The sequence below is a fragment of the Streptosporangium sp. NPDC048886 genome, from assembly GCF_055586905.1.
Map to the genome: position 1 here is coordinate 16346 of NZ_JBVJHH010000017.1, position 53479 is coordinate 69824.

General features: G+C 69.8%; 61 protein-coding genes (1 of these 61 only partly in view). 30 read left to right on the forward strand and 31 right to left on the reverse strand.

All coding sequences use genetic code 11. The annotated features are described in order from the left end of the window. Positions 1-248: 248 nt before the first annotated feature. Positions 249-746, reverse strand: coding sequence for a hypothetical protein (locus ACZ6R6_RS21785; RefSeq protein ID WP_470095917.1), 498 nt, complete (start codon positions 744-746; stop codon positions 249-251). Positions 747-886: 140 nt separating this feature from the next. Here ACZ6R6_RS21785 and ACZ6R6_RS21790 point away from each other — a divergent pair, with 140 nt between their 5' ends. From ACZ6R6_RS21790 to ACZ6R6_RS21820, 7 genes are all read left to right on the forward strand, one after another. Then, positions 887-1561 carry a response regulator gene (locus ACZ6R6_RS21790; protein ID WP_470095919.1) on the forward strand — a complete coding sequence of 225 codons (675 nt, stop codon included), beginning with the start codon at positions 887-889 and terminating at the stop codon, positions 1559-1561. Next, entirely contained in the window at positions 1558-2937 is a 1380-nt protein-coding gene (locus tag ACZ6R6_RS21795; protein WP_470095921.1) for an ATP-binding protein, read from the forward strand. Before ACZ6R6_RS21790 ends, ACZ6R6_RS21795 begins: the two co-directional genes overlap by 4 nt. 23 nt (positions 2938-2960) lie before the next feature. After that, positions 2961-3443 carry a hypothetical protein gene (locus ACZ6R6_RS21800; protein WP_470095923.1) on the forward strand — a complete coding sequence of 161 codons (483 nt, stop codon included), beginning with the start codon at positions 2961-2963 and terminating at the stop codon, positions 3441-3443. Between the two features lie 108 nt (positions 3444-3551). Further along, on the forward strand, positions 3552-4739 hold the full coding sequence (locus ACZ6R6_RS21805; protein ID WP_470096219.1) for an RtcB family protein: 1188 nt from the start codon (positions 3552-3554) through the stop codon (positions 4737-4739). 222 nt (positions 4740-4961) lie between these two features. Next, positions 4962-5687: a helix-turn-helix transcriptional regulator gene (locus ACZ6R6_RS21810; protein WP_470095925.1), complete on the forward strand. Its 726-nt coding sequence runs from the start codon at positions 4962-4964 to the stop codon at positions 5685-5687. A gap of 78 nt (positions 5688-5765) precedes the next feature. After that, entirely contained in the window at positions 5766-6302 is a 537-nt protein-coding gene (locus tag ACZ6R6_RS21815; RefSeq protein WP_470095927.1) for a hypothetical protein, read from the forward strand. Positions 6303-6427: 125 nt separating this feature from the next. Beyond that, a complete protein-coding gene (locus tag ACZ6R6_RS21820) occupies positions 6428-7465 on the forward strand; it encodes an RDD family protein (protein WP_470096221.1) in 1038 nt (345 codons plus the stop codon). 68 nt (positions 7466-7533) lie between these two features. On the opposite strand, the gene ACZ6R6_RS21825 is transcribed toward ACZ6R6_RS21820, so the two are convergent. The 4 genes from ACZ6R6_RS21825 to ACZ6R6_RS21840 form a co-directional block, all read right to left on the reverse strand. Further along, positions 7534-7989 carry a pyridoxamine 5'-phosphate oxidase family protein gene (locus tag ACZ6R6_RS21825; protein ID WP_470095929.1) on the reverse strand — a complete coding sequence of 152 codons (456 nt, stop codon included), beginning with the start codon at positions 7987-7989 and terminating at the stop codon, positions 7534-7536. A 66-nt stretch (positions 7990-8055) separates the two neighbouring features. After that, positions 8056-8205, reverse strand: coding sequence for a hypothetical protein (locus ACZ6R6_RS21830; RefSeq protein WP_470095931.1), 150 nt, complete (start codon positions 8203-8205; stop codon positions 8056-8058). A gap of 5 nt (positions 8206-8210) precedes the next feature. Then, positions 8211-8675 (reverse strand): helix-turn-helix transcriptional regulator, encoded by a 465-nt coding sequence (locus ACZ6R6_RS21835; RefSeq protein ID WP_470096223.1) that lies wholly within the window; start codon positions 8673-8675, stop codon positions 8211-8213. 188 nt (positions 8676-8863) lie between these two features. Continuing rightward, positions 8864-9274, reverse strand: coding sequence for a VOC family protein (locus ACZ6R6_RS21840; RefSeq protein ID WP_470095933.1), 411 nt, complete (start codon positions 9272-9274; stop codon positions 8864-8866). A 231-nt stretch (positions 9275-9505) separates the two neighbouring features. On the opposite strand from ACZ6R6_RS21840, the gene ACZ6R6_RS21845 reads away from it, so the two are divergent. The 5 genes from ACZ6R6_RS21845 (at position 9506) to ACZ6R6_RS21865 (ending at position 13472) form a co-directional block, all read left to right on the forward strand. Beyond that, positions 9506-10111, forward strand: coding sequence for an RNA polymerase sigma factor (locus tag ACZ6R6_RS21845; protein WP_470095935.1), 606 nt, complete (start codon positions 9506-9508; stop codon positions 10109-10111). Then, the gene (locus tag ACZ6R6_RS21850) at positions 10104-11294 is read left to right on the forward strand and encodes a CU044_5270 family protein (protein ID WP_470095937.1); all 1191 of its coding nucleotides are present in this window, start codon (positions 10104-10106) and stop codon (positions 11292-11294) included. The genes ACZ6R6_RS21845 and ACZ6R6_RS21850 overlap by 8 nt, the downstream gene beginning before the upstream one ends. Positions 11295-11659: 365 nt before the next feature. Next, the gene (locus tag ACZ6R6_RS21855) at positions 11660-11830 is read left to right on the forward strand and encodes a hypothetical protein (RefSeq protein ID WP_470095939.1); all 171 of its coding nucleotides are present in this window, start codon (positions 11660-11662) and stop codon (positions 11828-11830) included. Positions 11831-11838: 8 nt separating this feature from the next. After that, positions 11839-13002, forward strand: coding sequence for a cytochrome P450 (locus tag ACZ6R6_RS21860; RefSeq protein ID WP_470095941.1), 1164 nt, complete (start codon positions 11839-11841; stop codon positions 13000-13002). Between the two features lie 179 nt (positions 13003-13181). Beyond that, positions 13182-13472 carry a YiaA/YiaB family inner membrane protein gene (locus tag ACZ6R6_RS21865; RefSeq protein WP_470095943.1) on the forward strand — a complete coding sequence of 97 codons (291 nt, stop codon included), beginning with the start codon at positions 13182-13184 and terminating at the stop codon, positions 13470-13472. Between the two features lie 18 nt (positions 13473-13490). Here ACZ6R6_RS21865 and ACZ6R6_RS21870 read toward each other — a convergent pair whose 3' ends face one another. The 5 genes from ACZ6R6_RS21870 to ACZ6R6_RS21890 all read right to left on the reverse strand — a co-directional run bounded on the left by ACZ6R6_RS21870 (position 13491) and on the right by ACZ6R6_RS21890 (position 18193). Then, the gene (locus ACZ6R6_RS21870) at positions 13491-14141 is read right to left on the reverse strand and encodes a response regulator (RefSeq protein WP_470095945.1); all 651 of its coding nucleotides are present in this window, start codon (positions 14139-14141) and stop codon (positions 13491-13493) included. 31 nt (positions 14142-14172) lie between these two features. Further along, complete coding sequence (macS, locus tag ACZ6R6_RS21875) at positions 14173-15327, reverse strand: MacS family sensor histidine kinase (protein WP_470095947.1); 1155 nt, start codon at positions 15325-15327, stop codon at positions 14173-14175. Between the two features lie 252 nt (positions 15328-15579). Continuing rightward, positions 15580-16785: a 50S ribosomal protein L11 methyltransferase gene (locus tag ACZ6R6_RS21880; RefSeq protein WP_470095949.1), complete on the reverse strand. Its 1206-nt coding sequence runs from the start codon at positions 16783-16785 to the stop codon at positions 15580-15582. Beyond that, on the reverse strand, positions 16779-17474 hold the full coding sequence (locus ACZ6R6_RS21885; RefSeq protein ID WP_470095951.1) for a flavoprotein: 696 nt from the start codon (positions 17472-17474) through the stop codon (positions 16779-16781). The genes ACZ6R6_RS21880 and ACZ6R6_RS21885 overlap by 7 nt, the downstream gene beginning before the upstream one ends. Beyond that, positions 17384-18193 (reverse strand): protein kinase family protein, encoded by an 810-nt coding sequence (locus tag ACZ6R6_RS21890; protein ID WP_470096233.1) that lies wholly within the window; start codon positions 18191-18193, stop codon positions 17384-17386. The genes ACZ6R6_RS21885 and ACZ6R6_RS21890 overlap by 91 nt, the downstream gene beginning before the upstream one ends. Between ACZ6R6_RS21890 and ACZ6R6_RS21895 the strand changes: the two genes are divergently transcribed. The 10 genes from ACZ6R6_RS21895 (at position 18092) to ACZ6R6_RS21940 (ending at position 25854) form a co-directional block, all read left to right on the forward strand. Next, positions 18092-18319 carry a hypothetical protein gene (locus ACZ6R6_RS21895; protein ID WP_470095953.1) on the forward strand — a complete coding sequence of 76 codons (228 nt, stop codon included), beginning with the start codon at positions 18092-18094 and terminating at the stop codon, positions 18317-18319. The genes ACZ6R6_RS21890 and ACZ6R6_RS21895 overlap by 102 nt on opposite strands. A gap of 214 nt (positions 18320-18533) precedes the next feature. Next, positions 18534-18767 carry a thioviridamide family RiPP peptide gene (gene tvaA, locus ACZ6R6_RS21900; protein WP_306861109.1) on the forward strand — a complete coding sequence of 78 codons (234 nt, stop codon included), beginning with the start codon at positions 18534-18536 and terminating at the stop codon, positions 18765-18767. Positions 18768-18792: 25 nt separating this feature from the next. Next, positions 18793-19932, forward strand: a complete 1140-nt coding sequence (locus tag ACZ6R6_RS21905; RefSeq protein WP_470095955.1) for a phosphotransferase family protein — start codon at positions 18793-18795, stop codon at positions 19930-19932. Then, positions 19929-20948 carry a T3SS effector HopA1 family protein gene (locus ACZ6R6_RS21910; protein ID WP_470095957.1) on the forward strand — a complete coding sequence of 340 codons (1020 nt, stop codon included), beginning with the start codon at positions 19929-19931 and terminating at the stop codon, positions 20946-20948. Before ACZ6R6_RS21905 ends, ACZ6R6_RS21910 begins: the two co-directional genes overlap by 4 nt. A gap of 20 nt (positions 20949-20968) precedes the next feature. Continuing rightward, complete coding sequence (locus ACZ6R6_RS21915) at positions 20969-22315, forward strand: YcaO-like family protein (protein WP_470095959.1); 1347 nt, start codon at positions 20969-20971, stop codon at positions 22313-22315. Between the two features lie 16 nt (positions 22316-22331). Next, positions 22332-23018 (forward strand): TfuA-like protein, encoded by a 687-nt coding sequence (locus tag ACZ6R6_RS21920; RefSeq protein WP_470095961.1) that lies wholly within the window; start codon positions 22332-22334, stop codon positions 23016-23018. Then, positions 23015-23884: a phytanoyl-CoA dioxygenase family protein gene (locus ACZ6R6_RS21925; RefSeq protein WP_470095963.1), complete on the forward strand. Its 870-nt coding sequence runs from the start codon at positions 23015-23017 to the stop codon at positions 23882-23884. Before ACZ6R6_RS21920 ends, ACZ6R6_RS21925 begins: the two co-directional genes overlap by 4 nt. Positions 23885-23890: 6 nt before the next feature. Beyond that, positions 23891-24673, forward strand: a complete 783-nt coding sequence (locus ACZ6R6_RS21930) for a C1 family peptidase (protein WP_470095964.1) — start codon at positions 23891-23893, stop codon at positions 24671-24673. 25 nt (positions 24674-24698) lie between these two features. Then, complete coding sequence (locus tag ACZ6R6_RS21935) at positions 24699-25535, forward strand: hypothetical protein (RefSeq protein WP_470095966.1); 837 nt, start codon at positions 24699-24701, stop codon at positions 25533-25535. 16 nt (positions 25536-25551) lie between these two features. Then, entirely contained in the window at positions 25552-25854 is a 303-nt protein-coding gene (locus ACZ6R6_RS21940; RefSeq protein ID WP_470095968.1) for a MoaD/ThiS family protein, read from the forward strand. Positions 25855-25956: 102 nt separating this feature from the next. On the opposite strand, the gene ACZ6R6_RS21945 is transcribed toward ACZ6R6_RS21940, so the two are convergent. From ACZ6R6_RS21945 to ACZ6R6_RS21980, 8 genes are all read right to left on the reverse strand, one after another. Next, positions 25957-26478, reverse strand: coding sequence for a TetR/AcrR family transcriptional regulator (locus ACZ6R6_RS21945; RefSeq protein ID WP_470095970.1), 522 nt, complete (start codon positions 26476-26478; stop codon positions 25957-25959). A 518-nt stretch (positions 26479-26996) separates the two neighbouring features. Continuing rightward, on the reverse strand, positions 26997-28709 hold the full coding sequence (locus tag ACZ6R6_RS21950; protein ID WP_470095972.1) for a serine/threonine-protein kinase: 1713 nt from the start codon (positions 28707-28709) through the stop codon (positions 26997-26999). Positions 28710-28887: 178 nt separating this feature from the next. Beyond that, positions 28888-29241, reverse strand: coding sequence for a fumarate reductase subunit FrdD (frdD, locus tag ACZ6R6_RS21955; RefSeq protein WP_470095974.1), 354 nt, complete (start codon positions 29239-29241; stop codon positions 28888-28890). A 3-nt stretch (positions 29242-29244) separates the two neighbouring features. Beyond that, positions 29245-29661, reverse strand: coding sequence for a hypothetical protein (locus ACZ6R6_RS21960; protein ID WP_470095976.1), 417 nt, complete (start codon positions 29659-29661; stop codon positions 29245-29247). Continuing rightward, a complete protein-coding gene (locus ACZ6R6_RS21965) occupies positions 29661-30401 on the reverse strand; it encodes a succinate dehydrogenase/fumarate reductase iron-sulfur subunit (RefSeq protein ID WP_470095978.1) in 741 nt (246 codons plus the stop codon). Before ACZ6R6_RS21965 ends, ACZ6R6_RS21960 begins: the two co-directional genes overlap by 1 nt. Positions 30402-30406: 5 nt before the next feature. Beyond that, a complete protein-coding gene (gene frdA, locus ACZ6R6_RS21970) occupies positions 30407-32158 on the reverse strand; it encodes a fumarate reductase (quinol) flavoprotein subunit (protein WP_470095980.1) in 1752 nt (583 codons plus the stop codon). Between the two features lie 65 nt (positions 32159-32223). Further along, on the reverse strand, positions 32224-32457 hold the full coding sequence (locus tag ACZ6R6_RS21975) for a hypothetical protein (protein ID WP_470095982.1): 234 nt from the start codon (positions 32455-32457) through the stop codon (positions 32224-32226). A 244-nt stretch (positions 32458-32701) separates the two neighbouring features. Continuing rightward, positions 32702-33172 (reverse strand): DnaJ family domain-containing protein, encoded by a 471-nt coding sequence (locus tag ACZ6R6_RS21980; protein WP_470095984.1) that lies wholly within the window; start codon positions 33170-33172, stop codon positions 32702-32704. A gap of 129 nt (positions 33173-33301) precedes the next feature. On the opposite strand from ACZ6R6_RS21980, the gene ACZ6R6_RS21985 reads away from it, so the two are divergent. Together ACZ6R6_RS21985 and ACZ6R6_RS21990 are read left to right on the forward strand one after the other, a co-directional pair. Next, the gene (locus ACZ6R6_RS21985; protein ID WP_470095986.1) at positions 33302-34381 is read left to right on the forward strand and encodes a DUF6745 domain-containing protein; all 1080 of its coding nucleotides are present in this window, start codon (positions 33302-33304) and stop codon (positions 34379-34381) included. Positions 34382-34391: 10 nt separating this feature from the next. Beyond that, entirely contained in the window at positions 34392-34850 is a 459-nt protein-coding gene (locus tag ACZ6R6_RS21990) for a hypothetical protein (RefSeq protein WP_470095988.1), read from the forward strand. A gap of 941 nt (positions 34851-35791) precedes the next feature. Here the strand turns inward: ACZ6R6_RS21990 and ACZ6R6_RS21995 are convergent. The 11 genes from ACZ6R6_RS21995 to ACZ6R6_RS22045 form a co-directional block, all read right to left on the reverse strand. After that, the gene (locus tag ACZ6R6_RS21995) at positions 35792-36064 is read right to left on the reverse strand and encodes a hypothetical protein (protein WP_470095990.1); all 273 of its coding nucleotides are present in this window, start codon (positions 36062-36064) and stop codon (positions 35792-35794) included. A gap of 190 nt (positions 36065-36254) precedes the next feature. Beyond that, positions 36255-36488 (reverse strand): helix-turn-helix domain-containing protein, encoded by a 234-nt coding sequence (locus ACZ6R6_RS22000; protein ID WP_470095992.1) that lies wholly within the window; start codon positions 36486-36488, stop codon positions 36255-36257. Between the two features lie 135 nt (positions 36489-36623). Then, on the reverse strand, positions 36624-37136 hold the full coding sequence (locus ACZ6R6_RS22005; protein ID WP_470095994.1) for a DinB family protein: 513 nt from the start codon (positions 37134-37136) through the stop codon (positions 36624-36626). A gap of 126 nt (positions 37137-37262) precedes the next feature. Further along, positions 37263-38525 carry a glycosyltransferase family 4 protein gene (locus ACZ6R6_RS22010; protein ID WP_470095996.1) on the reverse strand — a complete coding sequence of 421 codons (1263 nt, stop codon included), beginning with the start codon at positions 38523-38525 and terminating at the stop codon, positions 37263-37265. Between the two features lie 144 nt (positions 38526-38669). Next, entirely contained in the window at positions 38670-39566 is an 897-nt protein-coding gene (locus ACZ6R6_RS22015) for a CDP-alcohol phosphatidyltransferase family protein (RefSeq protein WP_470095998.1), read from the reverse strand. A gap of 69 nt (positions 39567-39635) precedes the next feature. Continuing rightward, positions 39636-39770, reverse strand: coding sequence for a hypothetical protein (locus tag ACZ6R6_RS22020; protein ID WP_470096000.1), 135 nt, complete (start codon positions 39768-39770; stop codon positions 39636-39638). Positions 39771-39874: 104 nt separating this feature from the next. Beyond that, positions 39875-41227 (reverse strand): CU044_5270 family protein, encoded by a 1353-nt coding sequence (locus ACZ6R6_RS22025; protein WP_470096001.1) that lies wholly within the window; start codon positions 41225-41227, stop codon positions 39875-39877. Next, positions 41220-41792: an RNA polymerase sigma factor gene (locus ACZ6R6_RS22030; RefSeq protein ID WP_470096002.1), complete on the reverse strand. Its 573-nt coding sequence runs from the start codon at positions 41790-41792 to the stop codon at positions 41220-41222. Before ACZ6R6_RS22030 ends, ACZ6R6_RS22025 begins: the two co-directional genes overlap by 8 nt. A gap of 352 nt (positions 41793-42144) precedes the next feature. Further along, positions 42145-42981 (reverse strand): carbohydrate ABC transporter permease, encoded by an 837-nt coding sequence (locus ACZ6R6_RS22035; protein WP_306861045.1) that lies wholly within the window; start codon positions 42979-42981, stop codon positions 42145-42147. After that, entirely contained in the window at positions 42975-43862 is an 888-nt protein-coding gene (locus tag ACZ6R6_RS22040; protein ID WP_470096004.1) for a carbohydrate ABC transporter permease, read from the reverse strand. Before ACZ6R6_RS22040 ends, ACZ6R6_RS22035 begins: the two co-directional genes overlap by 7 nt. A gap of 27 nt (positions 43863-43889) precedes the next feature. Then, positions 43890-45209 (reverse strand): ABC transporter substrate-binding protein, encoded by a 1320-nt coding sequence (locus ACZ6R6_RS22045; RefSeq protein WP_470096006.1) that lies wholly within the window; start codon positions 45207-45209, stop codon positions 43890-43892. A 329-nt stretch (positions 45210-45538) separates the two neighbouring features. Here ACZ6R6_RS22045 and ACZ6R6_RS22050 point away from each other — a divergent pair, with 329 nt between their 5' ends. From ACZ6R6_RS22050 to ACZ6R6_RS22070, 5 genes are all read left to right on the forward strand, one after another. After that, positions 45539-46540: an SIS domain-containing protein gene (locus ACZ6R6_RS22050; protein WP_470096008.1), complete on the forward strand. Its 1002-nt coding sequence runs from the start codon at positions 45539-45541 to the stop codon at positions 46538-46540. Positions 46541-46650: 110 nt separating this feature from the next. Beyond that, positions 46651-47562, forward strand: coding sequence for a PfkB family carbohydrate kinase (locus ACZ6R6_RS22055; RefSeq protein ID WP_470096010.1), 912 nt, complete (start codon positions 46651-46653; stop codon positions 47560-47562). A gap of 12 nt (positions 47563-47574) precedes the next feature. Then, positions 47575-48672: a LacI family DNA-binding transcriptional regulator gene (locus tag ACZ6R6_RS22060; protein ID WP_470096012.1), complete on the forward strand. Its 1098-nt coding sequence runs from the start codon at positions 47575-47577 to the stop codon at positions 48670-48672. Between the two features lie 180 nt (positions 48673-48852). After that, positions 48853-49752 carry a dienelactone hydrolase family protein gene (locus tag ACZ6R6_RS22065; protein WP_470096014.1) on the forward strand — a complete coding sequence of 300 codons (900 nt, stop codon included), beginning with the start codon at positions 48853-48855 and terminating at the stop codon, positions 49750-49752. A 115-nt stretch (positions 49753-49867) separates the two neighbouring features. Further along, positions 49868-51040, forward strand: coding sequence for an acyltransferase family protein (locus ACZ6R6_RS22070; protein WP_470096016.1), 1173 nt, complete (start codon positions 49868-49870; stop codon positions 51038-51040). A 105-nt stretch (positions 51041-51145) separates the two neighbouring features. On the opposite strand, the gene ACZ6R6_RS22075 is transcribed toward ACZ6R6_RS22070, so the two are convergent. Further along, positions 51146-52402: a sensor histidine kinase gene (locus ACZ6R6_RS22075; protein WP_470096018.1), complete on the reverse strand. Its 1257-nt coding sequence runs from the start codon at positions 52400-52402 to the stop codon at positions 51146-51148. Further along, entirely contained in the window at positions 52399-53055 is a 657-nt protein-coding gene (locus tag ACZ6R6_RS22080; protein WP_470096020.1) for a response regulator transcription factor, read from the reverse strand. Before ACZ6R6_RS22080 ends, ACZ6R6_RS22075 begins: the two co-directional genes overlap by 4 nt. Before the next feature lie 212 nt (positions 53056-53267). Here ACZ6R6_RS22080 and ACZ6R6_RS22085 point away from each other — a divergent pair, with 212 nt between their 5' ends. Continuing rightward, positions 53268-53479, forward strand: partial view of a hypothetical protein gene (locus ACZ6R6_RS22085; RefSeq protein ID WP_470096022.1) — the 5' end (the start) only. Its footprint extends 349 nt past the window's final position; only the first 212 of its 561 coding nucleotides appear in the window; it begins with the start codon at positions 53268-53270; its stop codon lies beyond the right edge, outside the window.

Sequence of the window (53479 nt, forward strand, 5' to 3'; positions counted from 1 at the left end):
CGTCCCGTCGCGCTGCCGGTCACCTCGGCCTGACTCACCGTCCCGTCGCGCTGCCGGTCACCTCGGCCTGACTCACCGTCCCGTCGCGCTGCCGGTCACCTCGGCCTGACTCACCGTCCCGTCGCGCTGCCGGTCACCTAGGCCGGCCCCGGCTCCTGACGCGAGGAGCCGGGACCGGCCCGTGTTCCCGCCAACCCTCCCCTCGTCCCGGCGGAGGGAAGGGCATGGCCTGGCGGGAGCGCCGGTGGCTAGTTCTCCTCGTACGGCGCGGGCGGCTGCAGGGAGGCGCACCCCTCGAAGACCCGCTTCTCGGCAGCAGAGCCGGGCTTGACCTGCTTGAATCCGGCCGGCTTCTCCTCCTTGCCGATGGGCTGCCAGACACCGCCCGCGCGCAGGCACTCGGCCCACGCGGCGAACTTGGCCTCGTCCTCGGGTGAGGACGGTTCGGAGCTGCCGAGGATCACCGAGTCCCACTCCTTGCACGCCTTCATGCCGGCGTCGAGCCTGGCCTGGGTGACCTTGGTGACGGCACTGGTGTCGAGGTCCTGTCCCTTGACCGGGTCCGGGATGTCGATCCCGTTCTGCCGCATGCATTGGGCGAACTTCACCGCCGTCTCATGCCAACTGGGCGTGGCCGAGGCGGAAGGGCTCGCCGCGCTGGCGAAGCTCTGGGCTCCGCACGCCGCGCTCAGCGCCAGGGTGGGAAGGGCGGCCAGGACGGCGAGACGCCGCTTGGTGATCAACACGGTCTCCTCCAATGGGTCGGGGCTGACTGTCCAACACCCTGGCCCGCCCCTGTGAGCGGCCCGTCAGCGCCATGTCATGAACGTGTAATAGCTTTCAAGTCCGGGCAAACCGCATGTCAGGGCGGCAGATACTGGAACGCATGGCTCGCGTGTTGCTGATCGAGGACGACCCGAACGTCAGGGACGCTCTGACACTCGCCCTCAAGGGCAGGGACCACGAGGTCGAATCGGCGGCATCCGGGGAGGAAGGGCTGGAGCGGCTGGCGCGCTTCGCCGCCGACGTGGTGGTGCTCGACCTCATGCTGCCCGGCATCGACGGGTTCGAGGTCTGCCGTCGCATCCGTGCGACCACCGCTACCTCGATCGTGATGCTGAGCGCGCGGGGCGACGACTTCGACGTGGTCGGCGGGCTCGAGGCCGGCGCGGACGACTACGTGGTCAAGCCGGTGCGTCCGCAGGTGCTGGAGGCCCGGATCAGGGCGGTGCTGCGCCGTACCGACAGCGTGCCCTCGCCCGCGGAGACCTATGGCGCGCTGTGCGTGGACCGCGCCTCCCTGACCGTGAGCAGGGGCGGGCGGCAGGTCGCGCTGCCGCCGATGGAGCTGCGGCTGCTGCTGTATCTGTCGGCCGCGCCGGGGCAGGTCTTCAACAGGCAGCAGTTGCTGGAGTCGGTGTGGGAGCACGACTACCTGGGCGACTCGCGGCTGGTGGACGCGTGCGTGCAGCGACTGCGCGCCAAGATCGAGGACGTGCCGGCCGAGCCGAGGTATGTGCAGACCGTGCGCGGGTTCGGCTACCGCTTCGGGCCGGTATGACCTGGCTGCGGGGGTTGCGGGCCCGGTTGGTGATCACGTTCGTGCTGGTGGGCGGGCTGAGCGCGGTGGGGGCCGCCGGGCTGACCTACTACAAGGCGCGGACCAACCTGCTGGCCGGGGTGCAGGACCGGTCGCTGAAGGACTTCAGGAACCGGGTGCTGCTGCTGTCGCGCGACGTCGCGCTGCCCGCCGCCGACGACGAGCTCGCCCGGCTCGCCGAGGATCTCGAGGTGGGCGACCGCGAGGTGTACGTGGTCAGGGACGGCGCCGTCCCCAGCGACGCCCGCATCACCGCCGAACTGCGCCAGGCCGTCCTGCGGAGGCCGGAGCTGATCTGGCAGCGGGTGACCCGCGACGGCGTGCCGTACCTCGTGGGCGGCAGCCGGGTCATGCTCCTCGCGGGCGGCACCCCGTCGGGGATCACCATCTATCTCGTCGAGTCGCTGGCGCAGGCCGCCGCCGACGAGGCGGCCGTGCTGCGCGCCGCGCAGGCGGCGGCCCTGCCCGTCGTGCTGCTGGCGGTGCTGGCCGGGCTGCTGGCCGCGCGCGGCGTGCTGCGCCCGGTCGCCGACCTGGACCGCGCGGCCCGGCGGCTGGGCGAAGGGCGGTTGGAGACCCGCCTGCCGGTGCGCGGCGGCGACGAGCTGGCACGGCTGGCGGGACGGTTCAACGAGACCGCCGCCGCGCTGGAACGTTCGGTCGACGAACTGCGCGAGATGGAGGCCAGGTCGCGGCGGTTCGTCGCCGACGTCTCCCACGAACTGCGCACCCCGCTGGCCGCCGCCACCGCCGTCACCGACGTCCTCGAAGCCGGCGCCGACCGGCTGGACGCCGACGCCGGGACCGCCGCCCGGCTGGTCACCGCCGAGGTCGCCCGGCTCACCAAGCTCGTCGACGATCTGATGGAGATCTCCCGCTTCGACGCCGGAGCCGCCGTGCTCAACCTCAACGAGGTGGACGTCGGCGCCTCCGTCGCCGCCTGCCTGCGCTCGCGCGGCTGGAGCGACCGTGTCACCGCCGACCTGCCGCCGGACATCCGGGTCGCGCTCGACCCGCGCCGCCTGGACGTCATCGTCGCCAACCTCGTCGGCAACGCGCTGCGGCACGGCGCGCCGCCCGTCACGGTCCGGGTGCGCGCCGGCGGCCAGGCCGTCGTCGTCGAGATCGCCGACCACGGGCCGGGTCTGCCCGCCGACGTCCTCCCGCACGTCTTCGAGCGCTTCTACAAGGCCGACGCCGCCCGCGCCCGCTCCGAAGGCAGCGGTCTGGGGCTGGCCATCGCCCGCGAGAACGCCCTGCTGCACGGCGGTGACCTCACCGTCGCCGCCGGTCCCGGAGCCGCCTTCACCCTCACCCTGCCGAGGGAGCGCCCGTGAGACGCCCTGCCGAGGGAGCGCCTGTGAGAACCTGGCTCCTCGCCCTGCTCCTGACAGTGTGTACGGCCTGCGGGGTCGGCCCCACCCCCGTGATCGGCGCCGGAGAGGCGGCCCGCGGCTTTGTCCAGGGCACCCGCCTGTATTTCGTGCAGCAGGACCGCCTCGTCTCCGTCGGCCGTCCCGAGGGCCCGCTGGAGGCCGCCGAAGCCGTCGAGCTGCTGACCGGCGGGCCCACCTCGAAGGAGAGCGAGCGCGCCCTGGACACCCGCCTGCCCAGGAACCTGGCCGTCCGGGTGAGCGACGACGGGTTCACGCTGGACAAGGGCGCGCCGATGTTGGTGGGCGGCCGATGGCTGCCGCCGGTCTCCCGCCTGTCGCGGATGGCGACCGGGCAGCTCGTCTGCACGATCGCTGCCGCCACCGCCGCCGAGCGCGGCATGGACGTGGACGACGTGCGGGTGACCGTACCGGACAGGGGGCAGGTCGGCTGTGATGACTTCAGATGAGCTGTGACCTCAAATGAGCTGTGATGGCGTAAATGAGTTGCCCGGGACGGCCGGTGTCTGGCGTCATTGATCGCGTTCGGGATGTAGCCGGAAGGAGGCGACATGACAATGACGTACAACGAGGTGGCCGGCACGCGCCACCCGCTCAGGATGTGGACGGACCCGGAGACGGTCGAGCCGCAGGCGATGCAGCAACTGCGTAACGTGGCGGACCTGCCGTGGGTCCACGGTGTCGCCGTCATGCCGGACGTGCACCACGGCAAGGGCGCGACGGTGGGCTCGGTCATCGCGATGAAGGACGCCGTCTCCCCGGCGGCGGTCGGGGTGGACATCGGCTGCGGGATGACCGCGATCAAGACGTCCTACAAGAGCTCGCAGCTCCCGGACGATCTCGCCTACCTGCGCGGCAAGCTGGAGCAGGCCGTCCCGGTCGGGTTCGGGCACCACAAGCAGGCCGTGGACCCGTCCAAGATCCACGAGTTCAGGGTCGCGGGCTGGGAGAAGTTCTGGAAGGGCTTCGACGAGCTGGCGCCGGCCGTGCACGCGCGGCGGGAGCGGGCCGAGGTGCAGATGGGCACCCTGGGCGGCGGCAACCACTTCCTGGAGATCTGCGCCGACGACGAGCAGAACGTGTGGGTCGTGCTGCACTCGGGTTCGCGCAACATCGGCAAGGAGCTGGCCGAGCACCACATCGGGATCGCTCGCGGGCTCTCGCACAACCAGGGGCTGGTCGACCGGGACCTGGCGGTCTTCCTCGGCAAGACGCCGGAGATGGACGCCTACCGGCGCGACCTGTTCTGGGCGCAGGACTACGCGCGGCGCAACCGGGCGGTCATGATGGGCCTGGTCTGCGACGTGCTCCGGCGCCACCTCCAGGGCGTCACCTTCGACGAGCCGATCTCCTGCCACCACAACTACGTCGCGGAGGAGCGTTACGACGGCGTGGACGTGCTCGTCACCCGCAAGGGCGCGATCCGCGCGGGATCCGGCGAGTTCGGCATCATCCCCGGCTCGATGGCGACCGGCACCTACATCGTGAAGGGCCTGGGGAACGCCGCCGCGTTCAACTCGGCCTCACACGGCGCGGGCCGCCGGATGAGCCGGACGAAGGCGAGGAAGACCTTCACGCTGGCCGACCTCAAGGCGCAGACCGACGGCGTCGAGTGCCGCAAGGACACCGGGGTGATCGACGAGATCCCCGGCGCCTACAAGGACATCCGGTCGGTCATGGCGGCGCAGACCGACCTCGTCGAGGTGGTCGCCCACCTCCGGCAGCTCATCTGCGTCAAGGGCTGAGGACCCGGCAGCGGCGCGGGCCGACCGCCGTCCGCCGGGCAGGCCGGGGCGGGCCGATTGGAGTTCTCCGACCGCCTCGGGGAGCATCTGTCGGGTGACTGGCAAGCGGCTCGTGAAGGATGCGGGCGTCGTCCGCCGGCAGTGTGCGGATCGCACCGGTCAGAATCTGCGAGTAGTACCCGCGTCGGCTGTGAGGGGCGACACGGTCGGCGAAGGAGACGTGTGGACGAGAGCGTGTCGTTGGCTCAACTTGCCCGTCGGCTGGAAGAGGTGGTCGGTGAGCTGCGCGGCATCCCCGTCGACGTCGAGCGGCTGGAGGACAGCGAGCTCGTCCGGCAGCAGATCGCGCAGGCCACCCGCTCGGCGAGGGAGCTGCGGGCCATGCACCCGGTGGGCTCACAGGAGAAGGGCCGCCAGGAGCAGAAGAGCAGGCGCAACGTGCTCGACGTCCTGCAGCGCGGCATGACGATGCGCACGATCGTCCACGCGAGTATGTTGGACGACCCCCGCAAGGCGGCCCGGATCGGGGAGCTGCATGCCGCCGGCAACCTGCACCGGGTCATCGACGAGCCGATCCAGCAGCTGCTCGTCTTCGACCGCGCGGTGGCGTTCATCCGGATCACCCCCGTCGCCTACTCGCCGGGCGCCCTGATGATCAGGCAGCAGAGTCTGATCGCCATCCTCATCGACCTGTTCGAGCAGACCTGGGCCAGGGCCAGGGAGGTCACCGAGCCGACGCACCGGCTGACCCCGCGCGAGCGCGAGGTGCTCGCTCTGATCGCCGAAGGGCGCTCCAACAGCGCCATCGCCCGCGCGCTGTCGATCACGGAGGCGGCCGTCGGTAAGCACGTGGCCAGCGTGTTCGTCAAGCTTGAGCTACCCACGACTCAGGACGACAACCGGCGGGTGCTGGCGGTGCTCGCCTATCTGCGCGGCGCGGCACGGTAGTGCCAGGCATACCCGATCCTCGCCCCAGCCCCAATGCAGCCGGAATCCGGTACGGATTTCAATAACGTCATGCAACGAATGACTGGACTACTGGTTGGCGCGATCTTCGGCGCGGTCTTCATCGTCGTCAACGCGCAGAGCCCGCTGAACGCCGTGGCCGTGAATTCCCTGCGGGTGGCCGCCTGCTTGGGGGCCGCGAGTGTTGTCGCCATGTGGTTCGCCACGGCCCGGAAGGACCGGAAGGAACAGTCCACCGCGGGCCCACGGCGGAACATGTTCGGCCGTGGCTACCTGATCATCGTCGCCGCCGAGGTGATCCTGCTGTTCGGCGGAATCCGGGTGCTCGCCGCATGGGAACGTCCTGAGCAGACCAACGTGGCCTGGGTGGCGTTCGTAGTCGGTGTGCACTTCGTCGCGCTGGCGCCTGTCTGGAAGGACTGGAGCATCGCCGTACCCGGTGTGGTCCTCACCCTGCTCGGCGCCGCCGGTCTCGTTCTGGCGTCGACGGCCGCCGTCGCCTGGGTGCCGCTTGTCAGCGGTGTGCTGTCCGGGGTGGTGCTCCTGACCGGCACCGCCACCTTCGGATTGCGTGCCATGACGGCTCGGACGGCCTAGCCGGACCGCGGCCGGGCTGCCCGGATCGAAGGCGGTGTGGGCGTGCCCGGTCGCCGCGCCTCTGCCGCTCGGCCGGCGCATCGCTAGGGTGGCGCTCCCGGAATGAAAGGATCATCGTGCCGCAGATGCCCCGGCTGCCGCCGCCAGGGCTGTCGGCGTGGGTGGCGGCTGCGGCTGTCGCCGCCCTCCCGACCTGGGAGCTGTGGCGCGAGCGGCTCGAGGTCGAGACGTCCGCCCGGGCCCAGGGAGAGTTCACCCGGATCTACGGGTACGTGTGCCCCTTCAGCGGTGGATCGACGCTGTCACCGCTTGCCCTGCTCCGCCATGACCTCGAAACGGTCATGGAGATCACGGCGGCCTGGGCGGTTCCGGCTCTCGTGGTCCTCCTCGGCCTCCTCGCGTGTCTCGGCCGCGGGGATCCCGGGATCGTGGGCCGGCGGGTGGTGGGACTCCTCGTCCTGATCGCGGTCATCGAACCTCTCATCTCGTTGTACGGCGAGCGGGGGATCTGCTCCGAGTCGATCCCGCCGTTCGGCGCCGACTGGTTCGGCGCGGTGGCCGGCGGTTGGGGGACCACCCAGCTGTGTCTCCTGGCGGCCGCGACGCTGGTGTTCGCCGCGTCGAGGAGGACACGGCCCGTCACCGGGGGAGAATCGGTTCCGTCCCGGCCCGGGACGGTGTGGCGGCGGCCGGCGGCGGCCCTGGCCGACTATCTGATCGCTGTTGCGGTGCTCGGTGCCGTGGCGGGCCCGGTCTGGTCCTTGGCCGGTTCCGGCTCCGGCTCCGGGTTCCGCATGGGATACGGGCTCCTGGGGCAGGTCCACCTGTTCCGGAGCAGCGTGAAGCCCGTGGAACTGGCCATCCTGTCCGGGCTGTTCCTCTACTTCTGGGTGCAGCATGCCCTGTGGGGGCGGACGCTGGGCAAGCGCCTGCTGGGTGTCCGCGTCGTCGCCGCGCGGACGGGCGGACGGTTGGGGGCGGGGCGGGCGGCTCTGCGCACGCTGGCCTTCCCTCTCCTCTCCTTCGTCCCCGGCGTCGGGCTGCTGTGCCTCCTCGTGGACGGGCTGTGGACACTTCTCGATCCGGAAGGCCGTGTCCTTCATGATCGCTGGCTGGGCGCCGCGGTGGTGCCCGACCGGAAGAAGAACCCTCAGCACTCGTGACGAAGGGGGCTGGGGGCCGGTCCCCAACGACCGGCGGCCGGTCGCCGGGGGGCGTTCCCGCGCGGCGGTCAGCCGAGCCAGCGGCCGTCGCGCATGAGGTCGCGTCCCCGCAGCTCGTTCTCCTCACGCCAGGCCTGGATGCGCCGCGGCCGGATCAGGAAGTACTGGTAGGGCTCGTCGAGCCCGCGCGGGTCGAAACCGGTCCTGGCCGCGAACGCGTCGCCCGCCTCAGGGGGGAGGCCGGCGATGTCCACCGGCTCGGCGGTGCCGTCGACGACGACGACGTCGCGGGTCGGCCCGAGGCTGAGTCGCACCCGGCTGTCCGCCAGCAGGTTGCGGCCGGTGACCGAGGCGCGCGGTGTCGAGATGAGGAACGCGGTCCCGTCCCAGAGGTATGAGAGCGGGATGAGGTGGACGCCGCCCGGGGAGCCCGACGTCGCGATCCAGAGATCGACGCCGCTCTCCAGCCTCGCGCGAGTGTCCCGCAGCCTCTCCTCAAGTCCACGCGGCGGCGCGTCCGTCATGCTTCCTCCAGTCACTTCGTGGAGAGCCCTTCCTCCGGGGACGGGCTCCGTCGGTCAGCGGCCGGTTCACCGGGGCCGCGGGCTTGTCGGACGCCATGATCTCAGCCCGGCGGCTGTCTCGTGACCGGCGGCCAGGCAGGTCAGGCAGGCGGTGTAGAAGCGGTCGGCGGCCGTGGGGTCGGCGACGTCGAGGGTGACGGATTCGATGGACGTCATGGTCATCACGCTATTTGCGGCTCGGCGACCGGCGCTTCTCGATTCCTGACCGGTCTGGTCACCTGCTTGGCCACGCACGACGGCATCCCCGCCGTCGCGCGCGCCGCCTGGCGCCGGTAGGCGCTGGGCGACATGCCGACCAGCTCGGTGAAGCGGGTGCTGAAGGTGCCCGGCGACGAGCAGCCGACCGCGAAGCAGACCTCGGTGACGCTGAGATCGCCACGGCGCAGCAGCGCCGTCGCGCGCTCGATGCGCCGCGTCATCAGATAGGAGTACGGTGACTCGCCGTAGGCGCGCCGGAACTCGCGGCTGAGGTGCCCGGCGGACATGTGCACGCCGCGGGCCAGCGCCTCGACGTCCAGCGGCTGCGCGTACTCCCGGTCGATCCGGTCGCGGACACGGCGCAGCCGCGCCAGGTCCTTCAGGCGCTGCGCCGCGGTGAGTGCGCGCCCCCACGAGGGGTGACACATGTGAGAACTCCTTTTCATCGATGTCCGCGGGCACCTGCGTCGCATGTCGAGGCAGGCGGCGAGGTGCTCGGTGGCGATGACCGGCTCGCCGGAGTCGACGAGCCGGTCGAGCAACTGCTCGATGGTGGTGGGGTGGAGGCCGGTGGTCGCGGCTCCGGCCGTCATGGCCGGAGCGATGACCGGACGGCTCAGCGGAGCTCCTGGATGCGGACCAGGTTGCCCGCGGGGTCGCGGAAGGCGCAGTCGCGGACGCCGTAGGGCTGCTCGGTCGGCTCCTGGACGACCTCGGCGTCGCCGGCCTGCACCTTCTCGAAGGTGCCGTCGAGGTCCGGGGTGGCCAGCACGATCCAGCCGTAGGTGCCCTTGGCCATCATCTCGGCGATGACGCGGCGCTCGTCGTCGGTGATGCCGGGGTCGACGGCCGGCGGCGCCAGGAGGATGGAGGTGCCGGGCTGGCCGGCGGGGCCGACCGTGATCCAGCGCATCTTGCCCTGCCCGACGTCGTTGCGGACCTCGAAGCCGAGGACGTCGCGGTAGAAGGCCAGGGAGACGTCCGGGTCGTCGTGCGGGAGAAAGGTGGTGTGAATGGTGAGTTCCATGACGGTCACGCTAGCCGCGGCTCGGTGACCGGCGCTTCTCGATTCCTGACCGGTCTGGCCACTTCACGCCGGCGCGGGCCTTCGAGATCCGCACCGCCGCGAGTGCGTCGCCGGCGGGCGTGAAGAAGGATCCGTGGATCCGCCAAGTAGGGGTGTGACCCACCGAGAAGCGACCATGACCACCGTACGGCCGCGCGGAGCGTTCCCGCGGGGAGGGGCGGAAGAGATCACATGAGCGCGTTGCAGGATGTGAGTGATCTCCCGCGCGGAGCCGAGGACGCGGACCTGATCGAGGAGTCCCTCCGTTTCCCCGAACGGTTCGCGGTGCTCTACAACCGCTACGTCTCGGAGATCCACCGCTACGTCGCCGGACGGCTGGGTACGCAGATCGCCGACGACCTGACCGCGGAGATCTTCCTCGCGGCCTTCCACGGGCGGGCCGGCTTCGACGCGCGCCGCGGGGTCGTCCGGGGCTGGCTGTACGGCATCGCCGTCAACACCGTCGCGGGGCACCGCAGGAGCGAGTTCCGGCGGCTGCAGGCTCTGCAGCGGGCACCGGTGGAGGGCGTGGCCGAGGCCGGGCACGAGGACCTGGTGGCCCGCCGGCTGACGGCCGCGGGCGTGCAGGGAAGGCTCGCCTCGGCCCTGGCCACGATCCCGGACGCCGACCGCGACGTGCTGCTGCTCGTCGCGCTGGCGGAGCTCGGCTACGAGGAGATCGCCCAGGCCCTCGACATACCGGTGGGAACCGTCGGCTCCCGGCTCAACCGGGCCCGCAAGAAGCTGCGCGCCGCGCTCGGCGGCGTCAACCCCATGTTCGGAGGAGCAGATGGATGACCTGACCGCGATCCGGGAGCTGCTCTCGGAACCGCCCATCTCCCCGGAAGCGGCCGCGGCCGGCCGGGACCGGCTCGCCGCCGCCTTCTCCGGCACCTCCCGGCAGACCTGTTCGAGGAGCGTTCAGATGACCGACGAGACAACCCCCGGCCCCGTACGCAAGGACAGACGTGCGGCAACGCGGACCGCTCGGCGGACCGCCCTCGGCGTGGGCCTGCTCGGCGCCGCGGCGGCCGTGACCCTGCTGATCACGTCGGCGACCTCGGCGGGGGGCCCGGGGGCGGGGCCCGCCACCGTGGTGGCCTCCGACCGGCCCGTCAGGGTGCTGACCGCTCAGCAGGTGCTCCTGGCGGCCGCGGCCTCGGCCGCGAGGACACCCGCGGAGGGGGCGAACTGGGTCCGCGGCGCTGTCTCCGGGAAGCAGAGAGCCGAACCCGGCGGCCGATACACCCTTGAACTGACCTCCTCGACCGAGATGTGGGTCTCGCCGGCACCCGGCAAGCCCATCTGGTTCATCAGCCAGGATCTGGGGACCAGGCCGGCGACGCCGCGGGACGAGGAGGCGTGGCGCGCGGCCGGCTCCCCCACGAGCTGGGTCTACCCCGGTCCGGGCGGCAGGCCCGGCGAGGCCGGGAGCGTGACGTTGCGGAGCGGGCCGGGCGAGCCCGTGGCCACCCGGGACGCCACCGGCAAACTGTCGGTCGCGCTGCTCGGCAAGCCCATGTCCCGGGCCGCGCTCAGCGAGCTGCCGACGACCCCGGACGGCCTGCGTGACTACCTGAAGCCGGTCATCACCAAGCGGTACGGCGCGGAGGCCGCCGACGTGGACATGGACGCCGAGCTCTACGAGACCGGCGTGCGCGTCATCATCGACCTCCCGGTCCCGCCCGAGGTGCGGGCGGCGGCCTACCGCATGCTCGCCTCGCTGCCCGGGGTGACCGCGGACGGCGAGGTCACCGACCCGCTCGGCCGCACCGGTCAGGCGGTCAGCCTCCGGCACTCCACCGGGGAGTACCGGCTCATCATGGACACGGTCACCGGGCAGCCGCTCGCGTCGGTGTCGACCATCAAGGACACGGGCGGGGAGACCCGTTCCTACACGGCGGTCAAGAGAGCCGGCTGGACCGACGACGAGCCCGAGCTGCCCGCCCGCCGGCGCGGCTCGGAGGACCCACCGGCCTGACGCCTCAGGCCGCCTTACCCGCCTCTCCGGGGCGAGGCGGGCAGGGCGGCCGAGAGCTCAGGCTCTTCCTCCACCCGGTCGTCGTCGGCGAGGGCAGGCGCCTGTTCCCCGACGGCGTCGACCCCAGGACCTGGCGGCCGAGAAAAATGGATCATCCGTCCGACATCTGTTCTATGGTGTTTGGAATGGCACCTCCAGTGTGCTGTCTGCACATGAAGCGACATACACCATGGCCTGGCCGGAACGGTCAGGGCGAGGGTGATCCCATGTCGGATGGTCGTCATTGAAGAAGGTACGGCGCACACCTTGTGAATTGTGGATAAAGGAGCTGGAGGACAGCGAGGTCTTACCCGACCCTTTCGACCTTGGACCGTTCGACAGACCCTTCCCAGGATGACGATCGATCGGGGACGGATCGGGAAAGCGGTGAACGCGACAGCGCGGCGATCGCGCCGACCATGCCGCTCATGAAAGACGAAGTCGCTTATCTGACGCGATTGTCCCGCGCCTTCACACGCCTCGACAAAGAAAGCTGATGTCCAGCATGTCCACTGTCAATCCGTTCCAGCACCAGGGTGAGCGCGAGGTCCCGGAGATCGGGCCGGTGAGGCGCTGCACGCTGCCGTCCGGCGAGGAGGGTTACCTGGTGACGCGGTACGAGGACGCCCGGCGCGTCCTGTCCGATCCGGTCTTCAGCCGGGCCGCCACGCTGGAGCCCGGCGCCCCTCGCTACGCGCCGAGGGCGTCGGTGGGAGTGCCCGACAGCCTGCTCGATATGGACGCGCCCCGCCACACGCGGTTGAGAGGCATCGCGTCCAGGGCTTTTACCCGCCGCCGCATCGAGTCCATGCGACCGGGCATTCAGGAGGTCGTCGCCCGGCTGCTGGACGACATGGGCGAGTCCGGCCCGCCCGTCGACCTGGTGGAGGCGCTGTGCGCGCCCCTGCCGATCACAGTGATCTGCCAGCTGCTCGGCGTGCCGTACGAGGACCGCGCGACCTTCCGCGGATGGTCGCAGGCCATGCTGTCGGTCACGGATCCACCCGAGACGGTGTTCGAGGCCGCCAGGAACCTGCGCGGTTACATGTCCGACCTGGTTGCCGCCAAGGCCGCCGGACCGGGCGACGACCTGCTGAGCACCCTCTCGTCAGCAGACGGCGGGGAAGACGCGCTCACCGGTCCTGAACTGGTCAATCTCGCGGTCGTGCTCCTCGTCGCAGGGCACGAGACCACGCTCAGCCAGCTCGCCGCGAGCGTGTACACGCTGCTGTGCCGGCCGGAGATGTACGCGGCGCTGCACTCCGACCCGTCACTCGTCCCGGCGGCGATGGAGGAGCTGCTGCGTGTCCACCCGGCCGTCCCCCAGCTGCTCTTCCGGGTCACCACAGAGCACGCGGAGATCGGGGGTGTGCGCATCCCCGCGCGTAGCGGGGTCGTGGTGTCGGCGTCCGCCGCCAATCGCGACGGCACCGCGTTCGCCGACGCCCACGAGATCGATCCGCGCCGTCCTGACAACGCCCATGTGAGCTTCGGGCACGGTCCGCACTTCTGCCTGGGCGCGCTGCTCGCCCGTACCGAACTCCAGCTGGCGATGGCCGGGCTGGTGCGGCGGTTCCCGAGCCTGGAACTCGCCGTCCCCCCTTCGGCGATCCGGTGGCGGGCCGGCCATCTCGTCAGCGGTCCCACCACGCTGCCCGTGACGTGGTAGGGCGGCCCCCCGCCACCCTGATCATGATTTGCCGTGCCGGCCGTGCTCTGCCGGCGGCCCTGCGGTCCGGGTCCGCTTGCCGTCGGGCGCCGACGAGGGCTCACTCCGGTCCGTTTACTCAGGCGGGGTAGGTACGTGTACTCAGGCGGCCGGCTGACTGGTGACAGACCCTTGATGGCATGGACAAACCACTCCAGCCCGTCATGACCGCCGCTTACTTCGCGCAGTGCGTCGTCTCCTTCGGCATGGCGCTCGGTAGCGTGGCGCTCGGCGTCGTCTTCCTGCCGATCGACCCCTGGATCCGCGCGTTCCTCGCGGTCGCCGTGCTGTACACGGTGACGTCGGCCTTCAGCCTGGCCAAGTGCGTGCGCGACCGGCAGGAACTCGTCAGCGTGTCAAGCCGCGTCGACCAGGCGCGCCTCGACAAGCTGCTCGCCGAGCACGACCCCTACAAGGTCGACAATCTCTGAGCCGTCCCTCCGGCCGCCCTACCCCTCGTCGAGTCCCCGCTCGATCGCGTAACGGACGAGCTCGACCCGGTTGTGGAGCTGGAGCTTGTTCAAGGTGTTCTGCACGTGGTTCTGCACGGTCCGGTGGCTGAGCACCAGCCGTTCGGCGATCTGCCTGTAGGAGAGGCCCTTGGCGACCAGGCGCAGCACCTCGGTCTCCCGGCCGGTGAGGCGTGGCCCGTCGTCGGAGGGGCGCTGCGTGGCGAGGCGGCGATACTCGCCGAGCACCAGCCCGGCCAGACCGGGGGTGAAGACCGGTTCTCCTTCGGCGGTGCGCCGGACGGCGTCGAGGAACTCCTCCCGGCCGGCCGACTTGACCAGGTAGCCGGAGGCCCCGGCCTTGACCGCCTCAAGCACGTCCTCGTGCTCGCCGCTCGCCGACAGCACCAGTACGCGGGGCGGGTGGTCGGACGCGGCCAGCCCCCTGGCCACCTCCACACCGGGCAGATCGGGAAGCCGCAGGTCGAGGATGACCACGTCGGGGCGTATGGTGGCGGCGACGCGGAGCGCCTGGCGGCCCTCGCCCAGGGCCGCCACCACCTCGTACGTGGCGTTCTCCAGGTCGCGGGCGACCGCGTCCCGCCACATCGGGTGGTCGTCCACCACCATCACCCGCAGCGCGCTGGTCATGCCGCAACTGTAAACCGGCCCGTGTCCCCGCCTAAGGCGTGCGGGTATGCCCGCCGGCGGGAGGCCGTGCGAGGACGGGGATGACCAGCTCGACCTCGGTCCCCTGGCCGGGCACGGACGTGAAAGCGACGGTGCCGCCGAGGCCGGCGATCCGGCCCCGGATGGACTGCGCGATGCCGAGCCTGCCCTCCGCCTCCGCCTCCGAGAGGCGTCCCGCGGGGATGCCGGGGCCCTCGTCGCGCACCGTGATGGTCATCGAGACGCCGTCGTCCTCGGCGAAGACCCAGGCCCTCGCGTCCTCGCCGCAGTGCCACCGGACGTTGTCGAGCGCCGCGCCCACGGCCGCGACGACCTCGCGAGCCTGACCGGCGGGGAGTGGCAGAGGGGTCGCGGGCGTCGACACGGTGACCGTCGCCGTGGTGTATCGGCGCAGGCGGGCCCCCACGTCGACGAGGCCCGAGCCGTCCTGCTCCGCCGCGGCCGGCCCGCCGCGGATCAGCTCGCGCACCGCCGCCTCCTGCTCTCCGGCGAGCCGTCCCAGTTCGGCGGCTTCCCCGCCGATCTCCAGCCCACGGCGTTGCACGAGCGCCAGCACCTGGAGAACGGAGTCATGGATGCCGCGAGCGAGCCGCTCGCGTTCCCGGCCGGCCGCCTCTATCTCGACGGCCCGTTGCAGCCGTTCTTCCGCCTGTTCGGTGAGCCGGGCCGCATGGCCGACGACGGTTCCGGCGAGGATCATCAGCACGGTTCCGGTGACGGGGACGGGCACGGGGTGATCGAATCCGCGCAGCCCGCGCAGCCACAGGTCGCCGAGCGACAGCACGACCGCCGCGACCGCCCCCGCCCGCCGCCCGCCGTACACGGCCCAGGCGAGGACAGGCCCCCCGATCCAGGTCGCCGTGACCGGCATGACACCTGCCGGGCCGGCGTCAGGCCCCTGGACGTACGGCGAAGCCAGCAGGCAGCCGAGGGTGACGAGAACGTCCGTCACCAGCAGCGGGCGGCTTCTCGCGGTCGAGTAGGCGATGGTGGTGGCCACGGTCCAGGCCGTCATCACGCCGAGGACGAGCCAGCCCGCGACGGGGCGCTGGTAGCCGCCGGCGCCCGCCAGCAACAGTGCGGCGTAGCCCAGGGAGGCGACGCGGTAGACCGCGACAGCGCGCCAGAACGACCCCTCGATCCCCATACGGCCCCATCACGCTCGATCGGCGCTGTTCCCGGTGGCCCGACTATACGGCGGCCCGCGCCGGAGGGGCGTTCCGCCGGGTGGGCCGGCCCTCGGCCGTCGGAAGGAGGGTCAGGACACCGCCTTCTGGATGACGGCCTGGGGCGGCAGGTCGATCCCGGCCGGAAGAGCGATCGTCTGTTCCGGAGCAGCGCAGCCCTGAGCGGAGCGGATCATGAATCCTCCTGTCGCGGTGAGCGGTGAACGGTCGGGTCAGTCGCCGGCCAACGCCAGGCTTGCGCGCCCATCGCCCTCGTAACGGTAACGAAGACGGACCTCGTCGCCGGGGACGACCTCGATCTCGGAGTCCAGGGCCCAGCAGGCGGTGAACCAGTGGCTCAGCTCGTCCCCGTCCCAGGGGGCGGTCGACATCGACACGCCGGGAGACATCTGCGCCTCGAAATAGAGCACAGCTCCTGACACGGTCCCGTGCCGGGAGGCGGCGAGGGTGACCTCGCCTTCGAACACCCGGGCGTCCTGTCGAAGGTCGATCCTGCTCAGCGGCTGCGCGGTCGACATCCGCCGCCACTGCTGGACGGTCTCCGGCCTCTCGTAGAACCCCGCCACCCGCCCTCGGTCGGCATCCAGCATGGGGGAGAAGTCGATGCCGTAGCGGCTCTGCCACCGCTTGATCTGCTGGGGAAGGATGCGCTGCTGACCCACGGCGTTCTCGGGCATGTCCACGAGGTAGAGGTAGGTTTCAAACGACGAGGGGATGAGCCGGGCATCCGGGGTGAGCAGTCTCTTCCGGGCGTCCTGCACCGACTCCCAGATGACCATGTCCAGCGCGTCGTTGCCGACGATGTCGGTTGTCAGGACGGTGGCGGGCTCGGGCAGCTCGGTCGTGCTGGACCAGCCCTTGACGAAGCTGATCCGCTCCGCCACCCCGTTGGCCCTGGCTATCTCCGCGGCGAGGTCACCGCTTCTCGCCGGTTCCACGGCGTAGACGTGCCTGGCGCCGGCCTTGGCCGCGGCGACGGCCAGGATTCCCGAGCCGGTGCCGAGATCGAGCACGACATCGTCAGGGGTCACCACCTCGTTGATCGCCCGGATGAAGGTGGCCTTCCTGATCGGATCTTCCAGGATGCGGATGTTCAGGTGGGCCAGCCCGTAACCCCCGGTCGGGAACATCAGATCGGTGAAGCCCGTCGGCGGTTCCTCGGTGAGGATGCCCGCGCTCACCAGCATGCTCAGTGTCGTCACCGCCTCCTCCATCGCACGTCGGCCCTTGAGCCGTGGTCCGAGGCGTTGCAGGCATTCGGCGATGGAGGTGGGGGTGTAGAAAGCGTCGAGCAACGCGAGCGTGTGCTGACCGAATTCCCACACGCGTCGATCGTGATGGATCCGGACCAGATTGGCGCTCTCCAACTCCATGAAGAGTTCGGGGACACGCCGCAGTGAGGTGTCGGCCTTCAACATGACTCGGCTCCTTGTTCGGATGATGTTCTGTCACGATTGGCCAGCGCCTGCGCGACCGCCGTGACCAGCGGGCGCCGGAAGTCCCCGAGGGATCCGGGCTCCGCCTCACCGGTCGCGAAGGCGACGCCGTTGCCGGGTTCCACGACCTGGTAGCCGTCGTCGCGTAGTCGTGCGACGTTCCTTCTGACAGCGGGCTTGTCCCACATGGCCCTGCTCGTGGCCGGGACGAGGACGACCGGACAGGAGGCCGCCAGGAGGATCGAGGTGAGCAGGTCGTCGGCGATGCCGTTGGCCACCTTCCCGAGGAAGTTCGCGGTGGCGGGGAGGACGGCGATGACCTCCGCCCAGTCGGCCATCGTCACGTGCGAGTCCCGGCCGGGAGGTAAGTCGTCCCAGCCGGAGAACGTCTCGCACGCCGCGACCGCTCTCAACGATTCCTCTGTGACGAACCGCCGGGCCATTGTGGTCAGCACCACGCGGACGTCGGTCACGCCCAGTTTCAGACCGAGCCAGGGAAGAAGGTGCGGGACGGTCAAGGACGAAACCGAGCCACAGACACCGAGCAGCAGCCTCAACTGTTCCGGCTCCGCGGGAGATGTCATGAGCCCGTCACCTCGCTGAGGACCAGCCATTGTTTTTCCACCTCCGGCAGCACCCCACGCAAGGTGTCGTCCGGCCCGAGGGCCCATGTCGCCTGCGCGTAGTGATCGATCACTCTCCGGGCCGTGAGCACGCCCAGCCATTCACTCTCGGCGGTGTCCAGCGAGCGGCCCAGCGAGGTCTGGTACCGGGTGAGGAACGTTTCGATGCGGAGACGGAGCGCCCGGGGCGCGACTCCCGTCAGGGCGGCCGCCTCAAGGACCTCTCCCATGAGATACGCGACGTCGCTCAGCGGATCGCCGATGCCCGCCTCACGCCATCCGAGAATCGCCACCGGTGAGGTCGGGGCGCACACTCCCGTTGAGAACCTGCCATGGACGAGGGCGACGTTTCGGGGCGGTGCCCCGGGCCACTGCGCCTTCTCCGCCATCAAGGGCGTCAGGTGCGACGGCAGCCGGTCTCTGGCACGCCGTATGCCGGCCGCGGCTCCGTCGTCCGAGGCGAGCCAGGCGCTCCCGGAGCTCCGGTCCGGGAGGACGTCCACGAGGTCGTCCGCCGGGAGCCGGTGCAGAGCACCCAGGAAACGGGCCAGGCCGCCGAGGACGCCGTGCCACCAGCCGTCCTCCCCGATGAACGCCGCGTCGAAGACCCGGTCGCACAACAGCGCGGGGGTGGGCACGGCGTTCCAGGCCGCCAGGACGTGATTGTGAACGCGGACAGGCACGGCGACCGCGCCGGCTTTCGGCATGACGCGGAAGACATCGGCGAGACGGGTGTTGTCCAGATATATCCCGCCGGGTCGCTGCAAGTGCTCGATCCATCGATATCCGTGCGCCGTCCGTATGCAGATCCTGTTTACGAAAGGGCCGCGCATCGATCGCACCACGCTTTTGTCGGCCGTATTCATCAGGGCTTCGACCTGGGAGTTCGATGAGATATCCGGATCCCGGTCAACTTCTGACGGCACCGTTCCTCGCTCTTTCCGCCTTTGACATGGCGCCAGACTAAATGTACTGCGACGACGTGATCAAGCGACATGTTACGAAAAGTGTTGCATATGCGACTGGCCGGGCTTAGTGCCTGTTGTGAGCCATGTAACGCCTAATTAATCTGGCTCCGAGTCAGTGCACCGAAAGAGGAGGACGGCAATGCAAGAAGCGCCAGTCGACGACGCTCTCATCGCGGAGCTCATGGACCGGGTCAAGGAGGACGACTTCCAGGACGTCGACCTGGGATCGATCGATGTCTCCTTCTCCGAGCTCGCTGGGATCAGCGCCGAGGAGTTGCAGCAGTTCCTCGAGGAGAAGGTCGGGGTCTCTCCCGACGAGAGCATCCAAGGCACCTTCACCGGTGTCCTCGTCACACCCGCGACGCACTGCTGAATCGAGTGCGACGGTTGAACGCTCGATGAGACATTCGCCAGAAGATCTACTGCGTGCCCGGACGCTGGGATTCCTGATCCCGCGTCCGGGCGCGCGCCCCTCCCCGCGTGCGGAGGATGAGGAGCTGGTCTCCAGCGAGTCGGTCGGCCGGATTCTCCGCGCCGTGGGACACCGCGTTCACGAGGTGATCTCCGTGACGCGGTGCGTCTCCCGGCGGCGCGTGGTCCTGGTGCGGCTGGTGGACGGCTCCTTCGTGCTCCTCAAGTGGCCGGATGAGGACATCGATGTCGAGAACAACTATGAAACCGCCATGCTCGGGCTGCTCGACGGAGTAGCGCTCCCTCCCGAGATCAGAGCGGCCATACCGCGCATCCTGGCGGTGGACCCGGAGACACGCGTGGTCGTCGTCGACGCGATTCCTCCGTGTCTCAGCCTGCACGATCTGCTCAAGGACGAAAGGCTGGTCCCGGAGCCCTACCTGCGGGCACTGGCTCGGATCCTCGCGGCGCTGCACGGTGTCCCGGTGCGGGGGATCAGGGACAAGCACCCCGACCGGATGCTGGGACCTCCGGTGCCGCGGGACACGCTGGTGAGCACGAGGGAGTACGCCAACGGCTGCGGCCTGGACTTCGACGACTACCTGCGGTCGATGCAGGAGCTGGAACCGAGATTCCGGGAGCTCCATGACCGGTGGGCTCCGAACAGCCTGATCCACTTCGACCTGGGAGGAGACAACGTCCTCTTTCCGGTGGCACCGCCGGCCGGCGCCCTGCCGGTCAGGCTCATCGACTGGGAGCTGGCGGGGTTCGGCGACCCGATGTACGACGTCGGTTTCCTGGTCGGCCAGCTGTTCCTCGGCGAAATGCGACGGGTGCGGTTCGCCGTCGGGGCCACCGACTGGATGTCGCAGCTACAGACCAACGCGCACAATTTCATGAACGCTTATTCGGATGCCAGATCCGTCTCCGAAGAGGATGTAAACCGGTTGGTGCAGTACGCCGGTATAGCGCTGCTCGTCCATTCCACCGTCCGGCTTCAGCAGATCGGGGCACTGGGCAGGATCGGCCACCTCTGCCTGCACTTCGGTAAGCGCTTCGTTCAGCGTCCCGACATCGTGTCCACGCTCCTTCTGGGCGGGCACCGGAGAGAGGGGCGGGCCGGTTGAACAGCTACGAAAGGATCTTCTGGCGGATCGCGGAAGAGATCGAGATCCTGGACTCCACCACTTTCCGCCACCCGGAGCTCGGCACCCTGGAGCCGCCGAGGGACCTGGACGTCGATCCGGAGCGTCCGGTCCTGGCGTATCTGCACCGCGTGCTCTACCTCACTTACTACGCCGGAGACCACTTCGCCGCGGAGCTCTTCCTCCGCGGCGGACGCCGCGCGGCGTCCCTGCAGGGGCACGAGGACTTCGACCTGGTCAACCGCATCCAGGCGGCCAGCGTGGGGCGAGGACAGCTGAGGCACGGCTGGATCATCCAGGAGAAACGGGATGACGACTACCTCGTCACCAAGGACCGCCTGACCCTGCGGGCCTCGGAGGAGGAGCTGTCCACCGACGGGCCGCTGGTCAAGGGGAGGGCAGTGGCACTACGCCTGCCGCCCGACCGGCCCTACCTCCTGCTGGGCTGGTACACGATCTTCGGTGATCATGGCGTGCTGGACGGGGGAGACGGTGGGCTCGTCCGCCTCTATCTCACGCTGGCCGACGCCGACGCGGCGCCTGGGCTGGTCCGCTCCACCACTCGGGCACTGAACGCGTTGAAGGTCCCCTTCCAGCTCAAAGTCGTCAACCACCCGGAGGCGTTCAAGCGCCGGGACGCCTTTGTGATCTACATGAGCGCCGGCGCGTGGGAACGTCACCGCGCGGTGCTGGAGGCGATCCACCGCGGTCAGGCGGACCGGTTCAGAGACGACCATCCCTGCTTCGCGCTCAGGTTGGCGCCGGGCTTCTCCTTCGCGCAGGAACCCGAGATCAAGGGGCAGCGTACGAGCTTCGGCCTGCACCGGTGCCAGCTCGTGGCCGAAGGCCTCGTGCGTGCTCACGAAGAAGGGGCCGACTCGCCACGCGAACGTTTTCTGGCGATCAGGAGCAGATACCGCGAGGAAGGCCTCGACATCCGTCACCCCTACCTGAACGCGCCGGCGGGATGGACGTCATCCGGCCTCGCCGGCGCGTAGGACGACTCAGAGGAGGAACCATGCACCTTCGGCAGCACGTTCCGAAAATCAACGGGACAGGCGCTCACCGTGAAGTGAGTTCGGAAGTCACGTGGGAGCGTGTACGGCCGCACCTTCGGCGGGCCGGCATCACGCGAGTGGCGGACATAACATGGCTGGACCGCATAGGGATACCGGTCTACAACGCGATCTCTCCGCGCTCGCATGACGTGATCTCGGTGTACAACGGCAAGGGCGCCCGGCCGATCGACGCCATGACGTCAGCAGTCATGGAGGGCATCGAGCGGTTCTCCGGCTGGCTGCCGGTCCGTCCCGCGGCCATCGCCTCCTATGAGGAGCTCCTTGCCCAGGGGCGGACGGTGCTCAACCCGCGGGACTACAACCTGGAGCTCTCCCGCCACTACCGGGACGACGCGCCTATCTCCTGGGTGGAGGGCTTCGACCTCCTCAACGAGGAACCGATCCTCGTGGCGCAGGACTGCGCGGTCTACAACATCAAGATGCACGAGCCGCCCACCTACGAAATCTCCACCACCAACGGTCTGGCGTCGGGCAACAGCCTGGAGGAGGCCATCTGCCACGCGCTCTGCGAAGTGATCGAACGGGATTCGATCACCATCGCCGAGCTGCTGAGCAGCCAGCTGTCCCAGGTGCTGGAGAAGGGCCTGCACGTCGAACGCCAGCCGGTGGCGCTCTCCGAGCGGCTCAAGGAACTGCATCCCCACATCGACCTGGAGAGTCTGCCGCAGCGCGCGCAGGCCCTCGTCCAGCAGGTCCGTACGGCCGGCATCGAAATGCGGGTGATCAACATCACCACCGACCTCGGCGTCCCGAGTTTCATGGCGGCGACCGCCGAAGACCTGGGACCGACCGTTTCGAAGGGGCACGGTGGGTTCGGGACGCATCCCGACGCGGAGGTCGCGCTGCTGAGAGCCATCTCGGAGTGCGCGCAGGGAAGGGCCGTGGACATCCAGGCCATGCGGGAGGACATCAGTCTCCCCGGTGAGGACGTCCCGAAGAACCAGTACCACGTGCGGAGATCTTCGACCCTTGACAAGGGAGGTTGGGCCTGGCGGCCGGTCGGCAAGCTCACCCGGATGTCCGAGGTCCCCTCTCGGCAGAGCGACGACATCGTCGCGGACATCCGGTTCATGTTGGGCCGACTCCGTTCCTGCGGAATCCAGCGCGCGGTGGCGGTGGACCTCTCACCGCCGGGCATCCCGGTGAACGTGGTCCGCGTGGTGGTACCGCACCTTGAGTCGTGGGGAGTCGACTACAGCAAGCTCGGGCCCCGGGGCGCGCAGGCGTGGACGCGGGCGCTGACAGACCTGGCGGCGAGAAAACGTGAGTCCAAGATTCCAGCCTGATGTGAGGAGCGATCCTGTGACAGCCGTGGTGTTCGCCGGTCCCAGCCTCGACCGAGAGTCGGTACCGCGCCAGCAGGACATCGAAGTCCTGCCGCCGATTCAGCGAGGTGACATCAACGCACTCATCGCCCGCGACAGACCCCCCACCGTGATCGGCATCATCGACGGCCGCTTCATGCAGAGCCTCTCGATCTCTCCGAAGGAGGTGCTGAAAGCCATCGATCTAGGGATCAAGGTGTTCGGTTCGTCGAGCATGGGCGCGCTCCGGGCCGTGGAGTGCGCGCCGTACGGCATGGAGGGCGTCGGAAAGATCTTCGATGAATACCTGTCGGGGCGCATCGACGCCGATGACGAGGTGGCCATGGCCTATTCGGACGAGGACTTCCAACCGATCTCCGAGCCCTTGGTCAACATGAGGTTCGCCGTCGCCGCGGGGCTGTCCGCCGGGGCGTTCGAAGAACGCACGGGAGAATCCTTTCTGCGGACGGCCAAGCGGCTCTACTTCCCCGAGCGGACGGTCGCCCGAGTGCTCCGGCTGCTCACCGGGGAGGTCGCCGACGCGGAACACCGTCGCATCGAGGAGTTCTTCGCCGCCTCCGCGCCCGACACCAAACGTGATGACGCGACCGAGCTGATGTCCAGGGTCGTGGCCTGTATGGCCCCGGCCGGGCCGACGACCCCGGGGGAGGGGCCCGCGGCATGACAGGTCTGCATCGTGAGGAGCTCTCGCGGCTCCACGGGGAAGGCTTCTGCTTCCCCGTGGAGCTCCTCAGCCGGGAGGAGGCCGCGGAGATCCTCAGAGACGTGCGCCGATACGAGGAGATCGCCACCAGAGTCGGCGGGGTCCTCGGCCATCACTGGACGTACCCGAAAAGCCATCTGGTCGCCGGCTGGGCCGATCGCCTGGTGCACGACAGCCGCGTTCTGACCGTCGCGGAGAACGTACTGGGACCCGACCTGCTCGTCTGGGCGACGAACCTGTTCTTCAGGAAGGCGGGGAGCCCCGGGGAACTCGCCTGGCACCAGGACGCTCCGTACTTCGGGTGGGAGGATTTCCACGGCAGGACCGTGCGCATGTGGATAGCGCTGACCGACACCGATCGGGACAACGGCACGATGCGCTATGCCCCGGGGACGCACCACGGCGGCATCATGCCGCACCGTTACCGGGGGTCCGGTGTCTCGGCCCTCCTACGCGGGGAGGAGGTCGAGTTCGACGTGGACGACGAGACCGCCGTCGACGTCACGCTGACCGCGGGTCAGTGCTCGCTGCACTTCCCCACGACGATTCACAGCTCCGGCCCCAGCGTGAGCCCGACGGACCGCGTGTGTTTCGCCATCGATTTCATCCAGCCCGGGGTGCGGCCGCTGGCCGGTCCGGACAGTGCCCTCCTGGTGCGGGGCACGGACGGCTCCGGCCACTACGACCTCGAACCCCGGCTCGGCGAGGAGTTCGACCCGGCGGCGCTCAGGGCGTTCTCCCGGGCGACGAAAATCCGGCACGACCGGTTGATGAACGTCATGCGCGCCGGTCGCACGGCCGGCGCCACAGTGGGACAGGCGGTGTGACACGCCGTGATCCACCCCCGGACACCCTGGGCGGCCGAGCCCGTCGGCGAACTCGGAGCGCCGGCCTCCTGGGATCTCACTGCCTGGTTCCCCCCGGTGGTGGACCAGGGAAACATTCCGCTGTGTACGGCCGCCGTCATCGCCGGAATCGCCGGCTACTACGCGCGCCGGGGTGGGGAAGATGATTTCACCGCCTCCGTTCTCTTCAACTACCGCACCTCCCGCCTGATAATCGGGGAAAGGGACAGGGCCGGATCGAACCTGTTCCGGAGCTTCGAGGCCTGGGACACCTACGGTATGGTCGGAGAGGAGGACTGGCCGTTTACGGCAGGCCGGGAAAACAGAGATCCGCCGCCTTTTTGTTTCGCTCGGGCGGCGGGCCGCAAGGGGATAATCTACGGTCGTATAATGCGCGGGGAAGGCGGCACCGCAACCCGCCTCCGCGCACTACGGCAGTATATTCTCAGCGGAATTCCGGTGGCCGTCGACATACCGCTCCATCCCGTTCAGCTGTCCTCGTTCCGGAGTCATGTCCTCCCCCTCCCGCCGGCCGGTGCGGCGACATTCGGACGGCATGTGGTAATCATCGCCGGATACGACGATGATCGGACATGCGGTGAAGGGCAGGCGGCCGGCGCGTTTCTGGTGCGCAACAGTTGGGGATCCAGGTGGGCTGCGCAGGGTTACGGGTGGTTACCGTACTCCTATTTCGAGAACCGCCTGATCCGGGAGGCCTGGATCGTGTTCGAGAAGAAATGGAAGGAGCAGGCCCTTGAGCCCCGGGGGTAAGCCCTCCGCGAGAAGGATCGCTTCGGTGGGGAGATGGCTGATCCCTGCCGTCATCGTGCTCGAACTGGCGCTTCTGGCGACCGGCGTCATCGATCTCGGCACCGGCGTTCAGATCGTGCTGGTCATCGAGCTGCTGCTCCTCGTGCTCGTACTCGTGCAGGCGAGAGCGGCGTGGGCCACCTACCGTGACGCGCGCGCGGACGGTGACGACGAGGTCGGCGCGGCCGGGACCGCCCTGGACACGGTCCTCCCCGCGCCGGCCGCCGCCGTCTTCAAGCAGGACCTGCTCCTGTGGCGTGCGCTTTACCTGGCAGTCCGCCGCAAGAAGGACGCCGGCGCGGACGAGGCCGCCATCGCCTACGGCAAGGATGTCCGGCTGACCATGTGGCTGGTCCTCATCGCCGACGGTGTGCTGCTCGTGGTCGTCCACGCCGCGCTGCCCTGGCCCACGGCCCGAACGATCATGCTGGTCCTGGGCGTCATCGGGGTGCTCTGGCTGGCTGGCTTCGTGGCGACGCTCTACGTCTATCCCCACTGCGTCAGCCGACGGAGGCTCCGTCTGCGCTTCGCTTCGTTCTACGACATCTCCATACCGACCTCCCTCATCAAATCCGCTCGGATCGAGAAGAAGAGCAGGGGGATGCGCAGGTCGGCGGAGGTGGTCGGGGACAACCTGGTGATGGAGGTCTCCAGCTCCACGAACGTGATCGTCGAACTCAGCGAGACGCACAGTGTGAAGCTGCGCAGGGCCGAGCACCCGATCACGAGGATTCACTGGTACGCGGACGAACCCGCGCAGGCGGTCGAGCTCGTCCGCAGCTTCATCGGGAGACCGAACGACTCGGCGTCCATGGGCGTCTGACAGAGGAGGACGACACATGGCGCGCGTAGTCCTCGCCACCGCCCTGCGGCCGGTGGCGGCTCATGCGAAAGAGATTCAGGTTTCCCCGGGCACGCTGGAGGAGGTCCTCTCGGAAGTCGGGTCGACCTACCCCCAGCTCTACGAACGGATCATGGACTCGGCCGGGGTCAGAAGGTTCGTGAACATCTACCTCAATGACGAGGACATCAGGTCGATCAGTGGCCTGGCGACAGAGGTGGGGGAGGACGACGTTCTGATGGTCATCCCCGCCGTGGCCGGAGGGGCGACCCATGACGGGAGCCCCCACCCCGAGTTCTAGGGGTTCCGGAGCCGTCTCTGGTCCGCCGGCCGTGATCATCGCGTTCCGCCGGCGGACCGTCCGCGGAGATCTCGTCACCCCCGGCGGGGATCCGGCGTGCCGCTAGTGGGCGCCGGACGGGCAGGGCATGGTGGTCCGGGAGAATCCGTTCAGCATGTGTCTCGTATACCAGCACGCCAGCTGCTCGGCGGTCAGTGAGCAGTCACCCTGAACCCACCATTTCACTGTGGCCAGGGAGGTTTCAACGGTGATCCGGGTTCTGAGATCGATGAGGGCGCTGTTGGTCCCGGGCAGGGCCGGTGAGGACGGGTGGCTGTATATCTGGTGAATCGATTCGGTCCAGCGCGCGTGAAGCCACTGTTCGAACCAGGTGCTTCTCCGGTGCACCAGAAGCGCATGATAAAGACGCCTGTACGCGGCGAAGTGCTCCAGTATCTCGACGAGGGCCGCCACGTACCGGTAGGGGGCGACCGGATGGCTCGTGGCGACGAGAAGCGAACTCAGGCCCTTCCGAGTGCCGTCCGCGTGAAGAGTCTCGATCATGTGGAACTTGTCGCGATAGTGCCGGTAGAAGGTGGAGCGGTGGACATCGGCTAGTTTCGTGATGTCCGACACCGTGATCACGTCGAATCCTACGGAACAGCTGAGCTGTTCAAGCGACACATGAAGAGCTCGCAAGGAGCGGTTGGTCCGACGATCGCGAGAGTATCGAATCTCAACGTCTGATCGACTGGAATCCAGTGTCAACTTTTGGGCCTTCCGTCTATTGATGGCGTTGCTCAGAGGCTTTCTGAGGGCGTTTCAAAACGAGCCGGTTTCGGCGGATGCGGCTGGTGTCGCGAGCCGGGGCGGGCAGGCATCGACGCAGGCCGGGACGGTGTCGGAAACGGACGTGCCGGCGTCCGGGCGGTGCGCCTTTTCCACCCCGAAGAACTTTCCGCCGCCTCTCCATCTAAGGGGATTACGGCGTGCATGTATAAGGGGTTCGAACAGTGTCGCACGGTTCCGAACGGCGCCGAACGGCGTCGAACGGCGAGCACTGATCGAGAGACCGCGCCGCGGCTCGCAAGGGGAGTGTCGTACAGCGGCGCCGTCCGGCGACACCGGCTGGAGCCTGCTGCCGAGTGGACCTGAGCGGAATGTCATCCAGGTGATCGGTAATGGCGGAAATCGAAGGATCGAGAGATCTGGTCGACCGTCGGGTCGTAGCTGCGAGGAATCGCCGTCGTCGTCAGGGCGACGCTCGTCCGGGGGAGCCACCAGACGCGGGGATTGAATGTGTAGCCGGTCGGGCAACGGACGCTGAATTCGCGATACAGGGCGGTCTTGTTTCCGAAACTCCGGGTGGCGGTGCTGACCGTCCTGGTTGTGACGTCGTCCTCTCCCCCCTGGGTCGATGTGAAGCATGCCTCCAGCTGCCCCATGTCACCGTAAAGCGCCCAGGTGCTTCCAAAGTTCTGGGCGTCTTCCCCCAGGCCCTGGATGATGGCTATCCCGGACTCCATGCAGGTCGCATTGCCCAGCGATTTCGGCTGTATGCAGGTGCTGCCCGAACTGTCGGACTCGTCATATGAGACCTGCCATCCGGCGGGAAGCGTGAAACGGAGTCCGCTTTTCAGCGTGATGAGCTCACCTTCGAGGACCGCCGGGGTCGGGGTCGGAGTCGGGGTCGGTTCCGGTTTCGGAGCAGGGGTCGGAGAGGTCTGCGGCGGAGACTCCGGACGGTCGCTCACCGGAGGCACGGCCTGCTTCATCGTTGATGAATCATCCGGCAGCCCCGGTGCTGGCGAGGAGGTGGACGGAAAATAGGTCAACCACAGTGCGGCCGCCGCCCCCAGCGTCGCCACGCCGCAAGCAGCGATGACCGATATGCGTTTCCGGCGAGCTCTGGCCAGCGACTCGCGGTGTCGCTTCCACGCCGGATCCTCTTCGACCGGCATCCGCCAGGCGTCATCGATGAACGAGGTTGTCGATGAGACGGCATCGGTCTCCGAAGACGATCCTGCCGATTCCCCGTCGGCGGCACCGCGTAGCACCGATCCGATGATCTGGTCTATCGGCGGGCGCTCTCCCGGGTTCTTGGAGACCGCGCGCCCCACCAGGCCCGCCAAGCTCTGCGGGACCGATTCCGTGCTGACTCGATTGTTCAGTATGCGGTGGGCCAGGAGTTCGGGACGCGCATTCCCGAAAGGGAGCTCTCCCGAAGAGGCGTATATCACTATCAGCCCCCAGGCATAAACATCGGTGGCCGGTCCCGCTTCACCTCCCCCATACTGCTCGGGGCTCATCCACATCGGGGAACCGATCAGCACCCCGCTGCGCGTCAATTTGGTGCCGTCCACGGCGCGGGCTATGCCCAGGTCCACTATCCGTGGCCCCAGCGGAGACAGGATGATGTTGCCGGGCTTCAGGTCTCGATGGACCACTCCGGCGCGGTGCATGGCGTGAATGCCTTCGGCGAGTCCCGCCGCGAGACCGATCAGCCCATCTCCGGACAGCGGCCCTCCGGCGCTGATCAGCTGTTCCAGCGTCGGACCGGGAACATACTCGGTCGCGAGCCAGGGCCGGGCGTCATCGGTGCCCGCGCCGAGGATTTTCACGGTGCCCCGGCCCTGTATCCGCGAGAGCAGCTTTACTTCCCGGGCGAATCGCACGATGAATTCTGGATCGTGGGCGAGTTCGGGATGAACTGTTTTTACGGCGACTCGATGACTGCTCCTGTCGATGCCCGCGTAGACGATCCCCATCCCGCCGACTCCCAGCCGGCCCGCCAGCCGGTAGGGGCCGATCTGCTGCGGATCGTGCGGAAGAAGTGGCTGGATCCCGCCGTCGACCGCGTCGATCCCACCAGACATCGAAAATCCCCGCCTCGGTGACGTGGTCCACCACGTGCGTCTCCATGCCGAATCTGAACGGCAGGTGGAAATCCTATGGACGTGGACCGGAGAACTGCCAGGAAGATTCAAACATGTGACCCGGACGACCCCGGCCGAACGGGCCCGCGGGCCGTCGTGGGCGTCCGCCTCGCAGCTCTCACCAGGCGGACAGCAGGAGATAGCCGGCCACCGCCGACCCGGCCAGCGCTCCGCCGTAGCAGGACAGGCTGATCGCCCTTTCGAGGTGCCCGAGTTGCAGCCCGTGACGCAGGGCGTAGCGGAAGCGGTGGGCCCAGTGGAAGAGCGCCAGCACGCAGAGACCGAGAAGAACGACACGTGTGACCGGGTGGCCCAGCACGGCGGCCAGCCGTCCGTGATCGGGCGGCGACGTCCAGCCCAGCGGGAACGCGACGCCGAAGAGGAACAGCAGGGCCGGGATCAGCAGCGCCGACAGCACGCCGCCGGCGCTGAACAGCAGCCACAGGAACGGTTCCACCGGACGCCTGGCCATCGTTCACCCCAGGACCAGGAGAGCCACGAGCGCTGAGGCGAGCATCCACGCCACGAGGTTGCCCACGCCGATCACGGCCGGCGGCAGGCGCCTGCCGCGCAGCCGTACGGCCATCGCGTGCGGTGAGAGCGTGAACAGCCAGGTGACGGCGTGGAGCAGGACGAAGCACAGCGCGACCACGTTCAGCAGGACCATCCCCGGGGCGGCGCTCCAGGTCAGGAACCGCCCGTAGCGCTCCGGCCCCTGGGCGACCGCGTTCACCAGCAGTAACAGGAACACCACCGACCACGCCACGCAGACGCTGCTCAGCTCGCGGAGCACGAACAGCAGATACGAGCGGCGTCGCAGCCACCAGAAGACCGGTACGCGGGGCCGGTACCACCGGGGGTGGAACCGCGTGTAGTGGACCTTCTCGCTCATCACGCCCCCCGTGGCAGAAGGAAGGACTTGAGCGACTCCATGGCCGCGGTGAACTTGTAGCGCTGGATGGCGCCCGCCGGATCGACGTCCTTCGGGCAGACCGCGCTGCACTCGCCCACGAAAGTGCAGGCCCAGATGCCTTCGGCCGCCGACAGGACGTCCATCCGTTCCGAGGCGCCCCGGTCACGCGAGTCGAGGTTGTAGCGCTGGGCGAGGGCGATGGCCGCCGGGCCGAGGAACTCCTGGTCGAGCCCGTAGACGGGGCAGGCGGCGTAACAGAGCATGCAGTTGATGCACATGCTGAACTGCTCGTACTCCGCGCGCTCCGCCGGCAGCTGGGGATACTCGCCCTCGGCCGGCGGCTCCCGCTCCGAGCGGATGAGCCACGGTCTGACCTGCGGCAGCTTGCGCATGAAGTCGCCGATGTCCACGACGAGATCGCGCACGACGGGGAAGTTGGACAGCGGCTCGACGCGTACCGGACCCGGCGCGTAGTCCTCCAGGAAGGTGGCGCAGGCTAGCTTCGGCTCGCTGTTGACGGTCATGCCGCAGCTCCCGCAGACGCCCATCCGGCAGGACCAGCGGTAGGAGAGCGTGCCGTCCAGGTGGTCCTTGACGTGGTTCAGGCCGTCGAGGACCGACCACTCCTTGCGCAGCGGTATCTCGTACTCCCGAGCCGCCGGCTCGGTGTCGCTCTCCGGCCGGTAGCGGGTCACCCGCAGGGTGATGTGATCCGCCATGAGCGTCACCTCCCGTACACCCGCTCCCCCGGTGGCCACCGGGTGATCGTCACCGGCAGATACTCCACCCGCCGTGTCCCGTCGGCGTCGCGGTAGATCAGCGTGTTGGCCAGGAACCTGTGGTCGTCGCGGGCCGGGAAGTCGACACGCTGGTGCGCTCCACGCGACTCCTCACGCCGCAGCGCGCAGTGAACGATGCTCTCGGCCACGTCCAGCATGAACGACAGTTCGAGGGCGGCGACCAGCTCGGTGTTGAAGGTCCGGCTGCGGTCTTCGAGGCGGGCGGAGCGGAATCGGTCCTGCAGGACGCTCAGCCGGTCGGCGGCCTTGGCCAGCGAGCCGCCCGAACGGTAGATCCCCGTGCTCTCCTCCATGGTCGCCCGCATCTCCTCGCGGATGGCGGAGATCGGTTCCTTCCCGTCGTCGCGGTCGAGCAGCCCGTGTTCCAGCCGCCGCCGCTCGTCCTCCACCTGCGCCCGTACGGCCGGCCGTACGGCGGTGCGGGCGCCTTGCGCGCCCGAGGCGAACGAGGCGGCGGCCCGCCCGGCGCGGGCGCCGAACACGAGCAGCTCGGGCAGCGAGTTGGAACCCAGGCGGTTCGCGCCGTTGATGCTGACGCAGGCGGCCTCGCCGGCGGCGAACAGCCCCTCCAGGGGCGTGGCGCCGTGGATGTCGGTGTGGATCCCGCCCATCATGTAGTGCACGACCGGCCGCACCGGGATCAGCTCGCGGACCGGGTCGATGTTCTCGTAGCTCCGGCAGAGCTCGCGCACGAAGGGGAGCCTGGCGTCGATGACCGCCTTCCCGAGGTGGCGCAGGTCCAGGTGCACGATGGGCCCGTACGGCGTGTCGACGGTCCGGCCCCTGTCGACCTCCTTGACGAACGCCTGCGACAGGCGGTCACGCGGCCCCAGCTCCATGCTGCGCAGCACGGGCCCGGGCGAGGGCGTGCCGAGGTCGTAGTCCTGCAGATAGCGGTAGCCGTCCTTGTTGACCAGCCAGCCGCCCTCGGCCCGGGCCGCCTCGGTGATGAGGATGCCGGTGAACGGCAGGCCGGTCGGGTGGTACTGGACGAACTCCATGTCCTTGAGCGGAGCCCCCGCCCGGTAGGCCAGGCCCATGCCGTCGCCGGTCTTGATGGCGGCGTTGGTGGTGAACGGGTAGACCTGGCCGCACCCGCCCGTGCACAGGATGACCGCCCTGGCGGTGATGGCCTCGATCCGGCCCGACATCAGCTCGATGGCGACGACGCCGGCCACCCGGCCGTCGTCGATGAGCAGCTTCGTCACGTACCACTCGTCGTAGCGGACGATGCGCCCGTATCGGAGGGAGGTCTGGAACAGCGTGTGGAGCAGGTGGAAGCCCGTCTTGTCGGCGGCGAACCACGTGCGCATCTTCTTCATCCCGCCGAACGGTCGTACGGCCACGCGTCCGTCGGGCTCGCGGCTCCACGGGCAGCCCCAGTGCTCCAGCCGGAGCAGCTCCTCGGGGGCCTCCTTGACGAAGACCTCGACGGCGTCCTGGGCGCACAGCCAGTCCCCACCGGAGACGGTGTCGTAGGCGTGCTCGTCGAAGCTGTCATCGGACCGGACGACCCCCGCGGCCCCGCCCTCGGCCGAGACCGTGTGGCTGCGCATCGGATACACCTTGGAGACGATCGCCACGCTCAGCCGTGGATCGTCCTCCGCGACGGCGATCGCGGCGCGCACCCCCGCGCCGCCGCCGCCCACGATCAGAACGTCATGCGGAAGCGTCATGCCGCGCGACCAGCTCACGGGCGATGCCGTCTCCGGCTCCGCGCGCCGGCCGCGGGTCCACGCCCTCAGGTCCCATGGTCGGCTCCGAACTCCTCCCGGACCACCTTCCCGTCGTGCCGGACGGCCGTCACCTGGATGCTGCCGTCGTGATATTCATGACGGATCCGGCGGCAGCCGCAGGAAAAGTATTCGTCCCTGATGACCAGGCCCTGTCCGTCGTCGTCCAGGTAGTGCTCGCCGTCCGCGGTCTTCCCGCACGGAGCCTTCGCACCTGTGAAACGGATCTTCGTGCCAACCATCGTCCGCTCCCCTGCAGACGGCCGGGCGTCACAGACAGCCGGGAGCTCCCGGCTCCGCACGCCACGATGGACCGGGGAACGGCCCCGGCCCGCACCGCGGATGCGTCTGGTCTGCCCTGTACAACCCCAGCCTCTCACCCCCCAGACGCTGGGAGAAGACCCGCGATCAAGATTCCCGGGCCGCCCGCCGTGGCGGTTCGGCCGTGTCTGAGCCGTTGAAGCGTGTCTGAGCCGCCGGAGGGGGTCAGCCGCGTCTGAGCCGCCGGAAGAAGGAGCGCTTCTCACGGGGTGGTCCGGCGGCGGGCTTCTCCTCGGCGGGATGGCGGGCCCGCCAGTCGCCGACGACCTCCTCCACGTCGATGAGCGGTTGGAGAAGCGGCGGGCCGGACAGGGTCTTTCCGTAGCTCTCACGGATCTTGTCGTTGACGGTGCCGATGATCCTGCGGGCCTCGGCCTCCGTCCGCGCGCCCACCGCCGCCGCCCGGGACTCCTCGGCCTCCTTGCGCAGCGCGAGCGTCCCCGGCAACGGGAACGACAGGTTCTCCGCCTGCATCTTCTGCCTGATCCACCACATCTCGTCGTACGGCCTGCCCTCGCCGGGGAGGGGTCTGCCCGCGCCCGGCAGGTCGTCGAACTCCCCGCGCTCGGTGGCCTCACGGATCTGCCGGTCGATCCACGTCTCGAAGCTGACTCCAGGTGGTTTGCGCTCCGTCACACTTTCACCTCCCATGCCGCGATCAGCATCACTTCGAGGATAGCCAGGGACATGCGGTGGACATCCGTCGCGTCGATCTGTCACTATTCCGGACATGATCGTAGGAAAGGACAGCGCCACCTTCATCCGGTGAGCGTTCTCGTGCAGCGGGAAGCTGCCGAAATTCGCGAAGAATGGCTGGGCTGGGCGTCGTCGACGCTGCCCGCCGACCGTCCGGCCGCAGAGGCCGCCATCTCCGGGCTCTACCGCCTGATCGGGCTCGCCCCACCACGTTTCCACTGGGTCTCCTCGCCGGCCGCGGCCCTGGCCACCGTCCCCCCCGGCGTGCGCCCACGGCCTTCGGAGGCCGTCGAGCGCATGTCCGAATGGCCGCTGCCACCGCGGCTCGCCGCTGTGATGAGAGAGCTGTGCCGCAGACTCGACGCCCAGGTCAGATGGGTCCATCAGCCGATGGACCAGCTGATCCGCCGGGAGGTCCGCGGCTCGCTCTCGCAGTCCGCCAGATCGCTTCTCATGCCGCTCCAGGCGGCGCACGGCTCGCAGCCCCATCCGGGGAGCGGCTGGCACGACGTGCGGTGCGTCTCCTGGGTCGCCCACTACGACGCCCTCCGCCGGGCGGCCGGCGTGGTCTTCACCCCCGAGCAGACCCGGCAGTTCGACCTGTGGGCGGCGGTGGCCCGGTCATGCGGCTGGTGGTGGCCCCGCGAGGGCGTGTGCGTCGTCTCCGAGCGGCCCGTCGCCATGCACACGGAGGTGTGGGGCGATGACGGCGAGGTGCGGCTGCACCGCGCGGACGGCCCCGCGGCACGTTACGCGGACGGGTGGGAGGTGTACGCCTGGCACGGGACGCAGGTGCCCTCCTGGGTGATCACGGATCCGAGCGTCCCGCGGATCGCGCGGGAGGCCAATGTCGAGGTCAGGCGGTGCGCGATCGAGCACATCGGCTGGGCGTCCTACATCGACCGGGCCGGGCTGCGGCTGGTCGCCTCCGCGCCGGACCCCGGCAACCCCGGCTCGGAACTGCGGCTCTACGACATGCGGAAGGAGACGAGGGTGCTCCTCGCGGTCAACGGGTCCGTCGAACGCGACGGACACCGCCGCCGGTACGGGCTGACCGTGCCGGGCTCCCTCGACGATCCGATCGCCGCCGCCGGCTGGACCTACGGGCTGTCCGCCGAGCAGTACTCCCTTCTCGTCCGCCGAACCTGAGGTGACCTCCATGACTGTGACTCTCGCTTCGCTCTCCCAGCAGACCGGACTCGCCGTGCTCGACCACCTTGAGCAGTCGGTGAGCATCCCCGTCGTCGACGGGCTCCAGGCCCAGGGCGACCTCATCGTCATCCCGCTCCCCGTCGTCGCGCCGTCCGTGCGGCCCTGGTGTGACGCTGACTGGCCCTGGCGTGCTGCCGGCTGGACGGACGTGCCTCCCGAGGGGGTCGAACTGCTCCGCGGCGCGGCCGGGGGCAACCCGCACACGCTCGTCGCCGACCCCGGCACCTGCCGGTGGACGACCGACGTGCTGGACTCCGACGGGCTGGCGATCGGCATCTTCGAGACCTCGGCCGTCGCCTACCTGTTGCATCCCGAGCACGGAGCCACGGGCTGCACGCCGGGCGCCTATGTCGTCCGGCGGCAGCGCGAGTACGAAGGGCGCCGGGCGCGCCTCGTCGCGGACTGATCCCGGCGTCCGGCAGGCTTCTCCGGAGCGCGGCGGCCTGACCGGAGGCCGACGCCGGTCTCCTCCGGACGCGCGCCGGATCTTCTCGACCGCACAGGGCGCAAGCCCAGGTCATCACTACGACGGCCTGGGCTTGCCCCGCGGACACCGGCCTGCTCGGTCCCACCCGGCGCAGCGCTCGCCACCGTCAGGGGCCAGGAGCTGCTAGCGGGAGCGCTCCCTGAGCGGTCCGCCGTCTGTCAGCGGTGCGGGTAGGGCGGCTGCTGCACCGGGTAAGGCTGCTGCACGGGATGAGGTTGCTGCACCGGGTAAGGCTGCTGCACGGGATGAGGTTGCTGCGTCGGGTAAGGCTGCTGCACCGGGTAAGGGGGCCGCCACTGGCCTGGGTAGCCCCCCGGGTAAGGGGGATGCCAGCCCGGATAGGGCGGTCGCCAGCCCGGATAGGGCGGATACCAGCCCGGGTAGGGCGGGCGCCAGCCCGGGTAGGGCGGGCGCCACTGGCCGGGCACCGACGACACGGGCACGCAGTCGTACTGCGGGCAGGGCGTGGTGAAGCACTGCTTGGGCGAGGGCACGCAGACGCGGCCCGGACCGCAGTTGATCGCTGCGCACGGAGATCCGGGACTGCACGCGCCGGCTGCCTGCGCGGCCGGCGCGGCGGCGGCGACCGTCCGTACCGCCGCGGTGGCCGGCGACCTGTCCGCCCATGCTGTGCTCGTTGCGGCCGGTGATCCGGCCGCAACGAGCACAGCCAGGACAGGGATCAGTTTTCGGAGCATTTTTCCCCCAGTTGTCATGATCGCTTCTGACTTCTTCGGCGATGTTCGCACTGGGCGTTCCTGCTGACGGCAAAATGACTCTCCGCAAGTCGAATGGCTTGCGGAGAGTCAGACAGCGACGCCGCCGCGCGGAGGTCTCCGACGAGAGCGCCACCGCATCGGTCACTCCGTGGGGCCGGTCTCCAGATGCGTCGTCACGGGCGGTCCCGGGGTGCGGCCCACGGGCGGATACTCGCAGTCGAGCTGGCTGACATCCACGTCCCTGCTGCTGTTCCAGCCCTCGCCCTCCCGGGCGGTGTAGACGAACGTGCAGGCTCTGCCGTGCGAGTCGCTGAAGTTGGAGACGAAGATCTCGTCGTCGTCGGCGCATCCTGTCAGAGCCAGTGCGGCCACTCCGAGTCCTGCGCACCATGCTGTGGCGCTCCGGCGGGTCATGCCCGGATCGTACGTCCGGAAAGCCCGGGTGATCCGTCTCCTCACGGGGAGATCGGCATACCTGCGGAGGGTCGTTCCCGGTCCTTCCGCCGCACGGCACGTAACGCTCCTGGTCCGCCTGGCGCGGCGGGCCGATCGCGGGCGGTTGCTCCCGGCCCCTGACGGGAGCAACCGCGCGTGCGCCGTCCCGCTATCTGCGGGGTGTGAAGGACAGCAGGTCGCCGGGCTGGCAGCCGAGAGCCTCGCAGATCATGCTCAGCGTGGAGAACCGGATCGCCTTGGCGCGGTTGTTCTTGAGGATCGACAGATTCACGTTGGTGACCCCCACCCTGTCGGCCAGCTCGACCAGCGTCATACCGCGTTCCTCGAGCAGCCGGTCCAGGTGCACTTCGATGGCGTGTTCGGGGTTCTCGGCAGGGGGCATCCGACGGTTCCTTATATATCCGCAAGGCCGTCGCGCTGCCGGTCGACCGCGTGGTCACCCTGGGCCGGGTGTTAAGGACGGCCGGCGGCGCCAGCCGCCCCTTCCCCGTGCTGGGCGGCGGCGAGGACGACCTCTCTAGTAGTAGCCCTTTCCGCCGTCGAGGAGCTCCCGGATGACGTCCACGTGACCGGCGTGCCGGGCGGTCTCCTCGATCATGTGGAGCAGGATCCAGCGCAGGGACGCGGCGGCCACCCGGAAGTCCGGATGCTTGCCCACGTCATCCAGCGAATGGGCCGCGATGATCTCGTTCGACACCGCGCACTGCCTGTCGTAGTCCTCGAGGAGCTGCGCGAGCGGGATGCCTTCGACCATCATGTCGGCATCCTCGGACCCGTCGTCGAACTGGGGGCCCTTGGCCGGCCGGCCCAGCAGCATGACCTCGAACCAGGTGTTCTCCACCCAGCGCATATGGGAGACGACACCCGCCATCGTCATGAGGGGAGAGGCGGGAAGGACGGATCGATGCGCGTCCGCGTCGGATAGGCCTTCGCATTTCCAGTGAATTATCGCGCGCTGCATATCGAGCCAGCCGACGAGCTGGGTCCGTTCGTCCGCCTCGAAAGGAGGGCGATTACGAGGAGGAGTCATGAACGCCGACGCTACCCCAGCAGAGGTGAGAACGCACCGTGATTTCCGCCGGGGGCGGCTCCCGCGGGTTCAACCGGCCGGTCCGGGGCGGACAGGCGCCCCCGGCGGAGGCGGAGCCGGCGGTGTTCACCTCTCGCGCCGGTGGTGGGGGTGGCGGTCCACCAGCTCGGACAGGAGCGCCTCCCACCTGGCCCCGATGGTGGCGAGCCGGTAGCCGGCCGCGGTCTCCAGGGCGCGGGCTCCGATCTCGCGGCGCAGCTCCTCGTCCTCGATGAGCGCGCAGATCGCGTCGGCCAGCGCGCGGATCTTCCCCGGCCTGACCAGCAGCCCGTCGGAGCCATGGGTGATCAGCTCGGCCGGCCCGGTGGGGCAGTCGTAGCTGACCACCGGCAGTCCCTTGCTCATCGCCTCCAGGATGACCATCGGCATGCCCTCGCGGCGGGAGCTGAGCACGAACATCGAGGCGGCGCCGAGCTCCGCGCCGACGTCCTTGACGGAGCCGCCGAGGAGCACGCGCCCGGTCAGCCCGTGGCCGTCGATCGACGCCTGGAGCTTCTCCCGGCGCGGGCCGCCGCCGAAGACACGCAGGGTCCAGTCCGGATGCCTGGTGTGGACCTGGGCCCAGGCGCGGATCAGCAGGTCGTGGCCCTTGACGTGGGTGAGGCGGCCCACGGTGACCACGGTCCTGGCGGTGAGGGGGGAGATGCCGCCCTCCAGCCGGGTTACGGCGTTGGGGATCCGGGTCAGCGTCCGCGGGCCGCTCCTGCCCGCCCGCCGGTAGGCGCGCTCGTAGGCGAGGAGGTCGGTCCGGGTGAGTGTGACGAGGGCGTCGAGCCTGCCGTACCGGCGGAGGATCTGCCTGCGGACCGCCGGCTGGTGGCCCGAGAGGTTCGCGTGCTCCTGGGCGACCGTGATGACCTCGGGCGGGGCGGCGCGGGCGGCGATCAGGTTCAGGCCCGGCCGGGTGCCGATGAGGACGCCCCGGCGGCGGGAGCGGATGTAGCGGACGAGTTCGAGGTCGGTCCGGAGGGTGAACCGGTGGTAGGCGGTCTCGTCCTTGGGCACCAGCACGCTGGGCAGGCGTGACAGCAGGCCCCTGCGCCGGGGCAGCCGCTCGTCGAGGTAGCGGACGCGGACGCCGACGGGCACGGGGAAGAAGGGCCGCTCGCGCTCCCTGACCACGCTCACGATCTCGACGTCGTGCGTCCGCGCGAGGTGCCCGGCGAGGTTGAAGACGGTTCTGATCGTGCCGCCCATGCCGTTGGCGTGCAGCAGCAGGATGCGTATCTCGTGGCCGTCGGGAGGCGGCGCCGACCGGGCGCGCTGCCGGTCGCGTGCCTCCAGTGCGCTCAGGAGCGCCTTCGCGACGACGCGCCGTAAGAACGACAAATCACATTCCGTTCGTGTCGATGTCGGTGCCCCGGCCAGGTGCCGGCGCCCTCTCCGGCGGCCGGTGTCCTGCCCGGATCCTGGTGTCCTGCCCGGGGCGCGGAGGACGGCTGCCGGTGGGGCGAGCGGACGGGGGGCGGGCGCTCAGTTCCCAGCCGTGGGCTGCATCTCCGTCCACTCGATCCCGGCGAGGGCGCGGGTGAAGTCACGGGAGGACAGCCAGAGCTTGTACATGATCGCGGCCTCGAAGACGAGCAGGAGCGCCGCCGCGCCGATGGTGACCGGGATGATCTGGCCGGCCAGCGGGCCGACGATGAACACCGCCATCTGGAACTCGATCCCGCTGACCAGGTGTGTGCGGACACGGTGGTCGCGTAGCCAGTCGCGGACCCGGATGTACCAGGCGAAGCGCGTGCGGAACTCCTGCTGAAGGTCGACGGGCTCGGCGGTGCGGACCCTGATCTCGTCGGGGTCGGCATCCTCCGGCAGCAGATCCTCGGGGGAGGCCGATGGGCCGGCGGCGGCCGGCCCCTGGGCCGCCCGCCTCAGCCTGCGGCGCATCTGGCGCCGGACCTTCGCCACCTGGAGGGCGTCGACATAGCGGAGCATGTCGAGGAAGACGACCGCGATGCCAAGTATCAGGTAGAGCTCCTGCCCGGTCTCCCGGTACTGCCCCCACATCAGGGCGAGGGTGCAGGTGAGCACGCGGATGCGGTCGAAGACGTAGTCGAGCCAGCCGCCCAGGACGGTCCCGGTGCCCTTGAGACGGGCGATCTTGCCGTCCATGCAGTCCAGCACGAAGCTCAGGTGATAGAGGGCGGCCCCGGCGACCAGCCCCCTCCAGTCGGCCATCAGGAAGCAGCCGGCCGATCCCAGGCCGAGAAGGAAGGCGCCCCAGGTGATCTGGTTCGGGGTGATCGAGGTGCGGTTCGCGGTCCCGACCACCAGCCGGCCCGCCAGGGGATCCACCAGGAACACCGTCCACCAGGCGTCCCGTGCCTTGTAGGTCTGCGACCGCACCTCTTCCAATGTGAAATTCATGCGGCGAACCCTCTTGACCTGACTTCCCGATAAGGCTGGAAAATTTCCGGGTAACACCGGGTGCGGTTGTCAGAATTCGTCGTCCACTTCTTCTGGATCATCCATTTCCTCATACTGGTCGAGCGCATGCGTATCATCTCCGAGATGCAGGTCGTCGTAGGCCCCGAACAGCGCCGCCAACTGCTCGAGAATTGTCTTCGGCATCTGATTCAGCCTCTGAAGAGCGTGTTCATCGGAATATTTCCTCATCCATCCGAGCCGCCACGGGATCTCTCAGCCGTGTGGCATTCCTCGGTGACTCCGGGCGGTCAGTCGCGCTCGACGGACAGGGGGGATCCCGCCGGGCCGGACCTGTCCGGGTCGGCGCCCTCCGGATCGGGCCTGTCCAGATCGTGCTTGTCCAGATCGGGTCCCTCCGGGCCGGATCCCGCCGGGACGGGCTCCTCCGAGGAGGACTCCTCCAGGTCGGGCTCCTCGTCCGTCCAGCCGATCTCCTCGTACGCGGTGAAGGACCCGACCTCGACGGTCCGGTCGTCGGCGAGCCTGCCGACGCTCCTCGTCTCCTTGGCGAGGGGCAGCCCGCTGTCCGGGTCGATCACGAAGCGCCCGTCGCCGGCCTCGCCCTCGCGCCTGTCCACTCCGTAGCTGAGCGCCTGGCCGGTACGGCCGAGCGGGTCGGTGACCTCGCCTTCGGCCCTCATGCCGGGCAGCGAGGCCAGGATCTGGTAGGCCGAGGCCCGGACCCCGGGCGAGACCGGCAGGCCGGAGAGGATCTCCACACAGCTCCCCTGGAGCCACGCCTCCATCTCCCGCTCCAGGTCCATCCCGTCGTACTTCTCCGCGTACCGGATGATGCGCGCCTCCAGGTAGGCCCGCAGTTCCTCCGGTCCGCTCGGGACCGCGCGCAGCTCGGCCCAGGTGAGCAGGTCCTTCGTCAGGACCCCGCCCGACCCCTTCCACTTGCCGCGCAGCCGGGAGGTCACCGGCTCTCCGGGGGAGCCGTCCACCTTCTCCCCGGAGCGGACGTCGCCGAGGCCCCTGACGTCGGCGGGGTAGAGCCAGTCGCCGGGCGAGCCCGCCGCACGCCAGGCGGCCTCGTCCCGAGGGGTCGCGGGCCCCGCGCCGAGATACCGGTCGATCCACCGGCTCTGGCCGCCGGGCCGCTGGGCCAGCCACGTCTCCCGGGAGGATCGGCGCCGGATGAGGTAGTGGCGGTCGGGGGCGACGATCAGCTGTCCTGTGATCGTCCGGGTGCGCCAGTAGGCGCCCTCGGAGGGGGCCTTGGCCACGGCGGTCGCCGCGGCGAGCAGGATCTGCCGGGCGGTCGGCTCCGCGCCCGGCAGATCGGAGGAGGACGCGCTCGGATCGGGGGAGATGACGACCAGGCCGTCCGACGGGAGGACCGCGGTGACCGCCAGGACCGCGCCGGCCAGCCCGGCCCCCACGGCGGTCCACCGCCGCGGCCCCTGTCGCTCCCCGGTCTCCGGCCCCCGGCCGGTGGGCTGGGCCTGCGGTGCGGACAGCGCCGCCATGAGCCGGGCCCGGCCCGCCGCGAGCGCGTCGGGCGAGGGTCCCGGCTCGGCGAGAAGGTCGCGGACCGCGGCCAGATCGCTCTGATCCGCCGGATGGGCGGCGTCCACCCGGTCGTTCAGCTCATCCATCGGATCCTCCGATCATGGGGTTGACGCCGCCGAGGGCGGCGCGGAGCTTCCTGCGTACTCGGTTGAGCCGGGATCCGACGGTGCCGAAGGGGATGTCGAGGGTCTGTGCGACCTCCTCGTAGCTGAGCTCGGCGAGCGCGACGAGGAGCAACACGTCGCGGTCGCCGTCCGGGAGCCGTCCGAGCGCCGTCGCGAGCCGCCCCTGTGCGCCCGCGGCGGCGACCCGCGCCGTCACTCTGTCCTCGTGCCCGCCGTCCGCCACGTCGTCCGCGGGTGCCCGCTGGAACGCCTCCAGCCTGCGCGTCTCGCTCCTGCGGTACTGCGCGAGAAGATTGGTGGCGATCCCGTAGAGCCAGGGCCGCACGGCGCCGCGGGCGGGGTCGAAGCTCTGCCGTTTGCGGAACGCGACGAGGAAGGTCTCGGCGGCGAGATCGTCGGCGATCTGCGTGCCCAGCCGTCCGGCGGCATAGCGGTGGATCTCGCCGAAGTAACGGTCGTAGAGCACCGCGAACACGTCCGGGCGCTGCCACGACTGCTCGATGAGTGCGGCGTCATCGAGTCTCACCGGCACGTCCGGGGGAGCGGCCATTCGCATGGTGTCCCTTCTGTGGGTTATACCTCTATTCCGCCGGAGGGCCGATCTGCCTTCACGTCTTTTTCATGAGATGTCCTGAAACCTGCAGGGGGTGGCGCCCTGTCAGGGCGGTGCCCGGTCATGGAAATGGCGTGGACCACCTCGGTCTCCGAGGTGGTCCACGCCAGGTGGGCCGTACGGCAGGGGAGGCGGGCGGCGTGCCCCGGAGGGCGACCGCCGTACGGCGGCCCCCTGCCTCCCGCCGCCCTACGCCGGGCGTCCCGCGGGGCGGCCGCCGGTGGAGCGGGTCATCGGGGCGCCCGCCGTACGCGCCGTGCCGCCGTCACTTCCCGATCCCGTCGGCCAGGCCCTTGACGATGTAGCGCTGGCCGAAGAAGAACAGCGCCACCACCGGGACGGCCGCGATCACCATGCCGGCGAAGACGACGGGGAACTCGGTGCCGTGCTTGCTCATCAGGCTCGTCAGGCCCACCGGGAGGGTCTGCACGCCGCTGCCGCTGGTGAAGACCATCGCGAAGAGGTATTCGTTCCAGGCGAAGAGGATGTGCAGCAGGACCGTCGAGGTGATGATCGGCTTGCACATGGGCAGGATGATCCGCCAGAACGCCGTCCAGCGGCCGGCGCCGTCCACATCGGCGGCCTCGTCGACCTCGCGGGGGAGATCGAGCATGTAGGCGCGGATGAGGAAGGTGGTGAAGGGGACGCGGAAGGCCGTGTACAGGATGAGCAGCGCCCAGAAGCTGTTGTACAGGCCCATCGCCTGGAACATCTTCACCAGGGGCACGAGCGCCACGGTGGGGGCGAGCATGAGCCCGCCGAGGATCACCGCGGTGATCACCTTGTTGAGCGGGATGTTCACGCGGGTGAGGCCGTAGGCGGCCCAGGCGCTGACGAACACGGTGGCGACCGTCGACGTCACGGTGACGAGCACGCTGGTGGTGAGATAGTCGCTCACCCCGCGGTTCCACGCCTTGCGGTAGTTGTCGAAACTCCAGTCGACGGGGAGGGCGAAGGGGTTGCCGAAGAGCTCGGCGTTGGTCTTGAACCCGTTGAGCGCCATCCACAGCAGCGGGTAGAGCACGACCACCGCGAGGCCGAGGAGGAAGGCCCACATGAACAGGCGCGCGATCACGCCGAGAAAGCCCAGGCGACTCACCATTCCACCCTTCTCCTGCGGGTGACCCACAGCTGCGCCATGGCGACGCCGAGCGTGATCACGAAGAGCACTGTCGCGATCGCGGCGGCGTAGCCGAAGTTGTTGCGTACGAAACCGCTGCGGTACAGCCAGGTCCCCAGCACCTGGGTCGAGTTGTCGGGCCCGCCGCTGGTCATCACCATGACCTCGTTGAACACCTGGAACGCGCCCGAGATGGTGACCATCGTCATGAGCCCGGTCATCTCGCGCACCAGGGGGAGCGTCACATGGACGAAGCGGCGGACCGGTCCGGTGCCGTCGATGGCCGCCGCGCCGTAGATCTCCGAGGGGATGCGCTGGATCGCGACGGCGAACAGCAGGGTGGAGTAGCCGAAGCCCTGCCACTGGCTCATCGCGATGATCGCGAACATCGCGGTGCTCTCCTGGCCCAGCCACGACTGGCCGAACTGCCCGAGCCCCACCGCTTCGAGCGCGTGGTTGAGCAGGCCCAGGTTGGGCTCGTAGATGAAGTAGAAGAGCAGGCCCGCGACGGTCAGCGAGATCGCCGAAGGGATGAAGTAGACCGCCCGGAGACCGCGCCGCCACCGCTCGCTGCGGATGCTCTCGATGAGCGCGGCGAGCAGGAGCGCGCCGAACACCTGGAACACGATCGAGACCACCGCGTACAGCAGGTTGTCGCCGAACGACGACCAGAAGACCGGGTCGTCGAGGAGCTTGCGGTAGTTCTCAAGCCCGATGTATTCCTGGCTCCCGCTGTAGATGTCCCACTTGAGCGTGCTGAACCCGAAGTTCTGCACGAGCGGCAGGTAGACGAACACCCCGACCAGCGCGAGTGCGGGGATCACCCACGCGAGCCCGAGTGCCCTGTGAAAGATGGTGCGCACCGGCATGCTCTCCTTCGGCCGCGCGGGCTACTTGGCCGACGCCGAGGCCCGGCGCACGCTTTCGAGCACCTTCTCGGGGGTCATGCCACCGCTGATGAGGGCCTCCCCGCCGGCCAGCCACGCGTCGGCGACCTCGGGCACCGTCACCATGTCGAGCCAGCTGGCCAGCTGCGGGGCGCGGTTGACCGCCTCGATGCCCTCGAACACGGCCTTGCTCGACGTCTCGGGTGTGACGGCGCCGATGACCGTGCTGGGCTGGCCGTACGGCGGCGCGGAGAGCTTCTTGGCGTTCTCCAGGCCCGTGGCGAACTTCATGAAGTCGACGGCGAGCGCCGCGCGCGGTGACCTGGCGTTGACGAGGTATCCCTCGGGCGCCCCCTCGATCACCTTGGGGTCGCCGCCGGCGGCCGCGGGGACCGGCAGCGGGAAGATGCCGAAGTCCTCGGCGGTGAGCCCCCGGGCGGCGGTCGCGTTGTCGAATTCGAGGACCTCCTGGTAGTACATCGCCGCCTTGCCGCTGGCGAACGCCTCCTGCACCGAGGTGTAGAGCACGCCGTTGGTGCCGCTGCCGGTGTCGGTGCACTCGTCGACGAGGGTCTTGAACTGCTTGAGCGCGGCGAGGTAGCCGGGATGGTCGAGCTTGGCCGTCGCGGGGTGGAAGTCGGCCTGGAGGGTGGCGCCCGGCACGTTGTAGGCCGACAGCTGCTGCAGGTAGTGCAGGGCGGGCCAGCCGTCCTTGTTGCCGAAGGCGATGGGCTCGTAGCCCGCCTTGCGCAGCGCGGTGCAGCTGCCGACGAGCTCCTCGAAGGTGGTGGGCGTCTTGACCCCGGCCTTGGCGAACGCGGCCTTGTTGTAGCCCATGAACTTGCCGTTGTTGTAGAGGGGGATCCCGTAGTACTTGCCGTCGTAGGCGAAGGCGGACAGAGACGCCTTGCTGAAGGTCTTTCCCCACGGGGTGTCGGGGCCGATCACCTTGGTGAGGTCGGCCGCGCGGCCACCGCGTACGAAGTTCTCCGCCCAGTTGCCGGTCCAGGTGAAGTAGATGTCGGGCAGGGCGTCCGAGGCGGTCAGGGTCTTGGTCTTGTCCTTGATGCTCTGGTCGGTCTCCTGGATGAGCTCGACCTTCACCCCGGGGTGCATCCGCTCGTAGTCGGCGGCGAGACCTTCGAAGTAGGGGCTGAGGGGCTCGCCGGCGAACTTGGTGAGGATGCTCAGAGTTCCGGAGAACTCCACTCCGGCGGTGACGTCGGCCGCGGGGGCCGCCGCCGTCCCGCCGGAACAGCCGGCGAGGGCGAGCACCGGGGCCCCGGCGAGTGCCGCGAACGTCGTCAGTGCGCGAGGGCGCATGGGCTTCCTTTCTCTCGGGGGAGAGGGGACCGCCGGTGCTGTGGCACCTCAGATCCGCCGTGGGGGTGTCTCCGACACGTACCGCTTGGTGTGGGCTGACTGTACAGATGAACTGATACCGGTACCAGACCTGAAATCAAGATCTTATTTTCCGTGCCCGGACATGACGCCGTCCTGTTACATAAAACCAGGCCAGAGTGTGTTGTCCGGCTGTCTGCCGCTGTGGTGTTGACGGGATCACGCTTCCTGTGCCAGCGTGATCCCCGCGTGATACCGGTATCAGGCCGCAGGGCGGCGCCGGCCGCAAGCATTCCCGAAAGGACGCGAAGATGCTCGGATTCAACGAGCCGGAATTCCTCTCGCAGATGGCGAGCGCGGTGGCATTGCGCCCCCAGATCGAAGAGCTCGTCGATCGGCTCGTGGACGAGGGGTTCGACAACCTCTTCCTCATCGGTGCCGGCGGCACCTACGCCCAGATGTGGCCGTATGAGCACCTCGCCCGGCGAGGTTCCACCCTCGACGTGCGCGCCGCGATCGCGGCGGAGCTGCTCGTCTCGGGCGACGCGGCCCTCGGCGGACGCTCGGTGGCGGTCTTCACCTCGGTCTCGGGCACCACCGACGACAGCATCCGCGCCATCGACTACTGCAGGTCCAAGGGCGCCTACACGATCGGCTTCACCGGCTACCCCGACTCGCCCATCGCCCAGAACGTCGACGCCGCGCTCATCACGGAGCCGAAGACCTGGCCCTTCGACCCGCAGCTACTGCTCTTCATGGGCCGGCTGCTCTGGCGGAGGGGCGAGTTCGACGGCTACGAGAAGTTCGCCGACGAGGCCGCTGACCTCCCGCGGATCCTCCTCGAGGTGGCCGAGCAGGCCGAGCCCGCGGCGGCCGCCTTCGCCGAGGCCCACAAGGACACCGACTACCACTTCCTGATCGGCGGCGGGAACCTGTGGGGATTCACCTACCTGTACTCCATGTGCATCCTTGAGGAGATGCAGTGGCTGCGCACCACCAGGGTGCACAGCGCCGAGTTCTTCCACGGCTCCCTCGAACTGCTCGAAGAGGACACGAGTGTGATCGTCTTCCAGGGGGAGGACGAGACGCGCCCCCTCACCGACCGCGCCGAGGCCTTCGCCAGGCGCGTCTCGAAGGACGTCACCGTCTTCGACACGCGCGACTACCCGCTCAGGGGGATCAGCCCGGAGTTCCGCGGCCTCCTCGCGCCGCTCGTGCTCGACACCGTGATGGGCCGCGTCAGCAAGCACCTTGAGAGGGTGCGCGACCACTCGCTCGACCTGCGCCGCTACTACCGCGTCATGGACTACTGAGTCCCGGTCCCCGCCCGGTCGGTCGCCCGGGCGGGGGCGCCCCACGTGCGGCCTCCGGCGGCCACCCCCCGCACGTGCCGCAACCGGCCGCCCGTGCACAGGAGAAACCTATGAGAGTTCTCGGCTTCGGTGACAACATCGTCGACCGGTTCGTCGACCGCGGCGTCGACTACCCGGGCGGCAACAGCGTGAACGTCGCCGTCTACGCCCGCCGCCTCGGTCTCGGAGCCGGTTACCTGGGGGTCTTCGGTGACGACGACCTCGCCCGCTTCCTGAGGGAGTCGATCGCCGCCCAGGGGGTCGCCGTCGACCGCTGTGCCGTGCGGTCCGGGGAGAGCGGCGTCTCCACTCTGCGCGTCGACGACGGCGACCGCGTCTTCCTCGGCTGGAACGGCGGCGGGGTCACGGTGCGGGAGCCGCTCGTGCTCGACGTCGGGCTGCTCGGATACGTGTCGTCCTTCGATCTCGTGCATTCGAGCGTGTACTCCGGCAGCGAGGGCGAACTGCCGAAGCTCGCCGCGCTCGACACGCTGGTGAGCTTCGACCTCTCCAGCGAGGAGGAGTTCCGCACCCCCTCCTACCTCGACCGCGTCTGCCCGCACGCCGACCTGGTGCTGCTGTCCTGCTCCCACCTCGACGCGACCGCCACGCGCGCGCTCCTGGAGGAGGCCGTACGGCGGGGCGCGCGGCTCGCGCTCGCCACCCGTGGCGTGGACGGAGCGATCGCCCACGACGGCCGCGTCACCGTCACGACCCCGGCGCGCCGGGTGGAGGACCCGCAGGAGATCATCGACACGATGGGCTGCGGTGACGCCTTCCTCGCCGGGTTCGTGGTCTCGCTGCTGCGCGGCGGCTGGTCCGCCGACAGCCCGCCGCGGCGTCACATGATCGAGCGTGCTCTGCACGAGGGCGCGGAGGCGGCCTACGGGCAGTGCTTCGTCGAGGGCGCGTTCGGCCACGGCCGACCCGCCGGGCGGCCTGCCGTGGCTAGCATGTGGCGAGCCTCCGAACGCGAGAAATGAGGGACGCGATCCATGCCAGCTGACCGGGGCCAGGCGGCGGGGCGGCCGACGATCTCCGAGGTGGCCGCCGAGGCCGGTGTCGGCCGCGCGACCGCGGCCCGCACGCTCGGCGGGTATGGGTACGTCAGTCCGGAGCTGCGGGAGCGGGTGCTCGCGGCGGCCGCGAAGCTCGGCTACCGCACGAACGCGCTGGCCCGCAGCATGTCGACGGGGGTGAGCCACACCCTGGGGGTGATCGTCGCCGACATCGGCAACCCCTTCTTCGCCGGCGTGGTGCGCGGCATCTCCGACACCTCCCGTGCCCGGGGCTTCGACACGATCGTGCTGAGCACGTACGAGGACCTCGACGAGGAGATCGCGGCGACGAACGTGCTCATCGACAAGCGCGTCGACGGCGTCATCATCGCCTCGGCCGCGGTCGACCGCGGCGAGGTCGCGCACATCAGGGCGGCGATGGACCGGGGCATCCCCGTCGTGCTCGTCGACCGCGCGATCGCGTCGCTCGATCTCGACGCGGTCGTCATCGACAACCGCGACGCGGCGCGGGAAGCGGTCGAGATGCTCATCGCGGCCGGGCACCGCCGCGTCGGGTTCGTGTGGGGGCCGCCCGCGGCGGAGGCGCCCGCGACCCGGCGCGGACTGCTGACGGAGGCATCCCGCAACCTGTGGACCGACGGAGAGCGGCTGCGCGGATATCTCGACGCGCTCGACGACGCGCGCATCCCCTTCGATCCTGAGCTGGTGATGGTCGGACGCAAGACCGAGGAGCGGGCGACCCAGGAGGTCGCCCGCATGCTCGCCCTCCCCGACCGGATGACCGCGGTGTTCTGCACCGAGACCGACGCGGTGACGGGAGCCCTGCGCGCCCTGCGGGCGGCGGGGCTCTCCTGCCCGCGCGACATCGCGCTGATCGGTTTCGACGACAGCTCGTGGGCGGCGGTCATGGAGCCGCCCCTGACGATGATCGAACAACCCGTGCACCAGCTCGGCGCGAAGGCGGCGGAGGTGCTCCTCGACACCTTCGAGGGGGCCGAGCCCCGCCGCGAGATGCACACGCTCCGCTCACGCCTCGTCGTGCGCTCCTCGGTCGCCCCGCCGCCCGGCGGGTGAGACGCCGGGCGGCCCTTCGGACCCCGCCCGGCATGTGCCGGGTCATTCCTCGCCGCGCCGAAGCCGGGGCCGACGTGCGCCGACACCGTTCCGCGCGGCCCCGGCCGCCGACAGGTCCCGGAAGCGCGCACGGCACTCGGGTTTGCCCTGCCTTTCATCGCCGCTTTCTACCGTGGAGCGATGACACCCTTCCACCGATATCTCGCGGAAGAGGTCGCGGTCGACCACGCCGACGGACTCATCCCGCGTCGCGAGGCGCTGCGCCGCCTGGCCCTCCTGGGGCTGGCGCTGCCGGCGGCCAGCGCCCTGCTCGCGGCCTGCGGAGCCGGTCGGGAGAGCGCCGCGACCGCCGTCGCCACGTCATCGGCCCCTGCCTCTCCCGCCGGTCCCTCCCCGCCGGCCACCGAGGCGATCACCTTCCCGGGGCCCGAGGCGGGGATCACTCTCCAGGGCGCCTGGGCGGCGGCTCCGGACCCACGGGGCGCGGTGCTGGTCATCCACGAGAACCGCGGGCTCAACGACCACATCAGGTCGGTGGCCGGGCGCCTGGCGGCCGGTGGTTACTCCTCGCTCGCCCCCGACCTGCTCTCCCGGGAGGGCGGGACCGCGTCCTTCAGCGACCCGGCGCAGGCCATCGCGGCCCTGGGCCGTGTCCCGGAGGACCGTTTCGCCGCGGACATGAAGGCCGCCCTGGACGAGCTGGAGCGGCGCGCCCCCGGCAGGAAGCTCGGCGCCGTCGGCTTCTGCTTCGGCGGAGGCATGGTCTGGCTGCTGCTCTCCTCGGACGAGCCGCGCCTGGCGGCGGCCGTTCCGTTCTACGGCCCGCTGCCGGAGAACGCCGACTTCACCGGCGCCAGGGCCGCCGTCCTCGGGATCTACGCCGGACAGGACGACCGCGTCAACGCCACCCGCGCCAGAGCGGAGGCCGCGCTGAAAAAGGCGGGCCTGAAGTATGAGATCGTCACCTTCCCCGGCGTCGACCACGCCTTCTTCAACGACACCGGCCCGCGGTACAACGCCGCGACCGCCGCCCAGGCCTACCAGCGTGTCCTCGACTGGTACGGCCGCTATCTGGCCTGAGACCCGCTGAGGACCCTCGACGGCGGCGCGGTCGCCGGCCGCGCTCCATGCGGCCGGTGGCGTCACAGGCGAGGTGAGGTCCGGGGACCGGTACACATCCCCTAAAGTCGGGCGAATGGCCCCGACTCCCTCCCGGCTGGCCTGGCTGGACGCCCTGCGGGGACCCGCCGCGCTGGCCGTCGCGCTGCACCATTCCGCCTGGACCTTCATCCCCGGCATCTGGGCCGAGGTGGACCGCAGAATCGACGTCGGTACCTGGGGCGTCTTCGTGTTCTTCCTGGTCAGCGGCTATATCATCCCCGCCTCGCTGGAGCGGCGCGGTGATCTGCGGGCCTTCTGGATCGGCCGGGCCTTCCGCCTCCTCCCCCTGCTGCTGGCCGCGCTCGGCCTGGCGCTCCTGCTCGCGTACGCCGGCGCGTTCGCCCTCCACCCCGGTCTGGGCCTGCGCCCCCTGCCCCTGGCCGTGCTCGGGAACGTGACGATGCTGCAGGAGCTGCTCGGCGTGCCCGCCGTTATCGACGTGATGTGGACGCTCTCCTACGAGATGGCGTTCTACCTGCTGGCGGCCGGGCTGTTCACCGTACGGCAGGCGCACCGGTCGGCCACGACCGCGGTCGTCCTGGCGCTGCTGGCCGTACTCCTCGGCCTCCTGGCGCCGGGCACGGTGATCAGCGGCCGCGCCGACCTGGCCGCCGCGCTCCTCGGCGTCGCGGTCATCGTGGTCATCGCCGTGTCGGCGTGGGCGCGCGGCGGGGTGCGCGCGGCCGCCGCGGTGGCGGGCGGCCTCCTCGGCCTGGCGCTGGTGATCCTGGGCAGCCGGATCGGGGCGTGGCAGGGGCTGATCATCCTGGCCATGATGTTCGCCGGCACTGCCGTGTACCGCGCCGAGCAGGGGACGGTCCGGTGGCGCACCGCCGTCGCCGCCGTGCTGACGGTCCTGGCCTGCGGGGTCTTCGCCAAGGACGACCCCGGCTGGGCGCCGGCGATCCTGCTGGCCGCCGGTTTCTTCGCGGCGGCGTTCGCGCTGCGGCACAGGCCGTTCCCGCGCGGGCTCGCCCACCTCGGGGTGATCAGCTTCTCCCTCTACCTGCTGCACCCGCTCCTGCTGCGGATGAGTCCCAGCCTTCCGCTGTACTTCCTCATCCTGGTGCCGCTCGGCTACCTGACCCACCGCCTGATCGAGGCCCCCGCCCAGCGCCTCGGCAGGCGGCTGACCAGGTCTCCCGCGCGGGAGCCCGCGCCGGGGTCCGCCGTGGGGGAGGCCGCGCCGGGCGGGACCTCCGGGTGAGGGGGGCGTCCTCGGCGGAGGACGGACACGGGACCGCGGGTTCAGGCGACCGGGACCGCCGGGCCGGCGGCCTGGCCGGCGGGCGGGCTGCGGCCCCCACGGGGATCACGTCCACTCCGCCGGGTCCTCGTCGGGGCAGGCGGGCAGGGTGACGGTCACCGTCAGGCCACCGCCGTCGCGCGGGCGGGCGGTGACCTCGCCGCCGTGGGCCTGGGCGACGGAGCGCGCGATGGACAGGCCGAGTCCGGCGCCCTTGGCGGTGACCAGGCGGTCGGCGCCCAGCCGGCGGAACGGCTCGAAGAGCGCCGGGATCTCGTACGGCGGCACCACCGGTCCGGTGTTGCCCACCTCCACCTCGACCCGGCCGTCGTCCCGGGCGCGGCTGGCGACGCGCACCCAGCCGCCGCCGGTGTTGTGCCGGACGCCGTTCTCCACCAGGTTGTGCACCAGCCGCTCCAGCAGGAGCGCGTCACCGGCGGTGAGCGCCTCGCCCGCCTGCTCGTGCACGGTGACCCCGGCCCGCTCCGCCTCCGGGGCGCTCTGCGCGACCACATGACCGACCACGTCGGCCAGGTCGACCGGGAGCCGCTCGGTGATCTCGTTCTCCGACCCGGCCAGCAGCAGCAGCCCGGCGATCAGCCGCTCGTGCCGGGAGTTGATCTCCAGCAGGCTCTCGCCCAGCTGTTTGACGTCCTCGGAGGCCGACCGGCGGTGCATGGCCAGCTCGACCAACGCACGGCCCACGGTCAGCGGGGTGCGCAGCTCGTGGGAGGCGTTGGCGACGAAGCGGCGCTGCCCGTCGAAGGACCCGTCGAGCCGCTCGACCATGATGTCGAAGGTGTCGGCGAGGTCCTTGACCTCGTCGTCCGGGCCGCGCAGCGCGATGCGCTCGTGCAGTCCCCGGCCGGCAGCCGGGGCCGCGGCGATCCGCCGGGCGGTGTCGGTGACCCGGTGCAGCGGGGCCAGCACCCGGCCGGCGACCAGCCAGCCGAAGCCGGTCGCGGCGCCGCCGACGATGACGAAGACGATCCCGCTCAGGGTGAGCAGCGAGGTGGTCGCGGCCTCGTGCAGGGTGTCCTGCTGCTTCCGCATCCAGCTCTCGGCGTCGGCCCCGGTGAGCATGTTGCCGTCGTCGCGGAGGGCGTACGTCTGGTCCCTCGGCGGCGCGCTGGCCGGAGGGGAGATGCCGACAGGCGCCTCACGGGTGATGAGCTTCAACCCGGAGCGGGTGAGCTGCTGGTTGAACAGCGCGTACGTGGTGCCGAGCAGCACCAGCCCGGCGACGATGAACAGGCCGCCGTAGAGCAGGGTCAGCCGGGCCCGCAGGGTGATGCGGTGCGGCAGCAGCCTCGGCACGTTCACGGGATCCGGTATCCCACTCCCGTGACGGTCTCGACGACCGGCGGGGCGCCGAGCTTGCGGCGCAGCTTGAGGACGGCGAGCCGGACGGCTCCGGTGAACGGGTCGGCGTGCTCGTCCCACGCCTTCTCCAGCAGGTGCTCGGTGGGGACCACGGCCCCGTCGGCGCGCAGCAGCTCGGCGAGGACGGCGAACTCCTTCTTCGACAGCGGCACGTAGCGGCTGTCGCGGAACACCTCGCGGCGTGCCGGGTCCAGGGTGATGCCCGCGCGGCGCAGCACCGGCGGCGCGGCCGGGCGCGAGCGCCGCCCCAGCGCCTGGACGCGGGCGGCCAGCTCGGGGAAGGCGAAGGGCTTGGTGAGGTAGTCGTCGGCGCCGAGCGACAGGCCGCTCACGCGGTCGGTGACCTCGGCGGCGGCGGTGAGCATCAGCACCCGTGCCGCCGACCCGGCCTCGACCAGCTCGCGGCAGACCTCGTCGCCGTGTACGGCGGGCAGGTCCCGGTCGAGGACGACCACGTCGTAGTCGTTGACGCCCGCCCGCTCCAGCGCCGCCGCGCCGTCGTACGCCACGTCGACCGCGTGGACCTCCTCCCGCAGCCACTCCGCGATCGCCCTGGCGAGCAGCGGCTCGTCCTCCACCACCAGCACCCGCATCTGCCGTCCCCCTCTCCATGGCTCCATGGGCGGGGCCGCCCCGCGGATCGGTGCGGGGCGGTCCCCCGGGCAATGGTCGCCGATCGGGGTGTTTCCTCGCCGTTAGTGATCGTTTCCGGTGGGGGCGGAAACGCCGGGGAAACACGGCGCCGCGTTGTATCACCTCCCGTCGGGCCGGAAGCGGTCCGGCCACGGACGGAGGAGACGACGCGATGCGACCACGGACCCGCAACACGCTGGCGGCCCTGCTGCTGGCGCTGACCCTGCCCCTGACCGGATGCGGCTCGGCCGACGACGGCGGCGGCAAGGTGGCCTCGGCCGGCGGCGCGAAGAAAGGCGACAGCGGCGCCGCCGCCGCCACGGACCTGAACCGGGACGAGATGGGGGTGAAGTTCGCGCAGTGCATGCGCGAGAACGGCATCGA

Excerpts from the sequence above, each read along its gene's own strand:
- ACZ6R6_RS22080 (WP_470096020.1), bottom strand. The coding sequence starts at position 53,055 with ATGCGGGTGCTGGTGGTGGAGGACGAGCCGCTGCTCGCCAGGGCGATC.
- ACZ6R6_RS21950 (WP_470095972.1), bottom strand. The coding sequence starts at position 28,709 with ATGTCTGGTGGGATCGACGCGGTCGACGGCGGGATCCAGCCACTTCTT.
- ACZ6R6_RS21860 (WP_470095941.1), top strand. The coding sequence starts at position 11,839 with ATGTCCACTGTCAATCCGTTCCAGCACCAGGGTGAGCGCGAGGTCCCG.
- ACZ6R6_RS21825 (WP_470095929.1), bottom strand. The coding sequence starts at position 7,989 with ATGACGGACGCGCCGCCGCGTGGACTTGAGGAGAGGCTGCGGGACACT.
- ACZ6R6_RS21845 (WP_470095935.1), top strand. The coding sequence starts at position 9,506 with ATGAGCGCGTTGCAGGATGTGAGTGATCTCCCGCGCGGAGCCGAGGAC.
- ACZ6R6_RS22000 (WP_470095992.1), bottom strand. The coding sequence starts at position 36,488 with ATGCCCCCTGCCGAGAACCCCGAACACGCCATCGAAGTGCACCTGGAC.
- ACZ6R6_RS22035 (WP_306861045.1), bottom strand. The coding sequence starts at position 42,981 with ATGGTGAGTCGCCTGGGCTTTCTCGGCGTGATCGCGCGCCTGTTCATG.
- ACZ6R6_RS22045 (WP_470096006.1), bottom strand. The coding sequence starts at position 45,209 with ATGCGCCCTCGCGCACTGACGACGTTCGCGGCACTCGCCGGGGCCCCG.
- frdA (WP_470095980.1), bottom strand. The coding sequence starts at position 32,158 with ATGACGCTTCCGCATGACGTTCTGATCGTGGGCGGCGGCGGCGCGGGG.
- ACZ6R6_RS21850 (WP_470095937.1), top strand. The coding sequence starts at position 10,104 with ATGGATGACCTGACCGCGATCCGGGAGCTGCTCTCGGAACCGCCCATC.
- ACZ6R6_RS21820 (WP_470096221.1), top strand. The coding sequence starts at position 6,428 with ATGCCCCGGCTGCCGCCGCCAGGGCTGTCGGCGTGGGTGGCGGCTGCG.
- ACZ6R6_RS22070 (WP_470096016.1), top strand. The coding sequence starts at position 49,868 with ATGGCCCCGACTCCCTCCCGGCTGGCCTGGCTGGACGCCCTGCGGGGA.
- ACZ6R6_RS21805 (WP_470096219.1), top strand. The coding sequence starts at position 3,552 with ATGACGTACAACGAGGTGGCCGGCACGCGCCACCCGCTCAGGATGTGG.
- ACZ6R6_RS22015 (WP_470095998.1), bottom strand. The coding sequence starts at position 39,566 with ATGAATTTCACATTGGAAGAGGTGCGGTCGCAGACCTACAAGGCACGG.
- ACZ6R6_RS21915 (WP_470095959.1), top strand. The coding sequence starts at position 20,969 with ATGCACCTTCGGCAGCACGTTCCGAAAATCAACGGGACAGGCGCTCAC.
- ACZ6R6_RS21840 (WP_470095933.1), bottom strand. The coding sequence starts at position 9,274 with ATGGAACTCACCATTCACACCACCTTTCTCCCGCACGACGACCCGGAC.
- ACZ6R6_RS21965 (WP_470095978.1), bottom strand. The coding sequence starts at position 30,401 with ATGGCGGATCACATCACCCTGCGGGTGACCCGCTACCGGCCGGAGAGC.
- ACZ6R6_RS22020 (WP_470096000.1), bottom strand. The coding sequence starts at position 39,770 with ATGCCGAAGACAATTCTCGAGCAGTTGGCGGCGCTGTTCGGGGCCTAC.
- ACZ6R6_RS22065 (WP_470096014.1), top strand. The coding sequence starts at position 48,853 with ATGACACCCTTCCACCGATATCTCGCGGAAGAGGTCGCGGTCGACCAC.
- ACZ6R6_RS21975 (WP_470095982.1), bottom strand. The coding sequence starts at position 32,457 with ATGGTTGGCACGAAGATCCGTTTCACAGGTGCGAAGGCTCCGTGCGGG.
- macS (WP_470095947.1), bottom strand. The coding sequence starts at position 15,327 with ATGGGGATCGAGGGGTCGTTCTGGCGCGCTGTCGCGGTCTACCGCGTC.
- ACZ6R6_RS21960 (WP_470095976.1), bottom strand. The coding sequence starts at position 29,661 with ATGAGCGAGAAGGTCCACTACACGCGGTTCCACCCCCGGTGGTACCGG.
- ACZ6R6_RS21885 (WP_470095951.1), bottom strand. The coding sequence starts at position 17,474 with ATGGGCCCTCGGGCCGGACGACACCTTGCGTGGGGTGCTGCCGGAGGT.
- ACZ6R6_RS21815 (WP_470095927.1), top strand. The coding sequence starts at position 5,766 with ATGACTGGACTACTGGTTGGCGCGATCTTCGGCGCGGTCTTCATCGTC.
- ACZ6R6_RS21905 (WP_470095955.1), top strand. The coding sequence starts at position 18,793 with ATGAGACATTCGCCAGAAGATCTACTGCGTGCCCGGACGCTGGGATTC.
- ACZ6R6_RS21990 (WP_470095988.1), top strand. The coding sequence starts at position 34,392 with ATGACTGTGACTCTCGCTTCGCTCTCCCAGCAGACCGGACTCGCCGTG.
- frdD (WP_470095974.1), bottom strand. The coding sequence starts at position 29,241 with ATGGCCAGGCGTCCGGTGGAACCGTTCCTGTGGCTGCTGTTCAGCGCC.
- ACZ6R6_RS21835 (WP_470096223.1), bottom strand. The coding sequence starts at position 8,675 with ATGTGTCACCCCTCGTGGGGGCGCGCACTCACCGCGGCGCAGCGCCTG.
- ACZ6R6_RS22025 (WP_470096001.1), bottom strand. The coding sequence starts at position 41,227 with ATGGATGAGCTGAACGACCGGGTGGACGCCGCCCATCCGGCGGATCAG.
- ACZ6R6_RS22055 (WP_470096010.1), top strand. The coding sequence starts at position 46,651 with ATGAGAGTTCTCGGCTTCGGTGACAACATCGTCGACCGGTTCGTCGAC.
- ACZ6R6_RS21925 (WP_470095963.1), top strand. The coding sequence starts at position 23,015 with ATGACAGGTCTGCATCGTGAGGAGCTCTCGCGGCTCCACGGGGAAGGC.
- ACZ6R6_RS21830 (WP_470095931.1), bottom strand. The coding sequence starts at position 8,205 with ATGACGTCCATCGAATCCGTCACCCTCGACGTCGCCGACCCCACGGCC.
- ACZ6R6_RS21870 (WP_470095945.1), bottom strand. The coding sequence starts at position 14,141 with ATGACCAGCGCGCTGCGGGTGATGGTGGTGGACGACCACCCGATGTGG.
- ACZ6R6_RS21940 (WP_470095968.1), top strand. The coding sequence starts at position 25,552 with ATGGCGCGCGTAGTCCTCGCCACCGCCCTGCGGCCGGTGGCGGCTCAT.
- ACZ6R6_RS22050 (WP_470096008.1), top strand. The coding sequence starts at position 45,539 with ATGCTCGGATTCAACGAGCCGGAATTCCTCTCGCAGATGGCGAGCGCG.
- ACZ6R6_RS21795 (WP_470095921.1), top strand. The coding sequence starts at position 1,558 with ATGACCTGGCTGCGGGGGTTGCGGGCCCGGTTGGTGATCACGTTCGTG.
- ACZ6R6_RS22060 (WP_470096012.1), top strand. The coding sequence starts at position 47,575 with ATGCCAGCTGACCGGGGCCAGGCGGCGGGGCGGCCGACGATCTCCGAG.
- tvaA (WP_306861109.1), top strand. The coding sequence starts at position 18,534 with ATGCAAGAAGCGCCAGTCGACGACGCTCTCATCGCGGAGCTCATGGAC.
- ACZ6R6_RS21865 (WP_470095943.1), top strand. The coding sequence starts at position 13,182 with ATGGACAAACCACTCCAGCCCGTCATGACCGCCGCTTACTTCGCGCAG.
- ACZ6R6_RS21995 (WP_470095990.1), bottom strand. The coding sequence starts at position 36,064 with ATGACCCGCCGGAGCGCCACAGCATGGTGCGCAGGACTCGGAGTGGCC.
- ACZ6R6_RS21880 (WP_470095949.1), bottom strand. The coding sequence starts at position 16,785 with ATGTTGAAGGCCGACACCTCACTGCGGCGTGTCCCCGAACTCTTCATG.
- ACZ6R6_RS21790 (WP_470095919.1), top strand. The coding sequence starts at position 887 with ATGGCTCGCGTGTTGCTGATCGAGGACGACCCGAACGTCAGGGACGCT.
- ACZ6R6_RS22005 (WP_470095994.1), bottom strand. The coding sequence starts at position 37,136 with ATGACTCCTCCTCGTAATCGCCCTCCTTTCGAGGCGGACGAACGGACC.